The organism is Gluconacetobacter liquefaciens, assembly GCF_003350405.1.
Taxonomy (GTDB): domain Bacteria; phylum Pseudomonadota; class Alphaproteobacteria; order Acetobacterales; family Acetobacteraceae; genus Gluconacetobacter; species Gluconacetobacter liquefaciens.
Window position 1 is genome coordinate 57,672 of sequence record NZ_QQAW01000010.1, and the last position, 57,671, is coordinate 115,342.

Annotated in this window: 48 protein-coding genes and 1 pseudogene (1 of these 49 only partly in view); 19 read left to right on the top strand and 30 right to left on the bottom strand. The window is 66.8% G+C overall.

The window, feature by feature from the left end; translation table 11 throughout:
- From C7453_RS15245 to C7453_RS15255, 3 genes and pseudogenes are all read left to right on the top strand, one after another.
- Positions 1-908, top strand: partial view of a glutamate--cysteine ligase gene (locus C7453_RS15245; RefSeq protein ID WP_114728526.1) — the 3' portion only. Its footprint begins 505 nt before the window's first position; only the last 908 of its 1,413 coding nucleotides appear in the window; its start codon lies off the left edge, out of view; the stop codon is at positions 906-908.
- Positions 909-1,056: 148 nt separating this feature from the next.
- A pseudogene (locus tag C7453_RS19690) lies at positions 1,057-1,155 on the top strand (iron exporter MbfA); the annotation flags it as partial.
- 191 nt (positions 1,156-1,346) lie between these two features.
- Positions 1,347-2,006, top strand: a complete 660-nt coding sequence (locus tag C7453_RS15255) for a LolA family protein (RefSeq protein ID WP_114728528.1) — start codon at positions 1,347-1,349, stop codon at positions 2,004-2,006.
- 28 nt (positions 2,007-2,034) lie between these two features.
- Here the strand turns inward: C7453_RS15255 and rsmI are convergent, their stop codons facing one another.
- The gene (gene rsmI / locus C7453_RS15260) at positions 2,035-3,099 is read right to left on the bottom strand and encodes a 16S rRNA (cytidine(1402)-2'-O)-methyltransferase (protein WP_245949075.1); all 1,065 of its coding nucleotides are present in this window, start codon (positions 3,097-3,099) and stop codon (positions 2,035-2,037) included.
- Here rsmI and C7453_RS15265 point away from each other — a divergent pair.
- The gene (locus tag C7453_RS15265) at positions 3,087-4,493 is read left to right on the top strand and encodes a penicillin-binding protein activator (RefSeq protein WP_114728530.1); all 1,407 of its coding nucleotides are present in this window, start codon (positions 3,087-3,089) and stop codon (positions 4,491-4,493) included. The two genes, rsmI and C7453_RS15265, sit on opposite strands and share 13 nt — an antisense overlap.
- Before the next feature lie 24 nt (positions 4,494-4,517).
- On the opposite strand, the gene C7453_RS15270 is transcribed toward C7453_RS15265, so the two are convergent.
- The 5 genes from C7453_RS15270 to C7453_RS15290 form a co-directional block, all read right to left on the bottom strand.
- Positions 4,518-4,874 (bottom strand): hypothetical protein, encoded by a 357-nt coding sequence (locus C7453_RS15270; protein WP_114728532.1) that lies wholly within the window; start codon positions 4,872-4,874, stop codon positions 4,518-4,520.
- 327 nt (positions 4,875-5,201) lie between these two features.
- The gene (locus C7453_RS15275) at positions 5,202-6,125 is read right to left on the bottom strand and encodes a lysophospholipid acyltransferase family protein (protein WP_114728534.1); all 924 of its coding nucleotides are present in this window, start codon (positions 6,123-6,125) and stop codon (positions 5,202-5,204) included.
- Complete coding sequence (gene lpxK, locus C7453_RS15280) at positions 6,122-7,117, bottom strand: tetraacyldisaccharide 4'-kinase (protein WP_114728662.1); 996 nt, start codon at positions 7,115-7,117, stop codon at positions 6,122-6,124. The genes C7453_RS15275 and lpxK overlap by 4 nt, the downstream gene beginning before the upstream one ends.
- Positions 7,117-9,078: a glycosyltransferase N-terminal domain-containing protein gene (locus tag C7453_RS15285; RefSeq protein ID WP_114728536.1), complete on the bottom strand. Its 1,962-nt coding sequence runs from the start codon at positions 9,076-9,078 to the stop codon at positions 7,117-7,119. Before C7453_RS15285 ends, lpxK begins: the two co-directional genes overlap by 1 nt.
- A 108-nt stretch (positions 9,079-9,186) precedes the next feature.
- Complete coding sequence (locus C7453_RS15290) at positions 9,187-10,392, bottom strand: MFS transporter (protein WP_281271508.1); 1,206 nt, start codon at positions 10,390-10,392, stop codon at positions 9,187-9,189.
- 125 nt (positions 10,393-10,517) lie between these two features.
- Here C7453_RS15290 and C7453_RS15295 point away from each other — a divergent pair, with 125 nt between their 5' ends.
- Positions 10,518-11,333 carry an AraC family transcriptional regulator gene (locus tag C7453_RS15295; protein ID WP_114728539.1) on the top strand — a complete coding sequence of 272 codons (816 nt, stop codon included), beginning with the start codon at positions 10,518-10,520 and terminating at the stop codon, positions 11,331-11,333.
- A 5-nt stretch (positions 11,334-11,338) separates the two neighbouring features.
- Here C7453_RS15295 and C7453_RS15300 read toward each other — a convergent pair whose 3' ends face one another.
- The 8 genes from C7453_RS15300 to pdxH form a co-directional block, all read right to left on the bottom strand.
- Positions 11,339-11,848, bottom strand: a complete 510-nt coding sequence (locus tag C7453_RS15300) for a DUF934 domain-containing protein (protein WP_174787975.1) — start codon at positions 11,846-11,848, stop codon at positions 11,339-11,341.
- On the bottom strand, positions 11,835-13,529 hold the full coding sequence (locus tag C7453_RS15305) for a nitrite/sulfite reductase (protein WP_114728543.1): 1,695 nt from the start codon (positions 13,527-13,529) through the stop codon (positions 11,835-11,837). The genes C7453_RS15300 and C7453_RS15305 overlap by 14 nt, the downstream gene beginning before the upstream one ends.
- Entirely contained in the window at positions 13,522-13,860 is a 339-nt protein-coding gene (locus C7453_RS15310; protein ID WP_114728545.1) for a DUF2849 domain-containing protein, read from the bottom strand. The genes C7453_RS15305 and C7453_RS15310 overlap by 8 nt, the downstream gene beginning before the upstream one ends.
- Before the next feature lie 152 nt (positions 13,861-14,012).
- Positions 14,013-15,887, bottom strand: coding sequence for an adenylyl-sulfate kinase (gene cysC / locus C7453_RS15315; RefSeq protein ID WP_114728547.1), 1,875 nt, complete (start codon positions 15,885-15,887; stop codon positions 14,013-14,015).
- A gap of 27 nt (positions 15,888-15,914) precedes the next feature.
- Positions 15,915-16,709 carry a sulfate adenylyltransferase subunit CysD gene (gene cysD / locus C7453_RS15320; RefSeq protein ID WP_114728549.1) on the bottom strand — a complete coding sequence of 265 codons (795 nt, stop codon included), beginning with the start codon at positions 16,707-16,709 and terminating at the stop codon, positions 15,915-15,917.
- 56 nt (positions 16,710-16,765) lie between these two features.
- On the bottom strand, positions 16,766-17,449 hold the full coding sequence (locus tag C7453_RS15325) for a phosphoadenylyl-sulfate reductase (protein ID WP_114728551.1): 684 nt from the start codon (positions 17,447-17,449) through the stop codon (positions 16,766-16,768).
- 137 nt (positions 17,450-17,586) lie between these two features.
- Positions 17,587-18,471 carry a universal stress protein gene (locus C7453_RS15330; protein ID WP_114728553.1) on the bottom strand — a complete coding sequence of 295 codons (885 nt, stop codon included), beginning with the start codon at positions 18,469-18,471 and terminating at the stop codon, positions 17,587-17,589.
- 42 nt (positions 18,472-18,513) lie between these two features.
- A complete protein-coding gene (gene pdxH / locus C7453_RS15335) occupies positions 18,514-19,122 on the bottom strand; it encodes a pyridoxamine 5'-phosphate oxidase (protein WP_114728555.1) in 609 nt (202 codons plus the stop codon).
- A 170-nt stretch (positions 19,123-19,292) separates the two neighbouring features.
- Here pdxH and fabI point away from each other — a divergent pair, with 170 nt between their 5' ends.
- Both fabI and aroC read left to right on the top strand, forming a co-directional pair.
- Positions 19,293-20,132: an enoyl-ACP reductase FabI gene (gene fabI / locus C7453_RS15340; protein ID WP_114728664.1), complete on the top strand. Its 840-nt coding sequence runs from the start codon at positions 19,293-19,295 to the stop codon at positions 20,130-20,132.
- Between the two features lie 201 nt (positions 20,133-20,333).
- The gene (aroC, locus tag C7453_RS15345) at positions 20,334-21,422 is read left to right on the top strand and encodes a chorismate synthase (protein ID WP_114728557.1); all 1,089 of its coding nucleotides are present in this window, start codon (positions 20,334-20,336) and stop codon (positions 21,420-21,422) included.
- 142 nt (positions 21,423-21,564) lie between these two features.
- On the opposite strand, the gene C7453_RS15350 is transcribed toward aroC, so the two are convergent.
- The gene (locus tag C7453_RS15350; RefSeq protein ID WP_114728559.1) at positions 21,565-21,996 is read right to left on the bottom strand and encodes an OsmC family protein; all 432 of its coding nucleotides are present in this window, start codon (positions 21,994-21,996) and stop codon (positions 21,565-21,567) included.
- A 223-nt stretch (positions 21,997-22,219) separates the two neighbouring features.
- Here C7453_RS15350 and metX point away from each other — a divergent pair, with 223 nt between their 5' ends.
- From metX to C7453_RS15370, 4 genes are all read left to right on the top strand, one after another.
- The gene (metX, locus tag C7453_RS15355; RefSeq protein ID WP_114728561.1) at positions 22,220-23,374 is read left to right on the top strand and encodes a homoserine O-acetyltransferase MetX; all 1,155 of its coding nucleotides are present in this window, start codon (positions 22,220-22,222) and stop codon (positions 23,372-23,374) included.
- Positions 23,375-23,377: 3 nt separating this feature from the next.
- Positions 23,378-23,983, top strand: a complete 606-nt coding sequence (gene metW / locus C7453_RS15360; protein ID WP_114728563.1) for a methionine biosynthesis protein MetW — start codon at positions 23,378-23,380, stop codon at positions 23,981-23,983.
- Positions 23,984-24,013: 30 nt separating this feature from the next.
- Positions 24,014-24,904: a BadF/BadG/BcrA/BcrD ATPase family protein gene (locus C7453_RS15365; protein ID WP_114728565.1), complete on the top strand. Its 891-nt coding sequence runs from the start codon at positions 24,014-24,016 to the stop codon at positions 24,902-24,904.
- Between the two features lie 316 nt (positions 24,905-25,220).
- Complete coding sequence (locus tag C7453_RS15370) at positions 25,221-26,498, top strand: DEAD/DEAH box helicase (protein ID WP_114728666.1); 1,278 nt, start codon at positions 25,221-25,223, stop codon at positions 26,496-26,498.
- Between the two features lie 109 nt (positions 26,499-26,607).
- Here the strand turns inward: C7453_RS15370 and C7453_RS15375 are convergent, their stop codons facing one another.
- The 5 genes from C7453_RS15375 to C7453_RS15395 all read right to left on the bottom strand — a co-directional run bounded on the left by C7453_RS15375 (position 26,608) and on the right by C7453_RS15395 (position 38,202).
- Entirely contained in the window at positions 26,608-29,025 is a 2,418-nt protein-coding gene (locus tag C7453_RS15375) for a TonB-dependent receptor (RefSeq protein ID WP_245949076.1), read from the bottom strand.
- A gap of 230 nt (positions 29,026-29,255) precedes the next feature.
- Positions 29,256-30,695 (bottom strand): MFS transporter, encoded by a 1,440-nt coding sequence (locus tag C7453_RS15380; protein WP_114728567.1) that lies wholly within the window; start codon positions 30,693-30,695, stop codon positions 29,256-29,258.
- Between the two features lie 5 nt (positions 30,696-30,700).
- Positions 30,701-33,163: a putative bifunctional diguanylate cyclase/phosphodiesterase gene (locus tag C7453_RS15385; protein ID WP_114728569.1), complete on the bottom strand. Its 2,463-nt coding sequence runs from the start codon at positions 33,161-33,163 to the stop codon at positions 30,701-30,703.
- Positions 33,164-33,583: 420 nt separating this feature from the next.
- Positions 33,584-36,100: an alpha-glucan family phosphorylase gene (gene glgP, locus C7453_RS15390; RefSeq protein ID WP_114728571.1), complete on the bottom strand. Its 2,517-nt coding sequence runs from the start codon at positions 36,098-36,100 to the stop codon at positions 33,584-33,586.
- Positions 36,101-36,126: 26 nt separating this feature from the next.
- Positions 36,127-38,202 carry a glycogen debranching protein gene (locus tag C7453_RS15395; RefSeq protein WP_114728573.1) on the bottom strand — a complete coding sequence of 692 codons (2,076 nt, stop codon included), beginning with the start codon at positions 38,200-38,202 and terminating at the stop codon, positions 36,127-36,129.
- 439 nt (positions 38,203-38,641) lie between these two features.
- Here C7453_RS15395 and C7453_RS15400 point away from each other — a divergent pair, with 439 nt between their 5' ends.
- From C7453_RS15400 to C7453_RS15410, 3 genes are all read left to right on the top strand, one after another.
- A complete protein-coding gene (locus C7453_RS15400) occupies positions 38,642-39,976 on the top strand; it encodes a mannitol dehydrogenase family protein (RefSeq protein WP_245949077.1) in 1,335 nt (444 codons plus the stop codon).
- 339 nt (positions 39,977-40,315) lie between these two features.
- Positions 40,316-40,642: a carboxymuconolactone decarboxylase family protein gene (locus tag C7453_RS15405; RefSeq protein WP_114728575.1), complete on the top strand. Its 327-nt coding sequence runs from the start codon at positions 40,316-40,318 to the stop codon at positions 40,640-40,642.
- 5 nt (positions 40,643-40,647) lie between these two features.
- Positions 40,648-41,388: an SDR family oxidoreductase gene (locus C7453_RS15410; RefSeq protein WP_114728577.1), complete on the top strand. Its 741-nt coding sequence runs from the start codon at positions 40,648-40,650 to the stop codon at positions 41,386-41,388.
- 102 nt (positions 41,389-41,490) lie between these two features.
- Here the strand turns inward: C7453_RS15410 and C7453_RS15415 are convergent, their stop codons facing one another.
- Complete coding sequence (locus C7453_RS15415) at positions 41,491-42,384, bottom strand: LysR family transcriptional regulator (protein WP_114728579.1); 894 nt, start codon at positions 42,382-42,384, stop codon at positions 41,491-41,493.
- A gap of 128 nt (positions 42,385-42,512) precedes the next feature.
- On the opposite strand from C7453_RS15415, the gene C7453_RS15420 reads away from it, so the two are divergent.
- Together C7453_RS15420 and C7453_RS15425 are read left to right on the top strand one after the other, a co-directional pair.
- Positions 42,513-42,902 (top strand): (R)-mandelonitrile lyase, encoded by a 390-nt coding sequence (locus tag C7453_RS15420; protein WP_114728581.1) that lies wholly within the window; start codon positions 42,513-42,515, stop codon positions 42,900-42,902.
- A gap of 114 nt (positions 42,903-43,016) precedes the next feature.
- Positions 43,017-44,000 (top strand): aldo/keto reductase, encoded by a 984-nt coding sequence (locus C7453_RS15425; RefSeq protein ID WP_114728590.1) that lies wholly within the window; start codon positions 43,017-43,019, stop codon positions 43,998-44,000.
- Between the two features lie 88 nt (positions 44,001-44,088).
- Here the strand turns inward: C7453_RS15425 and C7453_RS15430 are convergent, their stop codons facing one another.
- Positions 44,089-44,793 carry an HAD family hydrolase gene (locus C7453_RS15430; RefSeq protein ID WP_245949078.1) on the bottom strand — a complete coding sequence of 235 codons (705 nt, stop codon included), beginning with the start codon at positions 44,791-44,793 and terminating at the stop codon, positions 44,089-44,091.
- Positions 44,794-45,194: 401 nt separating this feature from the next.
- On the opposite strand from C7453_RS15430, the gene C7453_RS15435 reads away from it, so the two are divergent.
- On the top strand, positions 45,195-45,794 hold the full coding sequence (locus tag C7453_RS15435) for a TetR family transcriptional regulator (protein ID WP_245949079.1): 600 nt from the start codon (positions 45,195-45,197) through the stop codon (positions 45,792-45,794).
- Here C7453_RS15435 and C7453_RS15440 read toward each other — a convergent pair.
- From C7453_RS15440 to C7453_RS15470, 7 genes are all read right to left on the bottom strand, one after another.
- The gene (locus C7453_RS15440) at positions 45,791-47,074 is read right to left on the bottom strand and encodes an NAD(P)/FAD-dependent oxidoreductase (RefSeq protein ID WP_114728624.1); all 1,284 of its coding nucleotides are present in this window, start codon (positions 47,072-47,074) and stop codon (positions 45,791-45,793) included. The two genes, C7453_RS15435 and C7453_RS15440, sit on opposite strands and share 4 nt — an antisense overlap.
- A 239-nt stretch (positions 47,075-47,313) precedes the next feature.
- Positions 47,314-48,816 carry an acetaldehyde dehydrogenase ExaC gene (gene exaC / locus C7453_RS15445; protein ID WP_114728626.1) on the bottom strand — a complete coding sequence of 501 codons (1,503 nt, stop codon included), beginning with the start codon at positions 48,814-48,816 and terminating at the stop codon, positions 47,314-47,316.
- 248 nt (positions 48,817-49,064) lie between these two features.
- Entirely contained in the window at positions 49,065-50,639 is a 1,575-nt protein-coding gene (locus tag C7453_RS15450; RefSeq protein WP_114728628.1) for a TolC family protein, read from the bottom strand.
- A complete protein-coding gene (locus C7453_RS15455) occupies positions 50,636-52,435 on the bottom strand; it encodes an FUSC family protein (RefSeq protein WP_114728630.1) in 1,800 nt (599 codons plus the stop codon). The genes C7453_RS15450 and C7453_RS15455 overlap by 4 nt, the downstream gene beginning before the upstream one ends.
- Positions 52,416-53,465: a multidrug transporter subunit MdtN gene (gene mdtN, locus C7453_RS15460; protein ID WP_114728632.1), complete on the bottom strand. Its 1,050-nt coding sequence runs from the start codon at positions 53,463-53,465 to the stop codon at positions 52,416-52,418. Before mdtN ends, C7453_RS15455 begins: the two co-directional genes overlap by 20 nt.
- 2 nt (positions 53,466-53,467) lie before the next feature.
- On the bottom strand, positions 53,468-53,758 hold the full coding sequence (locus C7453_RS15465; protein ID WP_114728634.1) for a YtcA family lipoprotein: 291 nt from the start codon (positions 53,756-53,758) through the stop codon (positions 53,468-53,470).
- Positions 53,759-53,846: 88 nt separating this feature from the next.
- Positions 53,847-54,749: a LysR family transcriptional regulator gene (locus C7453_RS15470; RefSeq protein ID WP_114728636.1), complete on the bottom strand. Its 903-nt coding sequence runs from the start codon at positions 54,747-54,749 to the stop codon at positions 53,847-53,849.
- Positions 54,750-54,904: 155 nt separating this feature from the next.
- On the opposite strand from C7453_RS15470, the gene C7453_RS15475 reads away from it, so the two are divergent.
- Both C7453_RS15475 and C7453_RS15480 read left to right on the top strand, forming a co-directional pair.
- Positions 54,905-55,678 (top strand): SDR family oxidoreductase, encoded by a 774-nt coding sequence (locus C7453_RS15475; RefSeq protein ID WP_114728638.1) that lies wholly within the window; start codon positions 54,905-54,907, stop codon positions 55,676-55,678.
- 87 nt (positions 55,679-55,765) lie between these two features.
- Positions 55,766-57,142 carry an amino acid permease gene (locus tag C7453_RS15480; protein ID WP_114728640.1) on the top strand — a complete coding sequence of 459 codons (1,377 nt, stop codon included), beginning with the start codon at positions 55,766-55,768 and terminating at the stop codon, positions 57,140-57,142.
- A 56-nt stretch (positions 57,143-57,198) separates the two neighbouring features.
- Here C7453_RS15480 and C7453_RS15485 read toward each other — a convergent pair whose 3' ends face one another.
- Complete coding sequence (locus C7453_RS15485) at positions 57,199-57,387, bottom strand: hypothetical protein (RefSeq protein ID WP_114728642.1); 189 nt, start codon at positions 57,385-57,387, stop codon at positions 57,199-57,201.
- Positions 57,388-57,671: the final 284 nt, after the last annotated feature.

The following is a 57,671-nucleotide window of genomic DNA, read 5'->3' on the forward strand; positions in this document are numbered from 1 at the left end:
GCTATGCGATCATGCGCAACTACATGCCCAAGGTCGGCACGCTGGGGCTGGACATGATGACGCGGACCTGCACCGTGCAGGTTAATCTGGATTTTGCCTCCGAGACCGACATGCTGCGCAAGCTGCGCGTGTCGCTGGCGTTGCAGCCGGTGGCGACCGCGCTGTTCGCCAATTCGCCGTTCTATGAGGGGAAGCCGAACGGGCTGCTCTCCAACCGCGCGCATGTGTGGACCGATACCGACAATGTGCGCTCGGGCATGCCGCTGGCCTTCTTCGATCCGTCATTCGGGTTCGAGGCTTATGTGGAATGGCTGCTGGATGTGCCGATGTATTTCATCGTGCGCGACGGGCAGATCCTGGACGTGGCCGGGCGGTCGTTCCGGGCGTGGATGAAGGGCGAGCGCCAGGACGGGCTGGAGGGTCTGGTGCCGACCATCGGCGATTTCGAGGACCATATGACCACCGCTTTTACCGATGTGCGGCTGAAGCGCTTCCTGGAAATGCGCGGCGCGGATGCGGGGTCGCCCGAGATGATGCTGGCGCAGTCCGCGCTGTGGGTGGGCCTGCTGTATGACGATGCGGCGCTGACGGCGGTCGATGCGCTGGTGCGCGAGCGGGACTGGGCGGACTATGTCGCGCTGCGTGCCGCCGTGCCGCGCCAGGGGCTGGACGCGCCCTGGGCCGGAGGGGTGGCACACGACCTGGCCGCCCGCATGGTGGCGATCGCGGCCGAAGGGCTGCGCGCGCGCGCGGTGACGGATGGCAACGGGCGCGACGAGAGCCATCTGCTGGCGCCGTTGCAGGCGATTGCGGCCGGCGCCCCGACCCAGGCCGAGCATTGGCTGGAGCGGTATCATGGCGCGTGGCAGGGCGATGTGAGCAGGATCTTCGCCGAAGCGGCGGTTTGATCGGTCTCTGATCTGTCGTAGCCGATAACGCGCGTTATTCTCGCGATGTCGAAACGTCTTGTGTATGCCGGGAGAGTTTCGGCATGCAGTTTTCATGCGCCAATTCACGACGCTGAACGATCGAGAGATCCTTGCCTTCGCCATTTCGAACGAGGACGAAGACGCGCGGCGGCGCGTCGTGTTGCAGGTGATCCAGCCCGGTCTGGTCGGGTTGATGGATGGGTCGGTCTCCACGCTCGCGCCCGTCTTGTGGCTTCAGCATACGGTTCCTGAACGGATCACGGTTTTTTCGTTCTTTTTTTAAAAGAACATTTCGGTCGGACCTGCATGGTACGGTCGGCGCCTTGATCTTGCCGGAATGATCGGGCAACGAAGTCGGGCTGGACCGGTGCCTGCGCGAGGTATCGGCTGGTGACCTCCTGCGACCGACCGGGTGCCATGACGCGACCGAACCGCCTGCCTTTCCTGCCGACCCGTCTTGCGACCTGCCTGCTGGGCGGGTTGATGGCCGGGGCCTGTCTGCCCGTGGCCGCGCTGCATGCCCAGACGGCGGCCGCGACGCTCTCGACCGCCGATCGCGGGTGGGTGCAGCGTATCCAGACCTATCTGGACGGGATTACGACGCTGGAGGCGCAGTTCCAGCAACTGGCTCCGGACGGCAAGCGGGCCACCGGCACGGCATGGCTGAACCGGCCGGGGCGGATGCGCTTCGAATATGACAAGCCGAGCCCGCTGTTGCTGGTGGCCAATCATGGTCAGGTCGTCTTCAACGACAGCCAGTTGGGCCAGACCACGACGCTGCCGCTGGACAAGACGCCGCTGGGGCTGCTGCTGCGGCCCGGCCTGCAACTGTCGGGCGACGTGACCGTTACGGCTTTCACGCATGCCAACGGGCTGGTGCAGGTTACGCTGGTGCGGACCGCCTCGCCGGGGGACGGGAGCCTGACATTGGTGTTCCATGACAATCCATTGTCGCTGCGCTCGTGGAGTGTGGTCGATGCGCAGGGACAGGCGACGCAGGTCGATCTGTTCAATGTCCGCCTTGGCGGCGGCCCGATGCCGGATGGGCTGTTCGATACGAATATTGGTGACCAGTAAGCGGGATGGATCGGCCGGGGATCCGGGGCTAGCGGTGCTGCTCGTCAGGCCCGGCTTCGCGGGCGAGTTCCAGCGCGCGGGCGTAGACCGTACGGCGCGGAAGGTTGATCGCGCCGGCGACCAGGGCCGCTGCATCCTTGACCGACAGGGTCGTCAGTGCCGCGCGCAGCCGGTCGTCCAGATCGTCGGCACCCGTGTCATCCTCGGCGGGCGGACCCAGCAGGACGGTGATTTCCCCGCGTGCCCGATAGTCGGCGTACCAGGCGGCCAGTGTGCCGACAGGGCCACGACGCACCTCCTCGAACCGTTTTGTCAGTTCGCGCGCCACGGCGGCGGGACGGTCGGCGCCGAAGATGTCGGCGAGGTCGGCCAGCATCTCGGCCAGCCGGTGCGGGGCCTCGTGCCAGATCAGGGTGGCGGACAGGCCGGCCTGCTCGGCGGCGCGCAGTCTGGCCAGCCCTTCGCGCCTTGCCGCCGTGCGCGGCGGCAGGAAGCCCGAGAACATGAACGGATGCGGCGGCAGGCCGGACAGGGTCAGCGCCGTGATCGCGGCGTTGGGGCCGGGGACTGCCGTCAGCGTGATATCGGCCGCGATCGCGGCGCGCGCCAGGCGGAAGCCGGGGTCGGAGAGCAGTGGCGTGCCGGCGTCGGAAATGATGGCGATGCGGCGGCCGCGTTCCAACTGGCCGATCAGGGCGGGAATGCGCTGCTGCTCGTTATGGTCGTGCAGGGGCTCGGTGCGGGTGGTGATGCCGCGCGCGATGAGCAGGCGCGCGCTGGTGCGGGTGTCCTCGCACAGGATCAGGTCGGCTTCCGCGAGGGTGGTGGCGGCGCGGTCGCTGAAATCGCCGAGATTGCCGATGGGTGTGGAGACAAGCGTCAGCACGCCACGGCCGGGATGGCCGGTGGGCGGGATATCGTCTTCCTCTTCGGCGTGGGTTTCGAACGGGTCCTCCGCCGGAGGCGTGTCCTCGTGCGTGCCGGGGGCATGACGGGCGGGGTCGGCTCGGCTATGGGAAGATGGCGCAGGGCTGAAGGACGCGGCTTCATGGGGCGCGTGGAAAGGCAGGGACGAGGAAGATGAATCGGTCATTCGCAACCCGGATGCAGAAACAGCCCGTAAAGTCAGCCCGTCAGGGCCTGTCTGGCAAGGCCGGACTGCTGCTGGCGGCGTCGTTGGCCGGACTGGCGGCCTGCGCCGGTCCGGGCACGGAGCATCCCTTGCCGGTTCCGGCGGTGCCCGAGGCGGTTCCGCCCGGTCGGACGGTCGGCGTGCTGCTGCCGCTGAGTGGTGGCAACGCGCGGCTGGGCCAGGCGATGCTGTCGGCAACGCGCATGGCGCTGGGCAGCCCGACGGCGCCTCCGCTGGATATCCGCGACACGGGTGCCCCCGGTGGGGCGGGGGCGGCGGCGCAGGCTGCTCTTGCGAATGGTGACGGCGTGATCCTCGGGCCGCTGACGGCGGCCGAGACCGGGCAGGCTGCCGCGGTCTCCACCACGGCGTCGGTGCCGATGCTGGCCTTTACCAGTGACGTGTCGGTCGGCCGGCCTGGGGTATGGGCACTGGGGATCGCGCCGGAGCAGCAGGTCGAGCGGATGGTGATGGCGGCGCAGGCCGAGGGGCGGCAGCATTTTGCGGCCTTCCTGCCCGAGACGGCGCTGGGCCGGGCGATGGGCCGGGCGCTGGCGCGGAATTGCGCGGCGCGGGGCCTGGCCGCGCCGCAGATCGTCTATCATGCCGACAGCCCGGCCAGCATTACGCAGGGGCTGAAGACCCTGTCCAATTTCGATGTGCGCGCGATGGCGGCGCAGCCTGCCGCCCAGGCGGCATTGCCGCCCGATGCGGCGGCGGCGGTCGATCCCGTGGGGGGGGCAGTGCCGCAGGCGCAGCCGGCGCCTGCACCCTCGCGATTGGGACCGCCGCCCTTCGACGCGCTGCTGCTGGCCGATACCGGGCTGCAACTGGCGTCGGTGATCGAGGCGCTGCGTGCGTTCCAGGTGATCGGAGTGCCGCCGGTGCCGGGTGCCGTGGCGACGGCCGATGGGGCCGCGCCTGCGGCGGTGCCCCTGAATGCCGCCGCCCCGCCGGTGCGAATACTGGGGACGGCGCTGTGGGCATCATTCGCCGGCAAGCTCGGCCAGTTGCAGGGCGCATGGTACGCGGCGCCCGACCCGACGGCGCGGCAGCGGTTCGTCCAGCTTTACATGGCGCGCTATCACACCATGCCGACACCCCTGAGCGATCTGGCTTATGACGCCTCGGCACTGGTTGGGGCGCTGGATCGTGCGCGACCGGCGGACAGGCCGAACGGCTACACGGTCGAAGCCCTGACGCGGCCGGATGGATTTTCGGGGGTGGATGGCGTGTTCGGGCTGACGCCGGATGGTCAGACACGCCGGGATCTGGCGATTTTCCAGATCCAGCCCTCAGGGGGCGGGCGGATTGTCAGTCCCGCGGCGGGGCGTCTGGCGCGGGAGCAGAGCTGACGGGCAGAAAAGGGGCGGCGGCGGTCAGGCCGCCGCGGTCGCGCCGCAGGCCAGGACAGGGCGGATTGCGTAGAGCGCCGCTTCGAAGGTCTTGAAGGTGCCCAGCCGGTGGTCGCGCAGATTGTCGACCAGGACCCAGTTCATGCCCTCGGGACGCAACAGATAGGCCGGATCGGCGTTCTCACGTACCCAGACCAGCACGTGCTCGATCGGGCCGTTGCCGGAGCGGGGAGAAACATCGACGTCGCACAATCCCATACAGGTTCCGGCGTCGAGCCAGCGCATCAGATATTCCCGATGGCGGGGCAGGAAATTCGCGCGCAGCGAAACGACGTTGTCGGTGGAGAAAGTGGTCGCCTTCAGGGTCATCGTCGCGGGCATCTGTCATGTCCTCGGAGTATGGGCGGAACGAGGGAACGCTAGAGCGCGGTGCCGGGCATTGCCAAATTGAATCTGGTGGAAGTCGCCACTCAAAAAGGCAGAAGTTCGGGTATGTGGCAAAAAAGCAATGATTTGTTGCGAGAAAGACCTAATTTTAGGCACGAAATAGTGCATATGATCGTAACGTAATCAGCGCGTAAACGTGGGCTTCATCTCTTTGTCACATTTCTGGCGTGAATTGCCTGTGATTGATGCGATTGTGAGACGAATCTGCCCGCGATTGACCCTTATCGAAGCAGGGCTCGGGATGGATGCAGGGCCTGTGGATCAGCTGTAGGAGGATTTGGGCCAGCGGCGATGCAGCCACAGCCAGGTGCCGGGGCGGGCGCGGACCCAGTGTTCCAGCCGGTCGTTGACGGCTTGCGTCAGGGTCAGGATGTCGGCCTGCCGGTCGCCGCTGTCGGGCAGGTCGAGCGGGGGTTCGACATGGATGCGCAGGCGGGCCGGGCCTAGTCGCTCGACATAGCCGGGGATGACCGGGCAGCGATAGCGCAGGGCCATGGCGGCCAGGGCGGGCGCGGTCATGGCCGGGTGGCCGAAGAGTGTCGCCTCGATGCCGTCATTCATCTTCTGGTCGACCAGCATGCCCAGCCGGCCGCCGCGCGCGATATGGGCCAGGGCGCCGCGTGCGCCGCGTGCGCCCTTGGCGAACATGGGCACGGTCTCGCCCATTGCCGCTTCGCGTAGCGCGCGGATCATGCCGTCGACCAGCGGATTGCCGGCGGCGCGGTAGAACGAGGCGAAGGGCAGCCCGTGGCGGGCCACGCCGGGCGGCAGCATCTCCCAGTTGCCGATATGGCCGGACATGAAGATCACCGGGCCACCGCGTGCGACCTGCGCCGCCAGATGTTCGGCCCCGACGACATCCCAGCCCGGTCCCGATGCCGGGTTTTCCGGCAGGGCGGCGATATGCGGGAACTCGCCGACCGTGCGGCCCAGATTGTCCCACACCGCGCTGATTACTGCCCGTCGGGCTGGGGCGTCCAGTTCCGGCATGGCCAGGCGCAGATTGGCGTCCGCGATGCGCGAGACCGGCAGGCGCGGGCCGATGGCGCGGCAGACGGCGCCGCCGGCATTCGACGCCCCGACCGGGCCCAGGCGGCGCAGCAATGCCAGGGCTGCGCGCGCGGCCAGGGCTTCCAGCCGCATCAGCCGGGTGACGGGGCGGGTTTCGTCGCGGGGCTTGCTCATGAGGTGCTGGTTTCCGGTCTGCCTGCCAGCCATTGGTCCAGCAGCCGTTCCGGCGCGGCCGGGTCGGTCCATGCCAGCCCGACACCGATGCTCAGAACCTGGGCCCGCATGTTCGTGGGCAGGCGCGCGGCATCCTTCGGTGTGGTCAGCAGCGCCGCGCCGTGGACGGTGGCCAGGTCCCGCAGGCGATGCAGGTCGCGGGGGGTGTAGGGGTGGTGATCGGCGAAGGGGATGCAGGCCGCCGGTGCGATGCCCTGTCGGCGCAGGCCGTCGAAGAATTTTTCCGGGCGGCCGATGCCGGCGAAGGCGATGGCGGGGCGGCCGGCCAGCAGGGGTGTTGCGTCCTGCATCGCCAGGCTGGCGTGCAGGATCGGCAGGTGGCCGGGCAGGTGGGTGAGGGCGCCGGCATGGTCGTCGCCGATCAGGATCGCGGCGTGGGCGCGGGCGGCGCCGGTCGCGACCGGTTCGCGCAGGGGGCCGGCGGGGATGACATGGCCGTTGCCGAAGCCGCTGGCGCCGTCGATGACCGGCAGTCTCATGTCCTGAAAGAGGCCGGGATTCTGGAACCCGTCATCCATGAGCAGGCAATCCGCGCCTTCGGCGAGGGCTGCGCGGGCGCCGGCTACGCGGTCGGCCGAGACGTGGGTGGGGGCGAGGGCGGCCAGCAGGAGGGCTTCGTCGCCCACATCGGTGGCGTCGTGGCGGGTGGGATCGACCCGCAGCAGGCCGGCGCGGCGGCGGCCGTAGCCGCGCGTCAGGATATGGACGCGCCGGCCGCGCGCGATCAGCCGGGTTGCCAGATCCAGCACCAGTGTCGTCTTGCCCGCGCCGCCGGCGGTGAGGTTGCCGCAGCACAGGACCGGGATCGGGGCGTGCCAGCCGGGTTGGCGCAGGCGGCGCGCGGTGGCCCGCGCGTAGAGGGCAGCGGCGGGGGTCAGCAGCCGGGCCGACCAGCCACCATCCGCTGCGTACCAGAAACGCGGGGCGCGCATCAGCATGCGTCCATCAGGGCGAGCAGGCGTGTGGCCAGACGGTTAGGGAGGGTGGAAGCGGCGTGGGTCGCCGATGCGGCCTGTTGCCCGGCCTCGGTGCGGCGGGCGGGGTCGGCCAGCATTGTTTCCACCCATTTGGCCAGGGCGTCGGCATCGGGCACGATGTGTACCGCATTGCCCAGGCGGGTGAAGGCGTCGAGGAAGTTTTCCGTCAGGGGGCCGGTGGCCAGCGTGGCGCCGAAGCGGGCCGGCTCCAGCGGGTTGTGGCCGCCGCGCCGGCCGGGGCCGGGCAGACTGTTGCCGATGAAGACGATCGGCACCGCCTGATAGAACAGGCCCAGTTCGCCCAGCGTGTCGCAGATCCAGAAGGAGTCTTCCGGACCTGGTTCCTGCCCGGCCGCGCGGCGGGGGGCGTTGTCCAGGCCCTCGGCGATGGCCGGGCCGCGCTCGGGGTGGCGGGGGACGATGACGGTCAGCAATGTGGGGTAGCGGGTGCGGATCTGCCGGGCGGCCTTGGCGATCTCCTCTTCCTCGCCTGCATGAGTGGCGGCAGCCAGCCAGACCGGGCGGTGGGCGAGCAGGGCACGCACATGGGCCAGCGTCGTCGGGTCGGCTGGTAGGGGGGGGGCGGCGTTTTTCAGGTCACCCGGCGTGTCGATCCGTTCGGCACCCAGGGTCCGGAACCGGGCGGCGTCGCGATCGGAACGGGCAGCGATCCAGGCGAAGCGGCCCAGCATGCGCGCGGCCAGGCCGGGTACGCGGCCCCAGCCGGCCCGCGCGCGGTCGGACAGGCGCGCGTTCAGCAGGGCCAGCGGGATGCGTTGGCGGTGGCAGGCCTCGATCAGGTTGGGCCAGAGTTCGCTTTCGGTCAGGGCGGCGGCATCGGGGCGCCAGCGGCGGAGGAAGCGGTCGATCCAGCGGGGGACATCCAGCGGGATGAACTGATGGATGACCCGCGTGCCGCCTTTGATGTCGGCCAGCCGCTGTTCCAGCAGGGTGGCGGCGGTGACGGTCGCGGTGGTGACCAGCACATGCAGGCTGGCATTCTGGGCCAGCAGTTCTGCGATCACGGGCAGGATCGACAGGGTTTCGCCCACGCTGGCGGCGTGCAGCCAGACCAGTTTGCCGGGAGGGCGGGGCTGTGTGGTCAGGCCCATGCGCTCGCGCTGGCGGCCGCGTATTTCCTTGCCGCGAGCCAGGCGGCGGTGCAGCAGGAGCGTCAGGGCCGGGGCCAGCAGGGTGGCCAGTCCGGCCCAGAGCTGTTGCGCCGCGCGGGCCGGGGCGGGGGCTGCGGCGTGCATGGCCGCATCGAGGGCCCCGGTGAGGTTGGCGCGGGCTGTGTCCTGATCCTCGCGGGTGACGGCGATCGGCGCGCCGCAGACGATCCGGCCGCGCCCGAACGGCAGGGGGAGCATCATGCGGTCCCAGCCGCCCAGCCGCCAGCTTGCGCACCAGCCGCCCACCGGCACGATCGGGGCACCGGAGAGGCGGGCCAGGCCGATCGCGCCCTGTTCGACCTGCCGGCGGGGGCCACGCGGGCCGTCGGGAGTGATCACGACCGGGTCGCCGCTGCGGATCAGGGCCAGTAGCTGGCGCAGGGCTGCTGCGCCGCCCTTGTCCTTGCCCTTGCGGTCGGTCGAGCCGGCGATGGTGCCGGCGCCCCAGGGGGCGATGATGTCGGCGATCAGCCGGCCGTCGCGATTGCGGCTGATCAGGACGTGCGGCCGCAGGGTGGGGTTGCGCGCGATGGACCACCAGAGCAGGGCCGGGGTCAGGGCCAGCGTTTCGTGCCAGAAGGCGACCAGCACGGATTGTTCGCCCTGGCCGGTGAGGAGTGGGTATGCATCCGGGTGGATGTCGAAGGTCCACCGCGTGGTGCCGATTGTCAGCCGCAGATAGGCGCGCAGCAGTACGATCGCTGATGCGCGGGCCGCGCCCGCCCCGGTCAGGCGTTTCAGCATGGCGTGCCGCGCAGGGCGGGGCGTCGGATCATGAACCCGGCGGTAGCATGCGCGCTCGCCGGGCGAAAGGGGCGCCCGTGCCGGTGCCGGTATGAAGCCGGGCGAGGACTATGACTGCGCGGGGCGGCGAGCGTGAGGGAGAAAGGCGGCCAGCAGGCCGATCGCGGGCAGGACGGAGCAGAGACGATAGACAAATTCGATGCTCGTATGGTCCGCGAGCGTGCCGAGTACGGCGGCGCCCAGGCCGCCCATGCCGAAGGACAGGCCGAAGAAGAGGCCAGATACCAAGCCGATCCGGCCCGGCATCAGTTCCTGCGCATAGACCACGATTGCGGAGAATGCCGAGGAGAGGATCGCACCGATCACGATGCTGAGGCCGATGGTGGCGGATAGCCCCACATAGGGCAGGACCAGTGTGAAGGGCAGGACGCCGAGGATGGAGGTCCAGATGACGGCCTTGCGGCCGATCCTGTCGCCGATCGGGCCACCGAGGATGGTGCCGGCGGCGGCTGCCGCGAGGAAGATGAACAGGTCGGCCTGCGCGGCCCTGATCGACAGATGGAAATGGTGGATCAGGTAGAACGTGTAATAGCTGGTGATGCTGGCGAGATAGAAATATTTCGAGAAGACCAGCGCGATCAGGATGGCGAGGGCGCGGACGACCTGTCCGCGCGGGAGCCGGGCGGCATCCGCGCCGGCCCTGTGTCCGGCTTGCCGGGGCTGGCTGTTGTTGTGGTACCAGCGCCCCAGCAGGGTGAGCAGCGCCATGCCGCCCAGTGCCAGCAGGGCGAACCAGGCCAGACTGTGCCGGCCGTGCGGCAGGATGAAGAACGCTGCGAGCAGCGGGCCCATCGCGGTACCGAAATTGCCGCCGACCTGGAACAGCGACTGGGCCAGGCCATGGGCGTCCCCCGAGGCGTGGCGGGCGATCCGCGAGGATTCTGGGTGGAAGATGGATGAACCCGTCCCGAGCAGGGCTGCGCCGCACAGCAGCAATCCATAGGATGGGGCATAGGCCAGCGTGAGCAGCCCCAGCAGCGTGAAGCCCATGCCGCAGGGAAGAGACCAGGGTTTGGGGCCGCGATCGCTATAGAGGCCGACCAGCGGCTGAAGCAGCGAAGCGGTGGCCTGGTACATCAATGTCAGCAGGCCGATCTGTCCGAAACTCAGTGCGAAGCCGCCTTTGAGGATCGGGTAGATCGCGGGCAGGAGCGACTGCATGGTGTCATTGAGGAAATGACAGAAGCTGATCGCGCCGAGGACGGGAAACGCGATGGGACGGTGGGGCGACGCGGAGGCGGCGGACTGGCTCACGGGGAAAGGTCTTTCCTGATTCCTGGTTTTTTCGAGATTGGCTTGCCAAAGCATGAGGGGAAGCCTAAGCGGACGCCACACGGCCCGCCACCGCGGATGGGCACCTGAACAGTGAGAGTGGGCCAGTGGTCTGGAACCGCCGCGTGGAGCAGATCGAGGATTCGCCACGCGATATCGTTGCTCTGGGCAACGCGTATATCGACGGGCATGTCATTGCGCCGCACAGCCACCGGCGGACGCAGCTTCTCTGCGCGACATCGGGGGCTGTCATGGTGACGACGCGGCATGGAACCTGGGTGATGCCGCCGCAGCGGGCGATCTGGATTCCGGCCGGGAGCGTTCATCAGGTTCGCATGCTGGGGGCCGTACGCTCGAACAGTCTTTATCTCAAGCCCAGTGCGATCGGTGCCATGCCGGCGGATTGCTGCGTGGTCGGCCTTTCGGCGTTCATGCGGGCGTTGCTGGCCGAGGCGGTCGAGCTGCCCGCGGATTATGACATGCACGGACGGGCCGGGGCGCTGATGAACCTGATCCGCCACGAGATTGCCGATCTGCCGGTTGTGCCGCTGTTTCTGCCGGTGCCCGGGCATGAGGTGCTGGCAAGCATGTGTCGGGCGTTTCTGGCCGACCCGTCGATCCATGAGACGATCGAAGCGTGGAGCGGGCGGCTGGGTGTGCGGCCCCGCAGTTTTACGCGGATGTTCCGTCGCGAGACCGGGATGAGCTTCATGGCCTGGCGCCAGCAGGCTTGCCTGATCGCTGCGCTGCCGCGTCTGGTGGCCGGCGAGCCGGTCACGACCATCGCGATGGATCTGGGCTATGACAATCCGGCGGCATTTACCGCCATGTTCCGAAAGATGCTCGGGGCATCGCCGCGTCGCTATCTGGCGGGACAGGACGACGTGCTGGCACCTGTCGGCACAGGCACGCCGCTTTCGTGATGCTGTCAGCCGAGCAGGCGGCGGAGCGCGAAGCCTTCGGCGCGTTCGCCGCGCACCGAGGGCTGATAGGCGGTGCGGAAACGCGTGTGGGCGCGCGCCCAGATGTCCGGATCGCTGCCGGCGGGCAGGGCGACCGTGGAGACGCCGCAGCGCAGCAGGAACTCGTACTGATCGGGCAGGGGCTTGCCGGTGGCGCGGATTTCGCCGGTGAAGTGCAGATGTTCGCGCAGGGCGCGGGCCTGGCTGAAGGCGCGGCCGTCGCGGAAGATCGGGAAAGTGACCGCCACCAGCGACAGGCGGGGCAGGGCCGTGCGCAGCGTGTCGATTTCAGCGTCTTGCGGCAGTGCTACGCCCAGTTTTTCGTCATGCGGGCGGGCCAGCCCTTCCTCCAGCCGGGAGAGCGGCACGATGACCGGGCCGGTGGCGGGGAGAGGGGATTCCGCGTCGAGCGTCGTCCAGGCGTCGGGGACGAGCCGTCCGTCTTCAAGCAGCGACCCATTTTCATGCAGTGGCATAGACGGCATCCTTGAACAGGGCGGCGCCCAGGCGCCGGTAGGTATCGAGGAAGCGCTCGCCCCCCGTGCGGTGGACCAGATAGGCATCGACCAGGCGCGCGATGGCGTCCACCGTTGCGTCCTCGGGCAGGGCCGGGCCGAGGATCTGGCCGACCGAGGCGTCGCTGCCCGGCGAGCCGCCCAGCGTGAGCTGGAAGAATTCCTCGCCCTTCTTGTCCACGCCCAGAATGCCGATATGGCCGGCATGGTGATGGCCGCAGGCATTGATGCAGCCCGAGATCTTGATCTCGATCGGGCCGATCGTTTCCTGCAGTTCGGGGCTGGCGAAGCGGGCGCCGAGTTTCTGGGCGATCGGGATCGACCGCGCATTGGCCAGCGCGCAGTAATCGAGGCCGGGGCAGGCGATGATGTCGCCGATCAGCCCGATATTGGCCGAGGCGAGGTCTGCCGCGCGCAGGGCCTGCCACAGCGCATGCAGTTCGTCCTGCCGCACATGGCCCAGCACGAGATTCTGCATGTGCGTGACGCGGATTTCGCCGAAGGCGTAGCGGTCGGCGAGGTCGGCCACCGTATCCATCTGCGCCGAAGTGGCATCGCCGGGGATGCCGCCGGCGGGCTTGAGCGAGATGACGGCGGAGATGTAGCCCGGCGCGCGGTGCGGATGCGTGTTGGTGCGCACCCAGCGGTCGAAGGCCGGGTCGGCGCGGCGAGCGCGGTCGAACTGGGCGGCCGCGTCGTCGGGCGCGTTCAGGTCCGGCGTGCCGAAGCGGGCGCGGATGGCAGCGACCGTCTCGGGCGGCAGGCGGTAGCGGGCGCGGTTCATGGACGCGAACTCGGCATCGACCTTCTGGCGGTAGCCTTCGGTGCCGAGCGCCTGGACCAGGATCTTGATCCGCGCCTTGTAGATATTGTCGCGGCGGCCGTACTCGTTATAGACGCGGACCATGGCTTCCAGATAGGCCAGCAGGTCTTCTTCCGGCAGGTCGTCGCGCAGGTGCACGCCCACGATGGGCGTGCGGCCCATGCCGCCGCCGACGAAGACGTCGAACTGGGTGCCGCCATCGGGGGCCGGTTTGGCCACCAGCCCGATATCGTGGAAGCGGGCAGCCACGCGGTCGTTGGGGCTGCCGCTGATCGCGATCTTGAACTTGCGCGGCAGGAAGGTGAATTCCGGATGCAGCGTGGACCATTGCCGCAGGATTTCGGCATGGACGCGGGGGTCGACCAGTTCGTCCTGCGCCGCGCCGGCGAACTGGTCGCAGGTCACGTTGCGGATGCAGTTGCCGCTGGTCTGGATGGCGTGCATGTCGACATCGGCCAGACGGGCCAGGATGTCGGGCGTGTCTTCCAGTCTGATCCAGTTGAACTGGAGGTTCTGGCGGGTGGTGAAATGGCCGTAATCGCGGTCGTAGGTGCGGGCGATATGGGCCAGTTCGCGCATCTGCCGGGAATCGAGCACGCCGTAGGGGATGGCGACGCGCAGCATGTAGGCGTGCAGTTGCAGATACAGGCCGTTCATCAGGCGCAGCGGCTTGAACTCGTCCTCGGACAGGGTGCCGGCGATGCGGCGGGCCACCTGGTCGCGGAACTGCTCCACCCGGTCGGCCAGGAAGGCGCGGTCGACCTGATCGTAGCCGTAATGCCCGACGGGCAGCGCGGGTGCTGGGATGGTGTCAGGCATGGGCTTCGAGCTCGGCTGCGGGCGTGAAATCGGGATGGACGGTGGGACCGAAGGCGCGGATGCGCTCGCGCACCGTGACGGGGGTCGGCGCGGCTTCGTCGGATTCGATCTGCACGCCGTAGACCCCGACCAGGCCGTCGGCCTGCTGACGGGCGGCGGCCTGGGCGATGGCGGCCTCGATCTCCGCGTTCGGGATGATCCGCGCGTCCTTGATCATGGGGGACCAGTCGCCTTCGGCCACCTGCCAGACGATGCGCCCGTCCAGCAGCCGGTTGGCGGTGATCACGCTCGAACCGCCGGCCTCGCGGCGGTTGTTCCTGACATCGCTCACTGGTCCGTCCTTAATTTTACCCGATCCGGCCGATGGCGGCAGGATGTCGCCCCGTTCTACAGAGGCATTAGGGGTTTCATGCGCGCAATACAAGAGGAATGCACGATTGTTAATCGTGCATTACGCTCTGTATATCTGCCGGGGCCGTCCGCTCAGGAGCGGCGGCGGGTGGCTTCGGCCAGTTTGACGCTATCGGCCACATAGCCGGCCAGACGATCCGCGACGTCGGCCACACTGCCGGCACCGGTGGCCAGGTGCAGGTCCGGTGTGGCCGGGACGTCGTAGGGCGCGTCGATGCCGGTGAAGCCGGTGATCTGCCCGGCGCGGGCGGCCTGATAGAGGCCCTTGGGGTCGCGGGCCTCGCAGGTGGCCTGGTCGGCATCCACGAAGATTTCGTGGAAGCCTTCGCCCACGACCTGACGCGCCAGTTCGCGGTCGGCGGTGCGCGGCGAGATCAGCGCCACCAGCACCACCTGGCCGGTTTCGGCCAGGATGCGGGCGACGGCGGCGGCCCGGCGCACGTTCTCGGTGCGGTCTGCCTCCGAGAAGCCCAGATCGGCGCACAGGCCGGCGCGCAGCGTGTCGCCATCCAGCACCGAGACGTCGATCTTCTGCGCGAACAGGCGGGATTCCGCCGCGCGGGCGATGGTGCTCTTGCCTGCGCCGGGCAGGCCGGTCATCCAGAATACGCCGCCGCGATGGCCGCGCGCCTGCGCCCGGTCCCACAGCGAGACGGTGCTGTCGGTGGGGTGGATGGCTTTGGTGCCGCTAGCGATGTCGGCCGGGCCGATCAGCGGTGCGCCGCCGACGATGCGCTGGTGACGGTCGACCAGCACGCCGCGCCCGTCGGTGGTGCCGGGGGTGAAGGCATCGAACAGGATGCTCTCCGACGCCGCCAGCGTGATCTCGGCGAAGCCCTCGGGCGGGACGTGATCGGATGCGTGTTCGGTCAGGTCGTCCAGCCGCACCACGGAATCGATCGAGGCGACGGTGACTTGATGCTCGGCGGTGGCCAGGCGCAGGCGGAAGCTCTCGCCCACGCGCAGCGGCTCCTGCCGCAGCCAGAACAGGCGCGAGCGGATGCGGGCGGTGCGGATCGGTGCTTCGTCCGGCCGGTGCAGCAGGTCGCCGCGATCAGGGATGACGTCCGGTTCCAGCGTGATGGCGACCGACTGGCCGGCGACGGCGGAAATCTGCGGGGCGGTGTGCCAGCTTTCGATGGAGGCGACGCGGGCGGTGGTGCCGTGGGTGCCGATGACCAGCGTGTCGCCGACCGAAACACGGCCGCGCTCGATGCGGCCGGCGACCACGCGCTTGCTGTCGAAACGGTAGACATCCTGCACCGGCAGGCGCAGCGGCAGGTCGGCGCGGCCGGCGGGGGACGGGACCAGGGCCAGGGCCTCGGTCAGGGTCGGGCCCTTGTACCATGCCATCTGAGGCGAGCGGGAGGCGATGTTGTCGCCCTCGCGCGCCGAGGCGGGGATGAACAGGCTGGGTTCGATCTCGAGTTGCTTGAGCAGGGCGGCGACCGCCTGTTCGGAGGCCGCGATCTTCTGCTCGTCATAATCCAGCAGGTCCACCTTGTTCATCAGTACGATGACGTGGCGGATGCCGATCAGGCGCAGCAGCATCGCATGGCGGCGCGTCTGTTCCTGCGCACCTTCGGCGGCGTCGATCACCAGTACGGCGGCCTCGGCATCGGCGGCGCCGGTGATCATGTTGCGCAGGAACTGGCGGTGACCCGGCGCATCGACGATCACGAACTGCCGGTCGCCCAGCAGGAAGGGGATGCGGGTGGAATCGACGGTCACGCCCTGGTCGCGCTCGATCTGCAGGCTGTCGAGCAGGAAGCTCCACTCCACCTTCAGGCCGCGCTTGCGGCTGGATTCGATGATCTGCGCCACCCGGCCTTCCGGGAGGTTGTCGGTGTCATGCAGCAGGCGGCCGATCAGGGTGGATTTGCCGTGGTCGACATGGCCGACGATGACGATGGGGGTGGCCGCGTCCTGGCGGGTATCGTTGCTCATGGTATGTCTCGATCCGTCCGCTGGGTTCTATAGATAGCCGGCGACGCGCAGCCGCTCGAACGCATCTTCCGATTCATGGTCCATGGCGCGGCCCGCGCGCTCGGAGGTGCGGGTGGTCTGCAGTTCCGCGATCACTTCGGCCACCGTCGCGGCCTCGCTCTCGATCGGGCTGGTGATGTCCTGATCGCCCAGCGAGCGGTAGCGCTTGCCGTTCCTGGAGAAATACAGGTCGACCAGCGGGATGCCCTCGCGCTCGATATAGCGCCAGATGTCGATCTCGCGCCATGACAGCAGCGGGTGGACGCGGATATGCACGCCCTCTTCATGCGGGGTGGCGTACTGGTCCCAGAATTCGGGGGGCTGGTTGCGGACATCCCATTTATGGCTCGATCCGCGCGGGCTGAACACGCGCTCCTTGGCGCGGGTGGCCTGTTCGTCGCGGCGGATGCCGGCGATGACGCCTTCCAGCTTGTATTTCTCGATCATCGTCGCCAGGCCGGCGGTCTTGCGCGCGGCGGAGCGGGCGGCCGGGGGCAGCGTCGGGTCGATTTCCTCGACCGGCGGGCAGTCGCCCAGCAGCAGCTCCAGGTCCCACTTTTTCACATATTCGTCGCGGAAGCGGTACATCTCGGGGAATTTCTTGCCGGTATCGACGTGCATCACCGGGAACGGCACCCGGCCGAGGAACGCCTTGCGCGCCAGCCACAGCATGACGTTGGAGTCCTTGCCCAGCGACCACAGCATCGCCAGTGGCTTCAGCTTCCGGTACGCCTCGCGCAGGATGTAAACGCTCTGGGCTTCGAGTTGGTCGAGATCGTCCATGGGGGCGCTACCTTACAGGTTCGGCAAAGGGGGTTCGGGGTCGTTGCGGCGTGTGGTCAGACGTGGATGCCGCATTCGGTCTTGGCCAGTCCGGCCCAGCGTCCGGCGCGTGGGTCCTCGCCCTCGGCGACCGGCCGCGTGCAGGGCGCGCAGCCGATCGAGCGATAGCCCTGGGCGGCCAGCGGGTGGCGCGGCAGGTCGCGGCGGGTCATTTCCGCGTCCAGTTCCGCCGCGTTCCAGCGTGCCAGGGGGTTGATCTTGAAACGGCCGTCCGCCTGGGGCTCGATGACCGGCAGGTGGGCGCGGGTGGCGGCCTGGCTGCGCTTGCGGCCGGTGATCCAGGCGTCGAAGGGGATGATCGCCTCGTCCAGCGGCTCGACCTTGCGCAGGGCGCAGCAGGCGTCGGGGTCGAATGCCCAGAGCTGGCCTTGCGGGTCGCGGGCTGCGATCTGTGCCGGGTCGGGGTGGATGTCCAGCACGCCGGTCAGGCCCAGCCGCGCGACAAGCTGGTCGCGATAGGCCAGCGTCTCGGGGAAATGCTGCCCGGTTTCCAGGAACAGAACCGGCACCGAAGGATCGATCTCCGCTGCCATGGCCAGCAGGACGGCGGATTCGGTGCCGAAGGATGAGACGAGGCCGATCCGCCCGCGGGGCGAGGCGCCCAGCGCCGCGCGCAGGATCGCCGGCGCATCTTCGCCGGCGGCTTCTATGGCATGGATGATCGACGGCTCAAGACCCACGGTGCAGACCCATATCCTCAATGCACGAGATGTAATCGTGCTTTGAGGGGGATTTAGCCATTCCTCAATCCATGTTCAAGTGAAATATACGTCTTATAGTCGTGGTATTTTCGGCATGGCACCTATGAGGCGGGCGCTCAACGACTCATCAGCACGGGTATTTCGGCATTCTCCAGAACGTGGCGTGTAACGCCGCCGAGAATTAACTGGCGCAGGCGGGAATGGGAATAGGCGCCCATGGCCAGCATGTCGGCACCGAAATCGTGGCAGGCGGCCAGCAGGCTGGCGCCTACCGTCTCGTCCGGGTCGCCGAATTCCACCAGGTCGGCGTGGATGCCGTGGATGGTCAGGTAGTCGGCGGCGTCGCGCGCTTCGGGGCCACGGCGCTGGTAGTCGCCGGAATAGAGGATGCGCACGGCCTCGGCCTCGGCCGCCCAGGGCAGGATATGGTGCAGGGCCGCCGTGGATTCCGACGTGCCGTTCCAGGCGATGCAGATCCGCCGGCCGGCGGTGGCGGGCACGCGGCGGGGGGCGATGACGACCGGGCGGCCGCTGTCGAACAGGATGGCGTGCAGGGTTTCGGACGACGAGATTTCCTCGCCCGAATCCGGATGAGGGACCACGGTGACGTCGGACAGGCGGGCGCGGTAGGTCACGACCTCATGCTCGCGGCCCGTCATGGTGACGAGGCTGGCCGAGGCGCTGCCGACGGGATTGCCGGAGAAGGGGGGGATCATGTCCGTGACCTTCACGCCGTTGGCGGCGGTGAACTGGCCGAAGATCTCGCGCACCGCCAGGGCACGGCGGGAGCCTTCACGCTCGGCGGCGGACATCATGTCTTCGACCATCGCGCCCGACAGGCCCTCGCCGGCCAGGGGGGCGACGTCGCGGCTGTCGGCGCGCACATGGAGCCCCGCGATGTGGCCGCCGAACTGCCGGGCGAAGAGCAGGGCCGTGGCCAGGGCGGCCTCGGCATTGGATGTTCCGTTCAGAGGTAGCAGGACTTTCTGTATATTTTTCAATGTTATTCTCCAGAATCCCAGGAACGTGGACGGCGGAAGGGGTCAGGGGTAGAGGCGCGTGGTCTCCCATGCCGCATCCGGTGCCGGGCGGCGCCAGACCGCCCGGTCGTGCAGTCGGTGGGCGCGATTCTGCCAGAATTCGATCCGATCCGGAATCAGGCGGAAGCCGGACCAGTCGGCGGGACGGGGGATGGGCGCGCCTTCGGGGTAGCGGGCCTCTTCCTCGGCCAGTCGATGTTCGAACAGCGCCCGGTCGGCCAGGGGACGGGACTGGTCGGAGGCGATGGCGCCCAGCCGCGACAGGCGCGAGCGGCTGGCGAAATAGGCATCGGCCTCAGCATCCGTGACCGGTTCGACCGGGCCTTCGATGCGGATCTGGCGCATCAGGCTCTTCCAGTGGAACAGCAGGGCGGCCTGCGGATTTTCGACCAGTTCGCCGGCCTTGCGGCTTTCAAGGTTGGTATAGAAGACGAAGCCGCGCCGATCGGCGCCCTTCAGCAGGATCATCCGCACCGACGGGCGCCCGTCGGGCGTGGCCGTGGCCAGGGCCATGGCATTGGGATCGTTGGGTTCGGCGGCTTCGGCTGCGCGCATCCAGTGGGCGAACAGGGCGAACGGGTCGGAGCCCAGGTCGATCAGCGGCATGGTCATGACGGTTGGTCCCATTCTGGCCGGGCGGGAGGCGGAGACATGGCCGGCATGCCACGCATTCGGTGAAACCGGGGCTGCACGGCCGCTCGGACCTTGTCCGACGCGCGCGCTTGTGCAACCACGGCGCCAATCCGATCATGCCATATTCCATCCATTCCGAGGATTCTATCATGTCAGATGGCGCGTCCAAAGCCCCGCCCGCCGGCACCCTGATGAAGGGCAAGCGCGGCCTCGTAATGGGTGTGGCCAACGACCGCTCGATCGCCTGGGGCATTGCCAATGCCGTGGCGGCGCAGGGCGGCGAGCTGGCCTTTACCTACCAGGGCGAGGCGCTGGGCAAGCGCGTCCGCCCGCTGGCCGAGCGCGTGGGCTCGTCGCTGGTGCTGCCGTGCGATGTGTCCGACGACGCGGCCATGGACGAGGCGTTCGCCCGCATCGAGGAAGAGTGGGGGCAGCTCGACTTCCTCGTCCATGCCATCGGCTGGGCGGACAAGCAGTTCCTGCGCGGGCGGTACCTGGACACGCCGCGCGATGCCTTCCTGACCGCGATGGACATCTCCTGCTACTCGTTCACCGCCGTGGCGCGGCGGGCGGCGCGGCTGATGACCAATGGCGGCTCGATTCTCACCCTCTCCTATCTCGGCGCCGAGAAGGTGATGCCGCATTACAACGTCATGGGCGTGGCCAAGGCGGCGCTGGAAGCCTCGGTGCGCTACATGGCCGCCGATCTGGGTGGCGACGGCATTCGCGTCAACGGCATCTCGGCCGGGCCGGTCATGACGCTGGCGGCCAACGGGATCGGCGATTTCCGCTATATCCTGAAATGGAACCAGTATAACGCGCCGCTGGAGCGCAACGTGGCGCTGGAAGAAGTCGGCGGGGCGGGGCTGTACATGCTCTCCGACCTGTCGGGTGGCGTGACCGGCGAGATCCATCATGTGGATTGCGGCTACAACATCGTGGGCATGAAGAACCCCAAGGCGCCAGACATCAGCGTCACCAACGACTGAAAACCTGACCGTAAATGCGCGCTGGCGGCGATCCGACGCGCGTTTCCTGTGCTCCGATGCTCACGACCTGGAGGTCGCTCCGCTTCGGTGCTCGGAAACACACGACGGGCGTGCCGCTTTGCGGCACTCTCGCGCACCAGCCCACATTTCCGATCAGGTTTTGCGGAGAGGCTGGGCCCCTAGTGAAGGGATGATCTGGATATGTCGGATAACAGTTTCGGGCATCTGTTTCGGGTGACGACCTGGGGGGAGAGTCATGGGCCGGCCATTGGCTGTGTGGTCGATGGCTGCCCGCCGCGCATTGCGCTGTCCGAGGCCGATATCCAGCCCTGGCTGGACCAGCGGCGACCTGGCCAGTCGAAATTCACCACCCAGCGGCAGGAGCCCGATAGCGTCGAGATCCTGTCCGGCGTGTTCGAGGGGCGGACGACCGGAACCCCGATTTCGCTGCTGATCCGCAATGTGGACCAGCGGTCGCGCGATTACGGCGATATCGCCGAACGCTACCGGCCGGGCCATGCCGATGTGGCCTATGACCTGAAATACGGAATTCGCGATTATCGCGGTGGCGGCCGCTCCTCGGCCCGCGAGACGGCGATGCGGGTGGCGGCGGGTGCGGTCGCGCGCCAGGTGCTGGGCGCGGGTGTGCGGATTCGTGGCGCGCTGGTGCAGATCGGCCCCCATGCCGTCGACCGGGCGCGCTGGGACTGGGACGTGGTGGGGGACAATCCGTTCTTCTGCCCCGACCCGCAGATGGTGCCGGTGTGGGAAGAGTATCTGGGCGCGGTGCGCAAGGCCGGGTCGTCGGTCGGCGCGGTGGTCGAGATCGTGGCCGAAGGGGTGCCGCCGGGGCTGGGGGCGCCGATTTACGGCAAGCTGGATTCCGACCTGGCGATGGCGCTGATGAGCATCAATGCCGTGAAGGGGGTCGAGATCGGGGACGGGTTCGCCGCCGCCGCGCTGACCGGTGAGGAAAACGCCGATCCGATGCGGATGGAAGACGGGCGGCTGGTCTTCGGCGCCAATCATGCAGGCGGTGTGCTGGGCGGGATTTCGACCGGTCAGCCGCTGGTGGCGCGGTTTGCGGTGAAGCCGACCAGCTCGATTCTGACGCCCGTGCCGTCGGTGACGCGGAGCGGGGAGAATGTAGAGGTTTCGACGCGCGGTCGGCATGACCCTTGCGTGGGGATCCGGGCCGTGCCGGTGGGCGAGGCGATGATGGCGTGCGTGCTCGCCGATCATCTCTTGCGTCATCGCGGCCAGACAGGGCACGACCCGCGCCCCGTCTGACCGTCAATGCGCGCTGGCGGCGATCCGGCGCGCGTTCCTGTGCTATCGGTGCTCTGCTCCGATGCCCGGAAACACACGGCGGGGGCTGCTATGTGGGCTGCTCTTGCTTGCAGCCCACATGCTTGGTCAGGGGGTGAGAGGCTCAGGCCTTCAGCGTCGCTTCCAGCGTGATCTCGGCCTTGAGCAGCTTGGAGATCGGGCAGCCGGCCTTTGCCTTGGCGGCGAGTTCCTGGAACTGGTCCTCGGTGACGCCGGGGATGGTGGCCGTCAGCGTCAGGTGGGCGGCGGTGACGGCGAAGCCGTCGGCCTGCTTTTCCAGCGAGATGACCGATTTCGCGTCCAGCGCGGTGGCGGTGAGGCCGGCGCTGCCGAGGATGCCCGAGAGAGCCATGGCGAAGCAGGCTGCGTGCGAGGCGCCGATCAGTTCCTCGGGGTTGGTGCCGGCGACGCCCTCGAAGCGGGTGTTGAAGCCGTAGGGCTGGGCGGACAGGGCGCCGCTTTCGGTCGAGACGGTGCCTTTGCCCTCCTTGATGCTGCCTTCCCAGTGGGCGGTGCCGAATTTCTTGATGGTCATGGCGTCGGTTCCTTCGATGGTTGGCCGCGTGCCCGACCTTAACGCGGCATCGTGCGGGAGGGACCCGTGCGGCCGCGCACGATCCTGTGAGAGGGGGCGTGGTGCGGGTGCGGTGCAGGCGCCTGTTGCGTGCGGCGGGCGCTGGTGCCATAGGACGACCGGACCGTGACAGGGATATTGCCCGCTTCCCGCAATCGCTCATGACGGAATGCCTGCCTGCGCAATGGACCAGACAACGCCCGCCCACATCGAACATGCGCATATGCTGTTTCCCGAGGGGATGCAGCTTGAATGCGGCTTTCTTCTGGCGCCGGTCCGGGTTGCCTATCGGACCTACGGCACGCTGTCGGCGGCGCGCGACAATGCGATCGTGGTCTGCCATGCGCTGACGGGCGACCAGTATCTGGCGGAGACCCATCCGCTGACCGGCAAGCCGGGATGGTGGAGCCGCATGGTCGGGCCGGGGCTGCCGATCGATACCGACCGGTTCTTCGTGATCTGCATGAACGTGCTGGGCGGCTGCATGGGTTCGACCGGGCCGCGCGATCCGCGCCCGGATATGCCGGGCGAGCCGTGGGGCACCGATTTTCCGCCGATCACCATCCGCGACATGGTGCGGGCGCAGAAGCTGGTGGTCGATGCGCTGGGCATCAGCCGGCTGTTCGCCGTGGTCGGTGGCTCGATGGGCGGGATGCAGGTTCTGGAATGGGCCGCGACCTTTCCCGGGATGGTCTTCGCGGCGATGCCCATCGCGACCTCGCCCTTCCATTCGGCGCAGAATATCGCCTTCAACGAGGTGAGCCGGCAGGCGATCTTCGCCGACCCCGAATGGCATGGCGGGCGCTACTGGGAGCAGGGGGCGATACCGGCGCGCGGGCTGGCGGTGGCGCGGATGATGGCGCACATCACGTATCTGTCCGAAGAGGCGCTGACGCGGAAGTTCGGCCGCCGGGTGCGGCGCGACCCGTACAACCAGGCGGGGGCGATGTCGCTGTTCGGCGAGATCTTCGAGGTGGAGAGCTATCTGCGGCATCAGGGGTCGTCGTTCGTGCGGCGGTTCGATGCCAATTCCTATCTGACCATTACCCGGGCCATGGATTATTTCGACCTCGGTGCCGACCATGACGGGGACCCGTCGCGGCCCTTCCATGGCACGCGCACGCGCTTCTGCATCGTTTCGTTCACCTCCGACTGGCTGTTTCCGACCTCGCAGGCGCGGTTGCTGGCGCGGGCGCTGAACCGGGCGGCGGCCAACGTGTCGTTCGTCGAGATCGACAGCGACAAGGGGCATGATGCGTTTCTGCTGGACGAGCCGGATTTCGACCGGACGGTGCGGGGTTTTCTCTCCGGCGCTGCCGAACATGCACGGATCGGCTGACCCATGCGCCTAGACCAGCGGCTGATCGCCGACATGATCCGTCCCGGCACGCGGGTGCTCGACATCGGTAGCGGTGACGGGGCGTTGCTGGATTATCTGTTCCGCACCCGTGGCTGCGATGCGAGGGGGATCGAGATCGACATGCGCGAGGTGACGCGCTCGGTAGCGCACGGGCTGCCGGTGATGCATGGCGATGCCGACCACGATCTGGCGCATTATCCCGATGAAGCCTTCGATTACGTGGTGTTGCAGCGCACCTTGCAGGCGGTCGAGCGGCCGCGCGAGGTGCTGCGCCAGATGCTGCGGATCGGGCGGCATGCCATCGTCTCGTTTCCCAATTTCGGCCACTGGCAGTTGCGGCTGAAGCTGCTGACGAGCGGGCGCATGCCGATGACCGCCGTGTGGCATACGCCGTGGTACCAGACGCCGAACATTCACCCGTGCACCATCCTCGACTTCCTGATGCTGTGCCGGGAAGAGGGGTATGTGGTCGAGCAGTGGATGGCGGTGGACGAGGATGGCGAGCGCGCGCCCTGGCGCCGCTCCATCCGGCTGGCCAACCTGTTCGGCGAGCAGGCGCTGTTCCTGCTGCGGCGCCGGGGACGCTGAAATGATGCGACAGGATGGGATGGACCGCGCGTGACGGTCCGCACGCTTCTGGTCGGGATCGATGGCGGTGGGACGCGGACGCGCCTGCGGCTGGCGACGCCCGAGGGCACGGTGCTGGCCGATGGCGACGGCGGCCCGGCCAATATCGCCCTCGATGCCGGGCCGGCGCGGGAGTCGATTCAGCAGGCGCTGGACCTGGCGCTGTCGCGCGTCGGGCTGCTGGGGGCGGATTGCCGGTTGATCGCTGTGGCCGGGCTGGCAGGGGCCGAAGTGACCGGGGCGGTGGCGCGGTTCAACGCCCGGCCGGCGATGTTCGCGCGGCTGCGGATCGTCTCGGATGCCTATACGTCCTGCGTGGGGGCGCATGCGGGCGCGAACGGTGCGATGATCGCGGCCGGGACCGGCACGGTCGGGCTGGCCATTGCCGGCGGGGCGACGCGGCGGGTCGGCGGCTGGGGCTTTCCGCAGGGGGATGAAGGCGGCGGTGCCTGGATCGGGCTGCAGGCCATCCGGTTGATGCTGCGCGCCGGCGATGGCCGCATTCCCCGCACCTTGTTGAGCGAGGCCGTGCGGGCGCGGCTGGCGGACGGAGGGGCGGACCCGATGCTGTGGGCGGTCGGAGCCCGGGCCACCGATTTTGCCGCGCTGGTACCGATGGTCGGCGCGCTGGCCAGGGACGGGGACGCGGAGGCGCGGGGCCTGCTGGGCCGGGCCGGGGCGGAGATCGAACTGCTGCTACAGGCCCTGCGTGCGGTGGAGGGGTTCGCATCCTTGCCCTGCTGCCTGCTGGGCGGGTTGGGGCCCGTGCTGCTGCCCTATCTTTCCGCTGCCACGCAGGCCGGGCTGTCGGCGCCGAAGGGTGACGCCATCGACGGGGCGATGAGGCTGGCGCGGCGGCTGCACGACACGCCTCCGGCCTAGGCGCTCGGGCGGGGCCGCTGGGCAGCCATCTGGAATAAGGACTTGCGGTGGGGATGGCATGCGGGTAGAAGCCCGGCCGTGGACGGTCCCCGCCTGTCCCGTATCTGGACTTGTACGCGCGTGCCTTATTGATGCGGGGGGCACGGACTGGACGGACAAGAGACCCTTTCTGACCCACGGATTACGGTGAATGACAGCGTGTCCTGCCTTTGCAGGGACGCGGGCCGTGCGTCGTGTTCTTCTTTCGAGTTTTCCGGATGCTCATCCTGTCGTGAGGAATCCGGCCTTTGCCGAGTGCCCGGAGGCGCTTCATTTCATGACGACTTTTGCCGACCTTCAGCTTGCCGAGCCGTTGCTGCGTGCGCTGAACGAGGAGGGATACACCAACCCGACCCCCATCCAGGCCGGGGCCATCCCGCACCTGCTGGCCGGCCGGGACCTGCTGGGACTGGCGCAGACGGGCACCGGCAAGACGGCGGCTTTCGCGCTGCCGATCCTGCACCGGCTGCTCACCCATCAGCGCCGTGCGGCCCCCAAGGGCGCGCGCGTGCTGGTGCTGGCGCCGACGCGCGAACTGGCGTCGCAGATCGACGAGAGCTTCAAGGCCTATGCGCGCCATATGCGCCTGAGCCATGCCGTGATCTTCGGCGGCGTCGGCCAGGGCCGGCAGGTCGAGGCGATGCGCCGTGGCGTGGACGTGCTGGTCGCGGCCCCCGGCCGCCTGCTGGACCTGATGGGTCAGGGCCATATCGACCTGTCGGGCCTGGAAGTGCTGGTACTGGACGAAGCCGACCGGATGCTGGACATGGGCTTCGTCCGCGACATCCGCCGCATCGTGGCCGAACTGCCGCGCGACCGGCAGACGCTGCTGTTCTCGGCTACCATGCCGCGCAGCATCGCCGAACTGGCGCACGGCCTGCTGCGCGATCCGGCCACTGTGCAGGTGACGCCGCCGTCCAGCACCGTCGACCGGATCCGCCAGGCGGTGATGTTCGTCGATACCGACAAGAAGCGCGATGCGCTGCAGATGCTGGTGGATTCGCCCAAGGTCGAGCGCGCCGTGGTGTTCACGCTGATGAAGCATGAAGCCAACAAGGTTGCCGCCTTCCTGAACGACCATGGCATCGTGGCCGAGGCGATTCACGGCAACAAGTCGCAGGGTGCGCGCGAGCGGGCGATGTCGGGCTTCCGCTCCGGCGCCGTCAAGGTGCTGGTGGCGACCGACATCGCGGCGCGCGGCATCGACGTGGACGACGTGACGCACGTCTTCAACTACGACCTGCCCAACGTGCCGGAAAGCTATGTCCACCGGATCGGCCGGACGGCGCGTGCCGGACGCGAGGGCTGGGCGGTGTCGCTGTGCGATGCCGAGCAGCGGGCGTGGCTGCGCGACATCGAGAAGGCGATCGGCAAGTCGATCCCGGTCGTGATGGAACATCCCTACCATTCGGAAGCGGCCGAGAAATCGACCATGCGTCCGCCGGTGCTCGGCGGCGGTGGTGGCCGGGGTCGTGGGGGTGGCGGCGGTGGCCGCAACCAGTCCCGCTCGGGTGGCGGGCAGCATCGCGGTGGTGGTTCGCGCCGGGTTGCGTAATGACGACGCGCCGCGCCGCTTGTGAAAGCGGCGCGGCGTTATCGGCAGAGATCGGTCTGTCGGTCTGGACGGCCGCCCCTGTGGGGCGGCCGTTTGTGTTTGGGGCGCGTCAGAATTCGGCGCCCACGGTCAGGAAATACATGCGCGGCGCGATCGGGTAGGCCGAGTATGTGGTCGAGGCGTTGCCGATGCTGAGCGTCGACCAGCCCTTCGTATTGGTCAGATTGGTGATGTTGCCCTGTATTTTCAGGCCGCGCACATGGGGAATGCCGTGGATGGTGTAGCCCGCGTTCAGGCTGAACAGGGCGTAGCCGCCGACATGCTGGTCGTTGGTGTAGGTGGTGTAGCGCTTGCCGATGACATCGCCGATGAACTGGGCGTTGAACGCGCCCCAGTTGGTCGAGGCCACGAATTTTTCGGTCCAGTTCGGCACGCCCGCGACATTCTTGCCGGCCGTAGGCACGATCGACGTGCCTGTCGAATAATTGTCGTTATAGACCGACTTGTTATAGGACAGCGCGTTATAGAACGAGAAATGACGGCCGAACTGCGTGGTGAAGGAGAAATCCATGCCGTCGGTCGAGACCGAGCCCACGTTGGTCAGGATGTTGGCGCTGCCGACGATCCAGGACAGGTTGGGCGCGGAAGCGACGGACAGCAGGCGGTTCGAGAAGTGAACGTGATAATATTCGAGCTGGCCGCTGATATGCGTCAGGGGGCCGAACGAGATGTCGCGGTTGGTGCGCAGGCCGGTCTCGTAGGTCCATGACGTTTCCGGATGCCCATGCTCGCGGAAATGGTCGAACGCTTCCTGCGTGGTGACGCCCCAGGGCGTGGCGTTTCCGGTGCCTTCGGCCTGGAAAGCCCGCATGTTTTCCTGAATGTTCGCGAACCATTGTTCGTGCGGTGTGATGTTCCACAATGCGCCGAAGGCGGGCAGGAACGGCTTGACCGCCGCGATGGTGCCGCCCGGAACGGTCGAGCCGGTCTTGCTCGCGACCGGCAGGGTGCCGTTCGTGTAGACCAGTTCGGACTTGAAGCCGGCGTTCAGCGAGAAATTCTTCGAAACCTGCCAGGTGTCCTGAAGGTGTGTGGTCCAGGTATTGGTGTAGAAATAGTTGGTGTATTGATGGATCAGCGGGTTCTGCTGCCGCTCGTAGGGCGTGGTCGGGTCGGAGGCCGAGAACGGATACCAGCGGCGGGCCTGAGTGTTGTTGTTGCGCTCGTACCAGCCGCCCAGTTCGATATGGTGGTTGCCCAGCTTGTAGCGCAGGGTCGAGATCAGGCCACCGCGATTGTCCCAGTATTCGGTCGTGCGGGTGGCCATGCCGCTGCCGCCGAAGACCTCGGAAAGCTGCGAGGAGGAATAGGTGGGGTAATAGGCGCTGAAGAGGGCAGGCAGGCCGGCCGCCGAGATCGGCCCCGCCACGACGCCCTCGCCACCGTCATGATGATAGTAGATCTGGTTGTCCCAATGCAGATTTCTTGAGAAATCATGCGTCCATTTGGTGTAGGCCAGAAAGTCCTCGCGCTGGGCCGCGGAATAGTAGTTCCGGTAATTCAGGCCGGCGTCCTTGTATGCGGAGGAGTTGTAGTATTTCAGAGCTTCATTCAGATTGGGATAGATAAAGGGTTTTTTGTAAAGTGTTGTGTATTGGGGGTCGTAGATGCTGTCTTCGTTCGGCTCGACCTTGTCCGACCAGTCGAAGAAGCTGGTGATCTTGTTGTTGTCGTCCTCGTGGACGAACTTGGCGTTGACTTGGTTGCCGCCCTGGTGGCCTGCGAAATCCCAGGCGCGGGCGTCCTGGCGGGCCCAGGCGACATAGGCCGAATTGCCGTTGCCGAAATCGCCGGTGTCGATGCGCGCGAAGGTGCGGAACGTGGACCAACTGCCGAATGTCTGGTTCAACTGGCCGCCAGCCCGGTGCATCGGGTCCTGCGTCTGGAATTCCAGCGTGCCGCCCAGGTTGCTGGTCGAGGCCGTGCCCAGCGCGCCGGCGCCCGTGGAGACCGACGCACCGCCCATGACTTCGCTGATGGCCGCGCGCTGGGGCGTCAGGCCGTTGTAATTGCCGTAGGACTGGTCGCCCAGCGGCATGCCGTCGAGCGTGAAGCCGAGCTGGTTCTGGTTGAAGCCGTGGATGAACAGCGATGAATTCTGTTCGTTATTTCCCCAGGGATCGGCGTTTTCGAACACCACGCCGGGAAGGATTTCCAGGGCCTTCACCGGGCTCATGCCCGGCAGCATACGCTGCATCTGCACATGGCTCACGCTCTGCTCGGAGCGGGTGCGGTGCGCTGTGGAGATGATCTGCTCGGTTGCCGGAGCGGGGGTTGCAGTCGGTGCCGGGGCCTTTTGCACCGCGTTTCGACGCGGCGTCGGACCCTGCGTGGTCGTATCGGTCGATGCCGCGTGAGCCGATGCCATGCTCATGGCCAGCAAGGTCGTGGCCAGCAGGGTGCAGCGGCGAGACGCGGCAGAGGGAACGGCTTTTTTCAGATGTCTGGATAAGAATGTTGGCTGCATTCCGGTCTCTTCCGATCAGGGCGAATTGACGCGGCGCTCTTACCGGAATGAGGAGACGGATGACCCATGAAGGTTTGAAGACGTTGCCGAAAAGCCACGATCATTACAAAGTTTGTCAAACAGGATGACGCGCGCCTTATATCGGACGTGTTTGTGGGCGTGCGACGGCTACAGGTTGTTCGGAAGCCTTCGGAGAGGGGGCGCGGTGTGAGCGATGGAAGTGAGGGCGTTTAGCGCGCCCTGGTCGCGCGGGCGATACATTGCGCCACCACGATGCCGCTGGCCGGGATGAGAGCAAATAGCGCGAAAACCCAGAAGGTGGCCCGTTCGATGCCGGCCACGTTGCCGTCCGCCAGGCCGGCGATGTTCGCGATCATGCCCGCCCAGGCTCCGGCCAGGGCCGTCGTGTAGAGTTGCACCGTGGTCAGCGAGGCCGAAGCGAGATCGCGGTCGGCGGGCTGGGCGACCATGAGCACGCGGGTGAGCAGGTGTGGCCAGGCTGCCCCGACCCCGAGCCCGACGGTCAGGAAGGCGAGGCAGACGGGCAGCATTGCCGGCCATGCGCCATTGGTGGGTGTGGACAGATAGAACGCCAGGAAGAGGATGCCTGCCAGGCCCAGCGCGGGGGCGGCGACGAGGGCGCGCGCCACGCGGGGCGGCGGGGCGCCGGCGTTGAGGATGGCGCCGGTGGACCAGCCGGCGGCCATCAGCACCGAGAGATAGCCGGCGGTGAGCGGGGATTGGTGGTGGAGGTCCTGCAGGAAGAGTGGCGCGAAGATCTCGATGACTTCCACAGTCAGGGCCAGGCAGCCCATCAAAGCGTAGAGGGGGGCGAGGGCGGAGCCCCAGGTGAGTGCGCCGGCGGGCAGCAGGCGCGTGCGGTGGTGACGGTCGAGATAGGCGAGGCCGGCGAACAGGCCGAGCACGACGAGGCATCCGGCCAGATTGGCCCAGACATGCGGGCTGGCACCCGCCACCGACAGGCAAAGGACTGAACCGACCATCAGCGCGATCTGCGCCCACGCGACGCCGGGGCGGCCGGCGGGCTGGGTGCCGGTCGTGCGGGGCAGCACGCTGATGGCCAGCAGAACGAAGGGGATGCAGAGGGCCGCGAGTGTCCAGAAGGCCATGCGCCAGGCGCCAAGGCCGGCGAACAGGCCGCCGATGGCGGGGCCGATCAGCGTGGCGACGCCCCACATCGAGGACAGCATGCTCATCGCCCGTGGCCACAGGCCGGGCGGGAAGACCAGCCGGATGACGGCATACGCCATCGAGACCAGCAGGCCCGAGCCGATGCCCTGCATTACGCGGCCGGCCAGCATCACCGGCATGGCCGGGGCGGTGGCGCAGAGTACGGCGCCGGTGGCGAAGATCGCGGTAGCGATGCCGTAGGCGGTGCGTGGGCCAAAGCGGCCGAGCGCGCGCGCCGACAGCGACGAGCCGATGATCGAGGCGGCGACGAAAAGCGATGTGTTCCACGTGTAATAACGCATGCCGCCGATATCGCGTACCGCCGAGGGCAGCACGGTCATGGCCATATACAGATTGATGGCATGCAGGACGACGCCGGCGGACAGTGTGATGGAGCGCGCGGCATTGCCGCCGGAGAACAGGGCCGCCCAGCCGGTCGGGACATGGAGCGGGCTGGTCTTTGCGGATTGAAAGGACACGGCCGCTATCCGTGACTTTCGTCGAGCACGGGCCAGTAGATCGGCGGCTGGAGAAGCGGGCCGGGGCGGGCGAAAAGATAGCCCTGTCCGTAATCGCAGCCCAGTTCGCGCAGGATGGCGGCCTGGGCTTCCGTCTCGATTCCTTCGGCGACGACCTGTTTGTCCAGCGCCTTGCCGAGCGAGATGATCGAGCGGACGATCTCGTGCGCGTTACGGGCCGGCATCGTGAGTTGGCAGACGAAGGAGCGGTCGATCTTGATGATGTCGACCGGGAAGCGCAGCAGATGGACCAGGGAGGCAAAGCCGGTGCCGAAATCGTCGAACGCGATGCGGACGCCTGCCGTGTGCAGGATATGCAGGGCCTCGGCAATCTCGTCGGACGCATGGTCGAGGGCGATGCCTTCGGTGACCTCGACGCAGAGCCGGTGGGGCGGGACCCCGGCTTCCTGCATGCGGTTGAGGATGTGCCGTCCCGCTGCCGCGCCGCGCAGATGCACGCCGGTGAAATTCACCGCGATATAGGCCAGTCCGTCGCCGACCGTGGACAGTGCAGCCAGGGCGATGGAGATGACTTCGTCCTGCAGGAGGGGGCCGATCGTATCGTCCGTCAGCAGGATCTGGAAATCCGGTGGGGCCAGCAGGCCGAGTTCGGGGTGGTTCCAGCGGAGCAGGGCTTCGTTGCCGCGTTGCCGGCCGGTCTGGAGATCGACCAGGGGCTGGTAGTAGAGCACGAACTCTCCTGCCGCCAAGGCACGCGGCGCGTCGGCCAGCAGGCGTGCGGCGAGCGAGTCTGCGCGGTCGAATTCCAGGGTGTAGGGCTGCCGACGGCCGCCGCCGCGCTGCTTGGCCCAGTAGAGCGCCCGGTCCGCCCGGTGCATGGCGGAGGCGGGGGAGCCGGTGCAGTCGCACTGTCCCACGCTGAACCAGAGCGACAGGGTGCGCCCTGACTGGGACCAGGGCTCGCCCTGAAGGGCATCGATCCGTTCGAGCATCGTCTGGGCCAGGGGCTGAGGTACGAGGATGCCGAACTCGTCACCCCCCAGTCGCGCGAGGACGGTGCCGTCGGGAACGATCTGGCTGAGGCGGATGGCCATATGGCGCAGCAGGTTGTCGCCCAGTTCCTGCCCGTAGGAATCGTTGACCGATTTAAGATGATCCATGTCGACCAGGAGCAGGGTGGAGAGCGGATCGGCCTGTTCGAGGGCGGCCTGGAAGGCGGCGCGGTTGCCCAACTGGGTCAGGTGGTCGGTCATTGCCGCGCGCCGGAGCGTTTCGGCCTCGGTCTGCATGATGGCCATCGTGCGGGCCGCATTGTCGCGCGCGCGTGCTATGTCGCGCAGGCGGTAGGCGATCGTGACGGACAGGGCGACGGATTCGAAGGCGACGCAGGCGAAGCTTGCCATGTCGATCGCGTCGTTCTGGGGCAGGAACCCCATATTGCGGGCAAGCCGCAGGGCGAAGACCGAGATGACGGGCAGCCAGCCCAGCAGGAAGAACCAGATGATCCGGCTTTGCCTGCGGATGGCGACCGTAATCGTCGCGGCGATCCACAGTACGTCCAGAATCAGAACGCCATTGAACAGGCGATCGGTCAAGATCGGCGGAAATAGCATGTCCGCCGCCGCGATGAAGCCGGCGACGGTAGAGAGCGCGGTCAGGACATAGCCTGTCCACAGCAGGCGCCGGTGGCGCGCGTCGGCCTCGATAAGCGTGAGCAGGAGCATGGTTCCGGCTGCGATCATCGCGCCCAGGAAACAGTCGCTGAGCCGGACGGCCAGTGGGCCGGTCAGGCGGTCGTCGAAAATGCCGAGAAAATTGGTCCAGGAGAGGCAGTAGCCCAGCGCCAGGACGGTCCACGCGGCATACCAGAGCTGGAAGCGGTCGCGCCGCCCGTCATAGATGGCCAGATTATAGACCATCGCGGAGACCAGGGCGCCGATCATGACCCCGATCAGGATCAGCCACGCCGTGCTCCGCGCCGCTTCGTCATCGGGAGTGCGGGCTTCGACTTTCCGAATGAAGAGGGCGCCATCGAGATGATGAAAGCCGATCGACAGGCTCGAGATTTCCACGCCCGGCGAATCGAAGGGGAAACGCAGCAGGCCGCCGGGAGCCCAGTCATTGCCGACATGGCCGTCGGAATAGCTGTAGCTCTGGATGCTGCCATCACCGTTGGTCGCGGCGACGGTGATGTGGTCGAAACGATTTTCGTCGAGAAGGAGGGACCAGCCCGAGGGGAGGTCTTTCAGCACCGACGGGTCGGAGAGACGCAGCCAGACCCAGCCGTCGGTGCGGGGCGGCATGCCGCAGCCCCGGATACTGTAGGCCGAATGGTCGATCTGCTCCACCATGCCCGCCGCACCATCCAGGCAGATGGAAGCATGAAGATCCACCGGCGCAGCATGCGCCGACACGCCCAGTGACGAGATCAGCATTGACAGCAGGATCGCCAATGCACCTTTGAACATCAGAAGGCCTTCACCCGGATCACGGCTTCCGCCGTGAGGGGCGGGAGGACAGGCTGATTGATTCCCACGAATACCCTTATATCGATTGTTGAGGCGTGGCGTCGTGCGCGGTCTGAAGACGGGGAGGCAAGGTTCACAGGGACGGTATCTTGTCTTGGTCTCTCTTTTTTACGGGGTAAATGTCACCAAAGCGGCAACAGCATATGCCCTCGGCGTGCGATGGTCGAGAGGCGAGTGTGGCCTCATCAGCGTGTCGTCCGGGCCGGATGACTGGTCGTTTTTCTGTCAGTGCTCCCGTTATGTCGCGGTATAGCGCGGTTGTGCTCACCTCTTTTTTCTATGCCGTATCGACTATGAAACGTAACCTTTTTTGTATCCCCTCTGATAATTTATCTTCTTTTCACGTGTGACCGGGTATTCTTACCGCTGCCAGAGGATATGCGGGCTTTCTAGTGGGATTGCCATGCCGCCATGGGTAGGGACGACGCAGACGGTGTAATCCGTCACCGGCCGGTCCAGCCCGGTTGTGAGCGTGTAATGAGTCAGGCCGTCGGCATCGCGGCAGCCGCTGGGGGGAATGACCGTGACGGTGGGCTGCCCGCCATCGACGGGATCGGCGTAGAACTGCACCTGGACCGCTTCGGCGGGAATGGGCCCGAGCGCGAGAGCGACCGCGACATGATAATGCCCGTCGGGTTGTGAAATCGTTACTGAGTGGATGTGCAGTTCGGACCAGGATGTATTCAGCAGGTCCTGCCATTGCACGATCTCGCGCGCCGCGCGGCCGCCATCGGCCAGTCGAGCGTGGTAGCGGGCTGCCGCCGGCAGGTAGAAACGGTCGGTATAGTCGCGCACCACGCGGTTAGCGGAGAAAAGCGGCGTCAGGCGCGCCATGCTCTCGCGCATCCGCGCCACCCAGGACGCGGGAATGCCCTGGGCGTCGCGGGCGTAGAAGGCCGGGGAGATTTCGGTTTCGAGCAGGGTGTACATCGCTTCGGCCTCGGCGGTGTCCACCGCCGGGTCGTCGCCATGTTCGCGCCCGTCGCCCAGTGCCCAGCCGACTTCCGGTGCGTAGGCCTCGGCCCACCAGCCATCCAGTTCCGAAAGGTTCAGCCCGCCATTGACCAGCACCTTCATGCCGCTGGTGCCGCTGGCCTCCCACGGGCGGCGGGGGGTGTTGATCCATAGATCGACGCCCTGGACCAGGATCTGGCCCAGTGCCATGTCGTAATCGGCCATGAAGACGACGCGGCCCCGGACATCCGGCCGCCGTGAGAATGCGATCCAGCGCGTGATCAGGGCCTGCCCCACCATGTCGGCGGGGTGGGCCTTGCCGGCCAGTACCAGTTGCATGGGCCGCTCGGGGTGCGAGAGCAGGCGCGCGAGGCGGTCGGGGTCGTGCAGCAGCAGGTCCGGCCGCTTGTAGGTTGCGAAACGGCGGGCGAAGCCGAGCGTCAGTACGTCGGGGCTCAGGGTCGGGACCGGCTGGTCCGAGGCGCCGCCGTTATCGGCATAGCCCTGCTGCTGCGCGCAGAGGGCGGTGACCTTGCGGATGAAGCCCGCGCGGGCCTGGCAGCGGGCGGTCCAGAGCGTGCGGTCGTCGAGCGCGCGAATACGGTCGGCCACACCCTCCTGCGTGCCGCGCCAGCGTTCGGGGCCGGCGGCTTCGGTCCAGAGCGTGTCGGCCTCGACCGAATCCCAGCTTGGCGTATGCACGCCGTTGGTGACGTGGCCGACCGGGACTTCGCATTCCGGCCAGCGGGGAAAAAGCGGCGCGAACAGGCGGCGGCTGACGGTGCCGTGCAGGCGCGAAACGCCGTTGACCGCGCCGCTGGCGCGGATGGCCAGCCATGCCATGTTGAAGGGCTCGCCTTGATCGTTCGGATCGGCGCGGCCGAGGGCCAGCAGGGTTTCCAGCGGGATGTCGAGCCGGTTGGCGGTATAGTCCGCGAGGTAGGTGCGGATCAGGTCGGGCGGAAACCGGTCGAAGCCGGCGGGGACGGCGGTGTGGGTGGTGAACAGGGTGCCGGCCCGCGCGATGGTCAGCGCCTGGCGGAACGGGATGTGCAGCCGGTCCATCAGGCCGCGTGCGCGCTCCACCGCCGCGAAGGCGGCGTGGCCTTCGTTGAGGTGGCAGACATCGGGCCGGTAGCCGAGCGTATCGAGCAGGCGCCAGCCGGCGATGCCCAGCGTGATTTCCTGGCGCAGGCGCAGATCGGCGTCGCCGCCGTATAGCTGGGTGGTGACGCAGCGCACACCGGGTGGGTTGGCCGGATCGTTGGTATCCAGCAGGTAGAGTGTCGCGCGACCGACGGTTGCCTTCCAGGCGCGGACCCACACATGGCCCTTGCCGAAATGGATCGGAATACGCAGCACGTCGCCTTCTTCCGTCAGGACCGGGCTGATCGGCAGCAGGGACGGGTCGTTGAACGGGTAGAGGGCGTGCTGCTGGCCGTCTGATGTCAGTTCCTGACGGAAATAGCCCTGGGCGAACAACAGGCCGACCGCGACCACCGGTACGCCGAGGTCGCTGGCTGCCTTGAGCTGGTCGCCCGCCACGTTGCCCAGCCCGCCCGAATAGATCGGCAGGGCCTCGCTGAGCATGTATTCCATGCTGAAATAGGCGACGCAGGACAGGGCGGAGGTATCGTGCTTCTGAGCGAACCAGGTGGGGTGGCGCAGCCCTTCGGCCTGGGCGGCCACGGCGTGACCGACTTGGCGGCGGAAGGCGGGCTTGTTGAGCAGCGCCTTGAGATGGGCGCGCGAGGCGTTGTTCAGGGTCGTCCAGGGATTCTGGGTGTGTTCCCAGCATTCGGGATTGATCTGGTGCCAGAGCGGATCGGTCGCGTGGTTCCAACTCCAGCGCAGATCCAGTGCGAAGCCGTGTAATGCGCGTTCTGCCGCGCGCGCGGTCAGCGTGGGATTCTCTGGCGCCATGTCACGTCGTCTCCCTCGTGTGTGTGTTATCCGGTTGTCGCGTCGTGCCTCATGCGCAGCAGGACGCGGATCGAGCGGGCCTGGGCGGACAGGCGCGCCATGTCGCCGATCTCCGCTGCTTCCTCGGGCGCGAGGATGTCGGCGGGGGAGGCGGCAGCGGTGTCGATGAAGCTGCGCCACGGGGTGGTGCCGCCGCGTGCCGCCTCGGGCAGGGCGAAATGCAGCGTGTCGTCCCAGCCGTTGATGAAGACATAGAGATCGCCATCCGCCATCGTGGCTCCTCGCAGGAAGAAGGCCAGGCTGCGCGAGACGGGGCGCAGGTCGGGTTCGCCGCCATCGACGCCGTGCCATGAGACGTCGTCGCGCCAGCCGATGCTGCGCGCGATGGAAGGATGGGCGGCGCGAAAGGCGATCAGCATCCGTACGAAACGCAGAAGCGTGCTTTCGTTTTCCGTCAGGCGCCAGTCGAGCCAGTTGGTTTCGTCATCGCGGTCGTAGGGATTGGGGTCTCCGCCCCGGCTGTGGCCGAATTCGTCGCCGGCCTGGAACATCGGCGTGCCGTTGGCCAGCATCAGCAGGCAGAAGGCGTTGCGCGTCTGGCGGCGGCGGAGCGTCATTACCGGCTCGGGCGCGCCGTCGATGCCCTGATGGCCGCAATTGGCGGCGATCTGGCCGGGATCGTCGTAGGAGAACAGGTCGCGCAGCGTCAGCCCGTCATGGCTGGCGATGTAGTTGACGCTCTGATAGGGGCGGGCGGCGTGGATACGGTCGTCGGGGAACAGGTCGGTGCTGCCGTAGAGGCGGGTCATCAGGGCCGGCACGCATCCGTCATCGCCGCGCAGGAAACGGCGGATATCGTCGCGGAAGCGGGCGTTCCATTGCCGCCAGGTCCGGCCGGGAAAGGCGCGGCCCAGTTGCATCAGCGAGCCGTCACCGACCCAGGGCTCGGCGATCAGCCGCGTCTGACGCAGGTGGGAGGCGGTGGAGAGTTCGGTGATGATCGGCGGTTCCGCGAGATTGATATGCCCGCTCTCATCGACCGAGAACATCGAGGCGAGATCGAAGCGCAGGCCGTCGATGCCCATCTCCTCGATCCAGAACCAGGCGCTGGAGAGAATGAGCTGCCGCACTACCGGTGCCGCCACATCCAGATCGTTGCCGCAGCCGCTGCGATTGGTGGGGCGGAACGGAAGGCCGGGTGCGCGCGTATAATAGCTGGGATTGTCGATTCCACGATAGGACCAGACGGGGCCGCCGGCATGGTCCTCGCCCGTATGGTTGTAGACAACGTCGAGAAAGACTTCGATTTCGGCTTCATGCAGCGCTGCGACCATCGCGCGGAATTCGCGCCATGACGTGGCGACCGTGCCATCGGAGGCGTAGCCCGCGTGGGGCGAGAAGAAATTGAGCGGCATGTAGCCCCAGAACGTTCCGTGGAGTGGATCGCGCTGGAAGATCGGCATTAGTTCCACCGCCGTGACCCCGAGCGCCTTGAGGTAGGGGATGTGGGCCGTCAGCCCGGCGTAGCTGCCGCGTTGTGCTGCGTCGACGCCCGATGAGGGGGCGCGGGTGAAGGCACGAACATGGAGTTCGTAAATGACGAGATCGTGATCGTGGCGTTGGGGGCGTTGGGCGGGCGGGGGAGTGGTGGTCGTGCGTTCCGGCAGGACGCCCAGTGGCGCGCGTCCGGCTGTGGGGCCGGGCCTGCAGGCGGCGTCGCGGTCGAAGCCGGGTGGGAAGAAGACGCCGCGTGCGTATGGGTCGAGCAGCAGTTTTTCGGCGTCGAACAGCAGCCCGTCTTCCGGGCGGTGCGGGCCGGCGACGGAGTAGCCGTAATAACAGGCGTCGCCCACCTGCTCGGCTGGGAGGCGGGCGTGCCACATATCGCCCGTCTTGTTGTGCGGCAGGCAAAAGGACAGGCGCAGGCAAGGGATGACGAGATCGTCCGCGCGATAGAGCAGCAGGGTGATGGCGGTGGCGTTGCGTGAGAAGATGCTGAAATTGAACGCCTGTTCCTCGGGCAGCCAGACGGCGCCGGGGGGATAGGGAGCGCCATCGGACGTCGTGAAACTGCTGCTGACCGGCGACGTCGCGTTCGGCATGGCTATGCTCGCCACGGGTGGGGATGGTGCGTAGCCTAATGGGATCGTGGCGCGAAAGCGAGAAAATCCCGCGTTGGCTGGAGCGGGGGGATGATGGGGACAGGGGGCGCTGGCGCATTCGGACGACGGCGCGGTGGGGTGTTTTCGTGTGGGATTTTATGTCGCGAAAGATCTTTTGAATTTCTGGAAAAAATTTGATTCTGTTTTTATGTTTGAAAAATATTGAAATTTCCTTATAATTCTTGTTCAATTGATATTGATAATAATGAGATGGAGGTTGATGTTTTGCGATTGAGTCGTTCCGCATTGTCCAGTCTGCCCGCTGCCGTCTACAGGCCACGTTTCGATCCGGCCTTATTGAAAAGCGGGATTTTGCATCTGGGATGTGGGAGCTTCCATCGCGCGCATCAGGTCGCGGCAACCCAGGCGGCGATTCATCATGCCGGAGACGACGGACTGCGCTGGGGCCATCGCATCGGCAACGATGCGGCGGCCGACGCTGACCGACCAATTGCGGCAGCAGGATAATTGCTACACGTTGCTGACCCGCGAGCCCGATGGCACGGTGGCCTCCGTGATGGCGGCGATCTCGGAAGCTGTGTTCGCCGGGGCGGATCCGGGGGCGCTGATCGGCCGGATTGCCGATCCGCTTATCAGGATCGTGACGCTGACCGTGACGGCCAGCGGTTATCACATCACCGCCGAAGGGCGGCTGGACCCGGAATCCGACGCCATTCGCGAGGATCTGGCGCGTGTGTTCCCCTGTACCGCGCCGGGCATTCTGGTGGCCGGGCTCGATCTGGTCCGGCAGCGCGGGGGCGTGCCGCCGGTGGTGCTGAGTTGCGACAATGTGGCCGAGAATGGCGATACGCTGCGGCAGGTGGTGATGGATTATGCCGCGCTGCGCGGCGACGATGCGCTGTCGGCCTGGATCGGCGCGCATGTGGTCTTTCCCAATACGATGGTCGACCGGATCACGCCACCTTTCCAAGAGGCGGATGTGGAGGATGCGCGGCGGCTGCTCGGCGGTGTAGACGATACGATCCCGGTTTCGGCGGAGCCATGGTTTCAGTGGATCATCCAGGCTTTCGACGGTGAGCGGCCGTTCTGGGAGGCGCATCCGGGCACGCGGTTCGTGCGGGATGTCGGCGTGTTCGAGCGGGCGAAGTTGCAGATGCTCAATGGCACGCACATGATTCTGGCCTATGCCGGGGGGCTGGCTGACCTGCCGACCGTGGCCGAGGCGGCGACTGATCCTGCACTCGGGGCGATTGCCACGTATTTCATGCGGCATGAGCAGTCGGCCGGGGTGGCGCTGTCGGATGAGGATCTGGATTCCTATGCTGCGGGACTGATGACCCGCTTTCGCAATCCGGGCATTGCGCATGATGTGGAACGGATCGGGCGCAATGGATCGGCGAAGATGGCCGCGCGGGTGATTGCGCCGATGCGGGAGAATCTCGAAGCCGGTCGGCCGGTGACGGGGGCTGTGCTGTTGATTGCGTGCTGGATCCGGTGGTTTGCACTGCATGAGCAGGAAGCGCTGGAAATCGGCCTGACGGACCCGCGGGCGGATGTGCTGCGGCAGATCTGCGCCGATGCGCGGGATGATCATCGGGCGCAGGCGGAGGCGTTTCTGGCGATGGAGGAGGTGTTCGGGCCGCCTCTGCCGGATCATGACGGGCAGGTGGCGGCGATCGCGGATATGCTGCGACGGCTGACGGAGGGCGATGTGCGGGCTGTGTTGCGCGAGGTTGCGCAAGCCTGTTCGTAAAAAATGCGCGAGGTTGTCCGGGTTATGGATGATGGTGGGAAAGGGAAGCACGCAGCGACGGTAGGAGCTGGAAAATAGACTTTCTGGTCGTGCTGTTTCTGAAGGGCGGGCCGATGTCCCGGTGCGTCCGTCCGCTTTGGTCCAGAACCGGATTCATGAATTCAACCGATAACATCATGCGCAATATATTGACTAATCGCTGAGAGGCGCCGGTCTTACGCTCTCGATGGAAGAAAGCTTCGGAGAGGGGATGCGGTGGTACCGGCATGTTCAGGCCGTCCTGCGTTCGTCCCCGTACCCGAAGTGTTGCAACCACTGACGGAGCGGGAGAACGCCCCCTTGTCCGATACTCTTTCAACTGCCCGCAGGGCCTTTGGCGATATTGCACCCGACCTGGCCGATTACACCGATCAGGTGCTGTTCGGCGATGTCTGGGAGCGGCCCGGCCTCGCGCCTCGGGAACGCTGCATCGTCACGATCAGCAGCCTGATCTCGCTCTATCGTACCAACGAACTGGGCTTTCATATCCGCAAGGCGCTCGCAACCGGTGTCAGCCGGGCCGAAATCGTCGAGATCATTACACACCTGGCATTCTATGCGGGATGGCCCGCGGCATCCACGGCCGTGGCCATCGCGCGCAGCGTTTTTGACGAACAGAAGGACTGAGCCTCATGACGCAGAATATTGCCGGCAAGGTCGTCGTCGTCACGGGTGCCAGCAGCGGTCTCGGCGAGGCTGCCGTCCGTCGTCTTGCGGCGGAGGGCGCCAAAATCGTCATGGGTGCCCGTCGGCAGGACAGGTTGGAAGCCCTGGCCCGTGACCTGTCGCTCGGTGCCGATGCTGCCGTCAGGACGGATGTCACGCATCTGGAGCAGGTGCAGGCGTTGGTCGATCATGCAGTGGGCCGCCACGGTCGGATCGATGTCATCATCAACAATGCCGGCCTGATGCCTCATTCTCCACTGGAGAAACTCCGCGTCGATGACTGGAACCGGATGATCGACGTCAATCTGAAAGGCACTCTTTACGGGATCGCCGCTGCCCTGCCGCATATGAAGGCGCAGAAAAGCGGACAGATCATCAATGTTTCGTCCGTGGCCGGTCACAAGGTCGGGCCGGGAGGCGCCGTCTACTCGGCCACCAAGACCGCGGTAAGGGTGATCTCCGAAGGTCTGCGGCAGGAGGTCAAACCCTATAATATCCGTACGACGGTCATTTCGCCGGGTGCCGTGCATTCCGAACTGCCTGACAGTGTGACGGATGATGAGACGGCGAAGGCCATTCAGGCATTCTACGATCAATATGCCATTCCGGCGGATTCTTTCGCCCGCGCGGTCGTGTTTGCCATGAGCCAGCCGGAAGACGTCGACATCAACGAGATCCTGTTCCGCCCGACGGCACAGGTATACTGAGCATGGCGCCCCCGGGACGCCCTCCTTAACCAGTATCCCTATATCGAGAAGCAGTACGACGCCGATGGGTGGATCATCGGGTGTCCGGTTTGTTTCTGTTTTCTATCCACGGTAGCGCAGTGCATCGACGACCAGACGGAAGGCGGCGGAAGATTGCCGCCGGCTGGGGTAATACAGGTGATAGCCGGGGAAGGGCGGGCACCAATCCTCCAGAACGCGGACCAGGCGCCCTTCCGCAAGATACGGCATGATCTGGTCCTCCATGACGCAGGCCAGGCCGAAACCGTCGAGTGCCGCCTGCCGGATCATCGGTACGTTGTTGAAGGTCAGTTGTCCGTCCACGCGCACGCGCAGGGCGCGGCGGCCTTTTTCCAGGTCCCACGCATAGACGCCGCCGGCGGTGGGAAACCGTAGATTGATGCAGCTATGGCGGGCCAGGTCCTGCGGCGTGCGGGGAATCGGATGGCGTGCGAAATAGGAGGGGGCTCCGACCACCGCCAGGCGCAGCTTCGGCCCGATCGGGACAGCGATCATGTCCCGCGCGATGGTTTCTTCCAGTCGTACGCCTGCGTCGAAACGTTCGGCGACGATATCGGTCAGGCCGGCATCGAGCGCCAGTTCGACACGCAGGTCGGGATAGTCGGGCAGGAGCCTGCGCAGTGCCGGCCACAGCAGCGTGGAGGCTGCGTGTTCCGACGTCGTGATCCTGACGGTTCCGGAGGGTTTTTCGGAAAGCTCGCTGAGCGATGCGATTTCGTCGGCGATCGTCTCGAGAGCGGGGACGAGCGTGCTCAGCAGGCGTTCGCCGGCTTGGGTGGGGGAGACGCGGCGGGTCGTGCGCGTCAGCAACTGTACGTTCAGGCGGGCTTCCAGCCGGCGGATCGTATGGCTCAGCGTGGATTGGGACGTGCCAAGTTTGGCCGCGGCGCGCGTGAAGCTCTGCTCTTCGGCGACCGCCATGAACGCATTGAGATCGACCAGTTCCTCGCGGCGCATTCATGAACTCCGGATATAAGATCAAGCGGATCATAGCATCTAATCGTGGAAATGACCTCATGCTTGAATGACGCTTCGGTCTGTCGGGCGACCATCTGCCCGCCTGCCCCTGTTTGAGGAGAACATGCATGGATATCCGTCGCCCCGGTTCCGATCCGTCTGTCAGGGGACCGGCCGAATGGTTTACCGGCAATGTGCGCGTGGATGCGCCGTTCGCGGGCAGTGGGGCGTTGGCCTGCGCGACTGTCACTTTCGAGCCGGGTGCGCGCACGGCGTGGCACAGCCATCCGCTCGGCCAGACCATTCTGGTCACGGCGGGCCTGGGCTGGGTGCAGCGTGACGGTGGCCCGATCGAGGAGGTGTACCCGGGCGATATCGTCTGGTTCGAGCCCGGCGAGAAGCATTGGCATGGTGCATCGCCGCAATGCGCGATGACTCATATCGCCATTACGGAAGCAAAGGATGGCAGGTCTTCGGACTGGATGGAACATGTCGGCGACGCGCAGTACCGGCGCTGACGTCTTTTTGAAGATTTGAGAGCTTGTAGGAAAACATGCCGAATCGGCACCGGCGCGTATGTCCGTGCCGGTGCGGAGGTGCGTGGATGACAGCACCTGGGAGCAAGGGACGACATGGAAAAGCGTGTTCTGGGAACGAATGGTCTGGAAGTGTCGGCCATCGGTCTGGGCTGCATGGGGCTGAGCTACGGCTATGGTCCGGCGACCGATCGGGGCCGTGCCGTAGCCCTGATCCGTACCGCGTTCGAGAAGGGGGTCACCTTTTTCGACACGGCCGAAGCCTATGGCCCGTTCATCAATGAGGAGGTTGTCGGCGAGGCGCTGGCGCCGATGCGCCGGGACGTGGTGATCGCCACCAAATTCGGCTTTCGAAACGGGGATGCGCAACAATCACTCGACAGCCGGCCGGAGCGTATCCGGCAGGTCGCTGAAGAATCGCTCAAGCGGCTCCGCACGGATGTGATCGATCTGTTTTATCAGCATCGCGTCGATCCGGACGTGCCGATGGAAGATGTGGCAGGCACGGTGCAGGAACTGATCTGGGAGGGGAAAGTCCGGTATTTCGGTCTGTCCGAGGCCAGTGTGACGTCTATCCGCAAAGCCCATGCCGTTCATCCGGTCGCCGCCTTGCAGAGCGAGTATTCCCTGTGGTGGCGCGAACCGGAGAAAGAGATCATCCCTGTACTGGAAGAACTCGGGATTGGCTTCGTGCCGTTCAGCCCTCTGGGCAAGGGATTCCTGACGGGTCGGATCGACGCCCATGCAGCGTTCGGTGACGAGGATTTCCGCCGTGTCGTGCCGCGATTTGCCCCGGAGGCCCTTGCGGCCAACCAGGGACTGATCACGCTCTTGCAACAGATTGCCGCAGCCAACGGGGCATCACCCGCGCAGATCGCCCTGGCCTGGCTGCTGGCGCAGAAACCATGGATCGTCCCGATCCCCGGTACGACCAGAATCGACCGGCTGGAGGAAAACCTGGGCAGCGCGGGTGTTCATCTGGGACCACATGAGTTGAAGGGCATTGATGAAGCCCTCGAACGCATTACCGTGGTTGGCGATCGCTATCCTGCGTGGTTGAAAGAACGGGTGGGACGATAGTCATGATGGCTCTGCGCCCATCTCGACCGGCGCCTGCCTTGCCGGAACATGCGTGTCTGATCGTCAGAGCGCATGTTCCGGCACGTTTTCAGGCGTGGGCCTGTTCCAGCCAGTGGCGGACATAGTCCAGGTCGTCCACGATGGCCAGCGCTTTTTCACGGACGTCTTCGGTGGGGGCCAGCAGGTCGGGGACCACGATGACCGGGATGCCGGCGGCGTGGGCGGCGCGGGCGCCGTTGTGGGAATCTTCCAGGGCCAGGCAGGCTTCGGGGGCGATGCCGATTTTCTCTGCTGCCGTCAGGTAGGGTTCGGGGTTCGGCTTGCCGCGCGTGACGTCGTCGCGGGTGACGATGGCGTCGAAGCGGGTCAGGAGGCCGACCAGTTCGAGATGGTGGTCGGTGCGGTAGCGGCTGGACGAGGTGGCGATGGCGCGGGGGAGGCTCAGCCGGTCGAGCAGGTCCAGCAGCGGGGTGACGCCCTTTTTCAGCACCAGCCGGTCGCTGTCGACGTAGCGGCGGAGATGCTCTTCCTGCAACGCGAAGAAGCGTTCGAGCGGGAAATCGGTGCCGTAGGTGTCGTGTACCATCTGGCGGCAGGTGTCGGCCGGCATGCCGATCATGCCACGGCAGAAGGCCAGCGGCACGTCATATCCGAGGTCGGTCCCCGCTTCGGCCAGCGCATCCATCGCCAGGGTTTCGCTGTCCAGCAGCAGGCCGTCCATGTCGAAAATCACGCCTTTGACGGCCTGGAAGGAGGATGCGGTCAGATGGAGGGGGAGCGGGTATCCCGGCATGCGGTCTTCTCTTTCTGCTGTTTCTTTCCGGCGCATTATCGGCTGTCGGCCGGGCGTGGTGCAACCCGGAAGGCATTTTTTTTGTAAAGATCATTGATTCGAATGAAGAATTCCTGGGGTATGCGCGTTGTGGCGCTGGCGGATCGGGTCGGGGAGGTTTTCTGCCAGCCTGTTTCGTATCGCGGAGAAATGTGAGGGGGCCTGCCGCCATGGCCGGGCTGGGGTGTTAGCGGAAGGCTGGAGGCTTTCGGCATTCGCGCCTATGATTTGCCGACAAGGGTCGTTTCATGGGCCGATATTCTGCCGGCTTCCCTTTTCCCGCATGTCTGTTCGAGAGCGATCCTGCCTTGCCTGTGCCCCGGTCCCCGGTTTCTTCCCCGCGCGTTGCAGCCCCCGTTTCCGTGCCGTCCCGGCGAGAGGTGCGGCGGAGTGAGACGCATGCCGCGCTGATCGAGGGGGCGATGCGTCTGCTGTCGACCCAGGGGTTCGATGCGACCACGGTTGACGAGATCGCGGCCAGTGCCGGGATCTCCCGGCGGACGCTGTTCCGGTATTTTCCGACCAAGGCGGATATCGTGACCGCGTGGGCGCAGAACATGACCGACGTGCTGACGGCCAGCGTCGAAGCCTGCCCGGGGGATTTCAGCCCGCAGGATATCATCCGCACGGCATTGGAAGCGGTCGTGCCGGAGATGGCGAAAAACCGTACCGAGGCGTTCGCCTTCGTTTACCTGATCGAGCGCACACCGGCGCTGCTTTCCGTCAGTCTGCGGAAATATGCCGGCTGGGAGGATGCGCTGGCGGCTGCGCTGGCCAGCCGGCTGGCGGCTTCGCCCGATCAGGGGCTGGCGGCGCGTGTGGCCGCGCGCTCGGGGATTGCGGCCTTTCGCACGGCGCTGGACGAATGGATACGGTGCAGGGGGCGCCCGGCGCTGGTGCCGATCCTGCGCAGGGTGCTGGTGTTGCAGGCGGAGTTGCTGACCCCGCCTGCAGGCGGTTAGTCGAGCCGCACCGAGGGCCGGACGAACGCATCGATCCGGTCGGCCAGGATGGACATCAGGCCACGGAACAGGCCGTACAGCTCCACCTGGTGCTGGCGGTAGAGCATCAGATGGCCCAGCCGTGCACTGAGGCCGTGCAGGAAGCCGCCGCCGAAGACGGTGCCGCCCGGAAGCGTGCCCCAGCCATTGTAGTTGCCCAGTGCCACGATGGCCCCCTTGTTGCGGAAGACGCAACTGGGGACGGCGATCCCGTTGCGCAGCAGGGCCGGCAGGTGGCGGGCCAGGTGATGAGCCTGCTGGCGGGCGACCTGCGCCGTAGGCGGCAGCGGGTCCGAGGAGATGAACGAACAATCGCCCATCGCGAAGATATGTTCGTCATCCTGCGATTGCAGGTTGGGGTGGACCAGGATCTGGCCCGAGCGGCTGAGGGAGAGCCCGTCGAACGCGGAGGTGACGTCCGGCGCCTTCACGCCGGCGGCCCAGACGCGCAGGGTGGCGGGGACGCGCGTACCGTCCTTCAGGCTTAGTCCTTCGGCATCGGCGCCGGAGACCATGGCGGAGGTGCGGACCGAAACGCCGATGCTCTCAAGCTGGCGCTGGGCCGCCGTGGAGACGGCTTCGGGGAAGGCGGGGAGCACGCGGGGGCCGGCTTCAAGCAGGGTGATCCGCAGTTGCGGCGGGGCCGAGCCGAAGGAGTGCAGGGCGACCAGATCCAGCGCCTTGTGCAGTTCGGCGGCGAGCTGGGTGCCGGTGGCGCCACCGCCGACGATGGCGATATCGAGCGGTTTGCCTACGGCATAGGCGCGCAGAAGCTCCATGCGGAACTTCTCGTTGAAGCCGTTGGCCTCGACCAGATTGTCGATGAACAGGCAATGTTCTGCCACGCCGGGGGTGCCGAAATCGTTGGCGCGGCTGCCGATGGCCAAGACCAGGGCCGCATATTCGACCGTGCGGCTCTCCAGCACCACTTCACCCTCGGCGGAGCGGAGCGGGCCGAGGATGGCGCGCTTGTTCGCGCGGTCCAGCGCCACGATCTCGCCGGGCCAGAATTCGAAATGGCGGTTGCTGGCCTGCGCCATGAAGCTGATGCGGTCATTCTCGTTTTGCGCCGTGCCCGCCGCGAAACAGTGCAGCATGGGCTTCCAGACATGCGAGAAGCTCTTGTCGATCAGCGTGATCCGGGCCAGCCCCTGACGGCCCAGCGTGTCGCCCAGCCGGGTGGCCAGGGCCAGCCCCGCGACACCGCCCCCTACGATGAGAATTTCCGGTTTTGTCGCCATCGCGTCTTCAGGGTCCATCTGCAAGGGGTTGCCACGGGTGGGAGGGGCGCTGTTGGGAGCGCCCGCCCGGTGATCTGGGCACCAGCCGGACTGGTGGGCTGGTGCGCGAGAGCGGCCGGACAGGCCGCGCCCGGCATGTGTCCGCGCACGCCGGAGCGGAGCGGCCTTGATGGCCGCGTCCCCCGGAGTATAGCGGACGCGCGGCGGATCGCCACCAGCGCGCCCGTCCGGTCTGGTTTTCAGAAGAAGCCGAGCTTCTTCTCGCTGTAGCTGACCAGCAGGTTTTTCGTCTGCTGGTAGTGCTCCAGCACCATCTTGTGTGTTTCACGACCGATCCCGGACTTCTTGTAGCCACCGAAGGCGGCGTGAGCCGGGTAGACGTGATAGCAGTTGATCCACACGCGTCCAGCTTCCATGCCGCGCCCCATGCGGTAGCAGGTATTCGCGTTGCGGGACCATACGCCGGAACCGAGGCCGAATTCGGTGTCGTTGGCGATGGCCAGGGCCTCTTCCTCGGTGCGGAAGGTCGTGACCGCCAGCACCGGGCCGAAGATCTCTTCCTGGAAGATGCGCATCTTGTTGTTGCCCTTGAAGACGGTGGGCTGGACGTAGAAGCCTTCCTTGAGCACGGCGCCGAGATCGGGCGTGCCGCCGCCGGTAAGCAGTTCGGCGCCCTCGTTCCGGCCGATGTCGATATAATCGAGGATCTTCTTCTGCTGCATCAGCGAGTTCTGGGCGCCCATCATGGTGGTGGGGTCCAGCGGGTTGCCCTGCTTGATCGCCTTGACGCGGGGCAGCGCGCGTTCGATGAAGCGCTCGTAGATCGATTCATGCACCAGTGCGCGGCTGGGGCAGGAGCAGATCTGGCCCTGGTTCAGCGCGAACAGGGCGAAGCCTTCGATCGCCTTGTCGAGATAGTCGTCATCGTGATCCATGACGTCGGCGAAGAAGATGTTCGGCGACTTGCCGCCCAGTTCCAGCGTGGCCGGGATCAGGTTTTCCGCCGCGGCATGGGCGATCATCTTGCCCGTGGGCGTGGAGCCGGTGAAGGCGATCTTGGCGATGCGGGTGCTGTTGGACAGCGCGGCACCGACATCGCGGCCCAGGCCGTTGACGATGTTGAGCGTGCCGGGCGGGAACAGGTCGCCGATCAGTTCCATCAGCACCAGGATGCTGGCGGGGGTGGTCTCGGCGGGCTTCATGACCACGCAATTGCCGGCGGCCAGCGCGGGGGCCAGCTTCCACGAGCCCATCAGCAGCGGGAAGTTCCAGGGGATGATCTGGCCGACCACGCCCAGGGGCTCGTGGAAATGATAGGCGATGGTGGAGTCGGTGATTTCGCTCAGCGCGCCTTCCTGGGCGCGGATACAGCCGGCGAAATAGCGGAAATGGTCGATCGCCAGCGGGATGTCGGCGTTCAGGGTCTCGCGGATCGGCTTGCCGTTGTCCCAGGTCTCGGCGCGGGCGAGCAGGTCGAGATTCTGCTCCATCCGGTCGGCGGCCTTGAGCAGGATCAGCGAACGGTCGGCGGCCGACATGTGGGCCCAGCCCTTGAACGCCTTGTGGGCGGCATCCAGCGCCAGTTCGACATCCTCGGCGGTGGATTGCGGAACTTCGCACAGCACGCTTCCGTCGACCGGCGTGATGTTGGACATGTAGGTGCCCTTGACCGGGGCAACCCATTCTCCGCCGATATAATTCTCGTAGCGTGCCTTGAAGGGGGGCTGTTCGTTGACAGACATGCGGACACTCCTTGGACTGCGACGGCCCTATCCGACAGGTGGCCGGAAAGGGAGCCGGACATCAAACAGGACCGGGCTGGTCCGGTTGTTGTATACCGCGTTATATAGACAGGGGGGCGTCCGGCAATCGGGGTGGAGGTCACATCCGCGTGAAAAATGGCACTGAGTGCCATAAATCGGCTTTAAAAAATCTTATGTAAAAATTGACTTGTTTTGAAAAGAGCAGCCCGGCCTGCACGATGCCTGCATCAGGTGCCGCCCAGTGCGCCGGTGCCGAAGGCGAGGCCGGCGGCGGCGATTAGGGTGGCGTAATAGGCGTCCGACCGGCTGATCTCGGCATCCAGCAGGCCGTTCTGTGCCAGTTGGGCCTGGGTGATCGAGCCGGTACCGCTGCGATAGGCGGTCAGGGCGGCGTCGAAGCTGGTCTGCGAGGCAGTGCGCAGGCTGGTGGCGGCGGCGTAGGCGTGCAGGCCGGTGCGGACGGCGTTTTCCGCCGCCACGATCTGCTGGATGGAGTCGTTGACCGTCTGGCGCAGGGTGGCTTCGGCGCTGTCCGACTGGTCCTGAGCCTGCTTGACGACCGCAGCGCGCAGGCCGCCGTCGAAGATCGGCACGCTGATGCCGCCGAGGACCAGGCTGCTGAAGCGGTTGGCGGAAAGATTGAGTGTGGGAGCGGAATCGCTGCCGATTCCAGGCACCGACGTGAGGTTCATCCGTCCGGTGGCGTAGGAGACGTTGCCGGTCATGAAGATGCTGGGCAGGAACGCATCGCGTGCCGCGCTGACGCGGCTGTGCGCCGCCCGCGCCGCCGCGTAGGCGGCGAGTACGTCGGGGCGCCGCGCTACCGCGCGCCTGACCATGTCCTCGCTCAGGCGGGCGTCATCCTGGTTCAGGGGGCGGCCGGAGACGTCTTCCAGACCGATCCTCGTGTCGGCGGAGACGCCTGTCGCCGTCATCAGGGCGAGATAGGTGTTTTCGTCCTCTCCTTCGGCCTGGACCAGGCGGAGGGCGACCTGGGCGGTGGCCTGCCGGGCCTGTGTCACGTCGAGGATCGTGCCCTGGCCCTGGTGCAGGCGGGCCTCGGCGGCCTGCTGGACATGCTGGGCGTTGTCCAGGGCGGTGTGCAGCAGCCTGACGCGGGCGGCGGCGGCGGCGTGGGTGTAGAAGGCGGTGGTGACGGCGTAGATCACCTTCTGATGCGCCGCCGTGAACAGGACATTGGTGGCGATCTGGGCCTGTCGCGCGGCGGCGATGGTGGCCTCGCGCCGGCCGAAATCGAACAGCAGCCATTCCAGGCCCAGCGTCTGGACCTCGCCCGCACCGGAATTGCGGGTGCCGGGACCGTTGCCAAGGGGCAGGGTGCCGTAGCCGTTGGTGTCCAGCGACGCATCGGAGGTCTGGCCGTGGCTGTGGGACCAGCCGCCGACCACCGTGGCCGTCAGGTGCGGCAGGTAGGTGCTGCGGGCGATGCCGACCGCCAGGGCCGCGTCGCGCGCCGTGTTCCAGGCGCGGCGGGTCTGGGGATTGGCGGATTGCGCGATGTCGATCAGGTCGGCCAGCGTGTAGGGCTGGGCCGTTCGTGCCGGCAGGGCGGCCGATGCGCCGCGTGTTACGGCCTCCGGGTCGGCGGGGAGGCTGTAGCCGGGCGGCAGCGTCAGGCCGCGCTTTCCGTGACCGGGGAGGATGATCGCGCCTTCCGTCGTGACATCGGGCGTCCAGGGGCGGTCGGGGCGCGGCGGGGCGGTGGCCAGTTCGGAGGTAGCGCAGCCGGCGAGCAGCAGCAGGGTCGCGGTGGTGGCGGCGGTCTGGCGGTAGCGGTTCATGAGGCGCGGACTTCTATGGCGGCGATGCGTGTGGCGGCTTCGGTACGGGTGTCGGTCAGCATGTCGGCGCCGAGGCGGGCGGCGTCGGCGAAGCCGGTCTGAAACGATGTGATCCGGTCCATTTCCGCGCGCATGTGGATCGGTTCGGCCAGGGCGTATTCCACCTGCCGTTCGCCCTGCGAGACGGCGGATTGCAGGGCCGCCACGCAGGCGGCCTGTTCCTGCCGTGTCGTGGCCGTGTGTTGGCGGTGCAGCAGGGCCACGACCGCGTGCAGCCGCCGGGCGATGCCGTCATAGGCGCTGGTGGGCCAGAAGCTGGTGAACATGGCGTAGGTGATGGCGTTGCCCAGCATGATGCCGACGATCCGGTCGCGGGCGGTGGCCATGTCGCTGGTCGGGCCGTAACCCTTGAGGTCGGTCAGGTAGAAGGCCAGGCCGATCTGGAAGCCGGCATAGGCGATCCGCTCGTCGCCCGTCTTGACCCAGGCGGCCAGCAGCGAGACCGCGAAGACCAGGATCAGGAAACCGGTGATGTCCTGAAGATGCGGCTGGACGAAGACGATGGCGGCGATGCCGATGGCGCCGCCGATCAGGGCGCCGCTGATGCGGAGTGTCAGCTTGGCGATCATCTCGCCCATCGTCGGTTGGGCGACGATGAAGCAGGTGATGATGCAGGTGTGGATGCCCGGCCAGTCGATCATTCGGAACAGCAGGTAGCTGCTCATGACGGCGGCGGTGCCTTTCACCGCGAAGCGGACATGGGCAGGGTTGGTGAAGGCATCGGGGGAGAAGAAGCCGTTTTTCTTTTCTGCTGGTGTGTCCGGCTGTTTCGGCGTCGGGTCGGGCGTGGTGAAGACGGCCAGCAGAGCGGCCATGGCGGCACAGGCCGGCCGGTCGGGGGGCGTGGCGGGTGCGGCGATGGCGGTGGGGTAGTCGCCCTCGGCAAAGATGGCGGCCATGTGCTCCAGCGTGTCGATCAGGGCCTGTGGGGGCGGGGCGTCGGGGGCGCGTGTGGCTTCGGACTCCGCCAGGGCCAGCAAGGCGACGGCGGAGTCCGCGGCCTGATGCAGGCAGGCGAGGTCGGCCGGGCGCCAGAGGCGTTCCAGGCCGGCCATGCGCAGGGATTTCGTCATGCCCGTGGCGCCTTCGCGCAGCAGGCCGGTGGCATGGGCGCGGGCTTCGGCGTCGGTGCCGCGCAGCAGGGCCGCGCTGACGCGCAGGCGGGCGGCGATGTCGTCGGTCAGGACCCGGCGCGGCGAGGGGCAGATCAGCAGGCCCAGCACCACCATCACCGCGCCGGGCACCGCCAGGAACAGGTCGGTATAGAGCAGGGAGCGGGTGACGACCTCGCCGACCGGCACCTGGTCGATGGCCACCAGCCCGTAGACCACGATCAGCCCCAGCATGTAGGCCACCGGCTTCAGCTTGCTGGCCGAGCCGAGGAAGAAGAAGCCGAACGACAGCAGGGTGATGGTGGCGACCAGCGCCATCGGGTGATCCAGCGTCAGCATGATCAGCCCGTAGATCAGCAGCAGCAGGATCAGGATCAGCACATTGACCGCGATGCCGGCGACCGCGTTGGTGACACGGTCTTTCTGCCACAGCGCCATCGTGACCAGCGCCGGCACCGCGAGATCCGGCACCTGCCAGATTTCGCCGACCAGCACCGTTGCCGTGCAGCCGGCCGCCATGCGCAGGGCGTAGCCCAGTCGGCCCGGTGTGGGGGCGTGCACCAGGCGCCAGAGGCGCGCCGGGGTCAGGGGGGCGTCGGTCATGTCAGGGACAGGCGGCGCCATGGCGGATTTCGACCGTGGCCGTGGCACCCATGCGCAGCAGAGTGGGGGCGGCGCCTTGCAGGCGGACCCGCACCGGAAAGCGCTGGGCGACATGCACCCAGTCCATCTGACGCGGTACCAGCGGCAGCGACCGTGCCAGGCCGGCGGAATCCGCCGACAGCACGCCCCAGCCGATGCTTTCCACCCGCCCCTGGATCGGGGTGCGGCGGTCGATCATCGAATAGACGGTGGCGCAATCGCCGGGGTGCACCATGGGCAGGGTGAGTTCGCGCAGGTTGGCCACTGCGTACCAGGCATCGTCGGCAATCAGGGTGAACAGCACCTGCGAGGGGGCCAGGACTTCGCCGGCCTTGACCCGCAGGCTGGTGACGTAGCCGTCGGCCGGGGCGGTGACCGTCGTCTGGCGCAGTTCGTAGCGGGCGCGGTCCAGTGCGGCCTGGCTGGCGGCCTGGGTGGCCGTGGCGCTGGCGAGGTCGCCGATCGCGACGTCGGCCGCCGCCGATTGCTGGCGGGCCTGGGACAGCGAGATTTCGGCATCGTTCCGCGCCACTTTGGCCTGGTCGTATTGCTGTAGTGGGACGTAGGCGTGGCTTGCCAATGGCGCCAGGCGCGCGACTGTCCGGTCGGTCAGGTCGCGGTTGGTCTGGGCGCGCGTCACCTGATCGCGGGCGGTGGCGGCCTGGGCGGTGCGGACGGCCAGCAGGCGGCGCTGGTTTTCCAGTTCCGCCGTGGCCAGCGCCAGGTTGGCTTCGGCCTGGCGCACGGTCAGCGCGTAGGGTTCGGGGTCGAGGCGGTAGAGCAGTTCGCCTTTATGGACATGCTGGTTCTCGTGCACCGGCAGGTCGATCAATCGGCCGCCGACGACGGAGGCGACATGCACCAGTTCGGCGTCGATGGCGGCGCTGTCGGTGGATGGATAGGAATCGTCCTGATAGGCGACATACAGGCCAGCGAGCGTGGCGGCACCGATGCAGACCACGGCGATGAGGATGCCGATGCGGCTTTTGCCGCCCATGCGTACCCGCCCCATGCTCATGGCCCGAACGCCAGCGCCCACAGGGCGAGGGCAGCCAGGGTGCCCAGGGCGACGTAGGTGAACAGCCGGAAACTGAGCAGGGCGTCGATGCCGGTCAGCAGGAAGACCACGCGCAGTCCGACGGCCACCGCCACGCCTGTCAGCGCGCACAGCATCCAGGCCGGGAAATAGGCGCCGACGATGGGGAAGGAGGGGGCGCCGTGCAGCGCGCATCCGTTCAGGGCGAGGAGGGGGAGCAGGGTTGTTCTTTTCGAGGAGAAAAAGAAGCAAAAAGACTTTTGTCTCATTGGGCTCCGAGTGGGCTGTCAGGATTCCATCATTAACCTTTTAGAAGGTTTTTCCGGCTCTTTTTTTCAAAAAAACAGAAAAATGCGCTCAACTGCGTAAAAGCGGCGCCATCAGGCCGGACAGCCAGTCGGCGAACACCCGCACCCGGCGCGCGGCGTGGCGGCGATGGGGATGCAGCAGCGTGAGCGGCATGGGCTCGGCCCGCCAGTCCGGTAGCAGGTCGACCAGCGCGCCGGAGCGCAGATGGTCCTGCACGTCGAAAGCCGGCACCTGGATCATGCCCAGCCCGGCGAGGCAGCAGGCGATCAGGGCTTCGGCGCCGTTGACGGTGACGCGGCCGGGCAGGGTGAGGGTACGTAGCGTGCCGTCCTGGAGCCATTCCCAGGGCTCGACCCGCCCGCTGGCGGGCGAGGCGTAGCGCACGGCCTGGTGGGCCGGCAGGTCGTCCGGGTGGCGGGGCATGCCGTGCCGGGCCAGATAGGCCGGGCTGGCGAGGTTGAGCAGGCGGAATTCGCCCATGCGGCGGGCGATCAGGGCGGAATCATGGATCGGGCCGACGCGGAGCGCGCAGTCGGTGCCGTCTTCGATCAGGTTCACGGCGCGGTCGGTCACGCCCAGTTCGATGGTGATGTCGGGGTAACGGGCGAGGAAGTCGGGCAGGGCGGGGGCGACGACCAGCCGACCGATGCGGCCGGGCATGTCCACCCGCAGCGCGCCGCGCGGCCCGGCGGGATCGCGGCGGAACTGGCTTTCCGCTTCCTCGATGTCCGCCACCAGGCGGACGCATTGTTCGTAGAAGGTCGCGCCGTCGGGCGTGGGGGCGACGCGGCGGGTGGTGCGGGCCAGCAGGCGGGTGCCCAGCCGGGCCTCCAGGTCCTGGATCGCGGTCGAGACCGTCGAGCGCGGCAGGTCCAGAGTGGCGGCGGCGTGGGTGAAACTGGCGCTTTCCACCACGCGGGCAAAGATGCGGAACAGGTCGATGCGGTCCATCGCTTCCCTCGAAACCCTCGCGGCATGGGGTGTTTGTTCGGATTCTACGACATGTGTTGTTCGAAAACGCAAATTTATCCGCGTTTTTGGAATGATATCGTGGCCTGCATGATCTCCCGCATCCGGCGGGGGAGGGACGGGAAGGAGCCATCGAGATGGCCGATCACAGCATCAGTGGGAAGACGGTCCTGATTGCCGGCGGGGCGAAGAATCTGGGTGGACTGATCGCGCGCGACCTGGCGGCGGCCGGCGCGAAGGCGATTGCGATCCATTACAACAGCGATTCCTCGCGGCCGGACGCCGAGCGGACGCTGGCCGATATTCGCGCGGCGGGTGCCGAGGCGGTGGCCTTTCAGGCCGACCTGACCACGGCCGGGGCCTGTGCCGGGCTGTTCGCCGATACGGTGGGTGCGATCGGCCGGCCGGATATCGCGATCAATACCGTGGGCAAGGTGTTGAAGAAGCCAATCGTCGAGACCACCGAGGCTGAATTCGACGCGATGGCGGCGATCAATTCCAAGGCGGCCTACTTCTTCATCAAGGAAGCGGGGCTGTATCTGAAGGACAACGGCAAGCTGGTAACGCTGGTGACGTCGCTGCTGGGGGCCTACACGCCGTTCTATTCGACCTATGCCGGGGCCAAGGCGCCGGTGGAGCATTATACCCGCGCCGCCTCGAAGGAATTCGGCGCGCGGGGGATTTCGGTCAACGCGGTCGGGCCGGGGCCGATGGATACGCCGTTCTTCTATGGGCAGGAGGCGCCGGAGGCCGTGGCCTATCACAAGCAGGCGGCGGCGCTCTCGGCTTTCAGCCCCACGGGCCTGACCGAGATCGAGGACGTGGCGCCGTTCATCCGTTTCCTGGTTTCTGACGGCTGGTGGATCACCGGCCAGACCATCCTGATCAATGGTGGATACACGACCAAGTAATCGGGCCGGCCGACAGGTCGTTCCTTCCGCGATCCGGCTTTGCGCCGGCTGGGGCCGTGTCTATGGTGACGGTCCGGGCGGCGCGGCATGGCGCCGCCCCTGTTCGTTTCGGGGGGACGGTTCTTGGGTCTGAAGCAGCGCCATATTCTGTTCATGGCATTGGGCGGGTCGGTCGGGGCCGGATTGTTCCTCGGCTCCGGCGGGGCGATCCAGCAGGCGGGAACGTCGGTGCTGCTGGCCTATGTGCTGTGTGGGATCGTCGTGTTCCTGATCGGTCGGGCGGCGGCGGAACTGGCGCTGTCCGACCGCGAGGGGCGGACGCTGAACGCCTTCGTGGGGCGGTATCTGGGCGCGCGGATGGAATTCCTGGTCGGCTGGAGCTACTGGCTGATCTGGACGCTGGTGTGCATTTCCGAAATTACCGCCGCAGGCATCTTCGTGCGGCATTGGATGCCGGACGTGCCGCAATGGGCGGTCGCCGCCGTGCTGGGAGGGGTGCTGCTGGCCGTGGGCTCGCGCGCGGTGGCCACCTTCGGCGAAATGGAATTCTGGCTGGCCATCATCAAGATCTGGGCCATCCTGGCGCTGATCGGCTGCGGACTGGTTACGATCCTGGGGCATGTCGGGCCGGGGGGCGCACATGCCTCCTTCGGTCATCTGTGGGATGCGGGGGTGATGCTGCCGCATGGCATGGCGGGGTTTGCCGCCATCCTGCCGATGGCGCTGTTCGCCTTCGGCGGCACCGAGATCATCGCGCTGACGGCGGCGGAGACCGATGACGCCGTGCGTGTGCTGCCGCGCGTGATCAACGGCATCGTCGGGCGCATCATCGTTTTCTATGTAGGCAGCCTGGCCGTGATCATGGCGATCGTGCCGTGGGGCGAGGCGGATGCCACGCACAGCCCGTTCGTGCTGGCCTTCCAGCATATGGGGCTGCCGATGGCAGGTGAGGCGATCAATGGCGTCATGGCGCTGGCGGCGCTGTCGTCCTGCAATGCCGGGCTGTATGCCACCAGTCGGACGCTGGCGTCGCTGTCCGAAAGTGGCATGGCCTCGGCGCGGCTACGCGAGCGCTCGGCGTCGGGGGTGCCTGCGATGGCGTTTGCGGCTTCGTTCGCGACTGTGCTGGCTGGCGTAGTGCTGAATTATTTCCTGCCCGATCGGCTGTTCGGTTACGCGATCCAGGGGGTGGCGTTTCTGCTGATTTTCGTCTGGGCGTCGATCATGGTGGCGCATCTGGCCTATCGGCGTAGTGCGGATGGCGCGCGCAGGGTGGTGGCGGCGCTGCCGGGGGCGCCGGTCAGCAATTGGCTGGCCATCGCTTTCCTGCTGGCGATCGGGCTGGATATCGTCTGGGCCGGGCGGTTGTATGTGCCGTTCCTGCTGGATGCGGCGTGGCTGACGGTGCTGGTGCTGCTGCATGGCCGGCTGTCGGCGCGGCAGGCCGGGGCCTCGGTGGTGTGAGGCCATCGGCGGAATATGACGGCCTGTGAGCCTTGTGTCGGGTGCTGCCCCCGGCTTTACGCGCCGGTCGTGACCGCGGCCAGCACGGCTTTTACCAAGGCTTCCATGTCCACGTGGCCGTCGATCGTCACGTCCGTCGGCCAGCCTTCGAAGCCGACGGTCGGAGCGGCAGCCCCCTCGGCAGCCTGACGGCTCAATTCTGCCCGTGCCGCGCCCATGGCGCGGGCCATCGTCAATATGTCCATGGATGGGTTTTCCCTCACGTTGGAGCCATGTGCAATCCTTGGCCGTGGATCTGCCGTGGCCTACCGGGATGTCGGTTGGGCATGTCGCCGTGGTCGACGACGATCACGCCTGGCGCGAATGCGCTATTTGGGGATGGCCGGGGAAGGAAGATGGGGATGAAGCGCTGGATTGCGTTGTGCGTGGCTGTCGTGGCGCTCGCAGGCTGCGGTCATCAACCTCGGCATGAGCATGAGGAAACGCCTGCATGCATGGAATATCGCTCGATGATGACTGCACCCATGCC

Coding starts and splice junctions, on each gene's coding strand:
- C7453_RS15255 (WP_114728528.1), top strand. CDS start 1,347: ATGACGCGACCGAACCGCCTGCCTTTCCTGCCGACCCGTCTTGCGACC.
- C7453_RS15265 (WP_114728530.1), top strand. CDS start 3,087: ATGAATCGGTCATTCGCAACCCGGATGCAGAAACAGCCCGTAAAGTCA.
- rsmI (WP_245949075.1), bottom strand. CDS start 3,099: ATGACCGATTCATCTTCCTCGTCCCTGCCTTTCCACGCGCCCCATGAA.
- C7453_RS15270 (WP_114728532.1), bottom strand. CDS start 4,874: ATGCCCGCGACGATGACCCTGAAGGCGACCACTTTCTCCACCGACAAC.
- C7453_RS15275 (WP_114728534.1), bottom strand. CDS start 6,125: ATGAGCAAGCCCCGCGACGAAACCCGCCCCGTCACCCGGCTGATGCGG.
- lpxK (WP_114728662.1), bottom strand. CDS start 7,117: ATGCGCGCCCCGCGTTTCTGGTACGCAGCGGATGGTGGCTGGTCGGCC.
- C7453_RS15285 (WP_114728536.1), bottom strand. CDS start 9,078: ATGCTGAAACGCCTGACCGGGGCGGGCGCGGCCCGCGCATCAGCGATC.
- C7453_RS15300 (WP_174787975.1), bottom strand. CDS start 11,848: ATGCCACTGCATGAAAATGGGTCGCTGCTTGAAGACGGACGGCTCGTC.
- C7453_RS15305 (WP_114728543.1), bottom strand. CDS start 13,529: ATGCCTGACACCATCCCAGCACCCGCGCTGCCCGTCGGGCATTACGGC.
- cysC (WP_114728547.1), bottom strand. CDS start 15,887: ATGAGCAACGATACCCGCCAGGACGCGGCCACCCCCATCGTCATCGTC.
- cysD (WP_114728549.1), bottom strand. CDS start 16,709: ATGGACGATCTCGACCAACTCGAAGCCCAGAGCGTTTACATCCTGCGC.
- pdxH (WP_114728555.1), bottom strand. CDS start 19,122: ATGACCATGCCGCTGATCGACCTGGGCTCCGACCCGTTCGCCCTGTTC.
- fabI (WP_114728664.1), top strand. CDS start 19,293: ATGTCAGATGGCGCGTCCAAAGCCCCGCCCGCCGGCACCCTGATGAAG.
- aroC (WP_114728557.1), top strand. CDS start 20,334: ATGTCGGATAACAGTTTCGGGCATCTGTTTCGGGTGACGACCTGGGGG.
- C7453_RS15350 (WP_114728559.1), bottom strand. CDS start 21,996: ATGACCATCAAGAAATTCGGCACCGCCCACTGGGAAGGCAGCATCAAG.
- metX (WP_114728561.1), top strand. CDS start 22,220: ATGGACCAGACAACGCCCGCCCACATCGAACATGCGCATATGCTGTTT.
- metW (WP_114728563.1), top strand. CDS start 23,378: ATGCGCCTAGACCAGCGGCTGATCGCCGACATGATCCGTCCCGGCACG.
- C7453_RS15370 (WP_114728666.1), top strand. CDS start 25,221: ATGACGACTTTTGCCGACCTTCAGCTTGCCGAGCCGTTGCTGCGTGCG.
- C7453_RS15375 (WP_245949076.1), bottom strand. CDS start 29,025: ATGCAGCCAACATTCTTATCCAGACATCTGAAAAAAGCCGTTCCCTCT.
- C7453_RS15385 (WP_114728569.1), bottom strand. CDS start 33,163: ATGTTCAAAGGTGCATTGGCGATCCTGCTGTCAATGCTGATCTCGTCA.
- glgP (WP_114728571.1), bottom strand. CDS start 36,100: ATGGCGCCAGAGAATCCCACGCTGACCGCGCGCGCGGCAGAACGCGCA.
- C7453_RS15395 (WP_114728573.1), bottom strand. CDS start 38,202: ATGCCGAACGCGACGTCGCCGGTCAGCAGCAGTTTCACGACGTCCGAT.
- C7453_RS15400 (WP_245949077.1), top strand. CDS start 38,642: ATGCCGGAGACGACGGACTGCGCTGGGGCCATCGCATCGGCAACGATG.
- C7453_RS15410 (WP_114728577.1), top strand. CDS start 40,648: ATGACGCAGAATATTGCCGGCAAGGTCGTCGTCGTCACGGGTGCCAGC.
- C7453_RS15415 (WP_114728579.1), bottom strand. CDS start 42,384: ATGCGCCGCGAGGAACTGGTCGATCTCAATGCGTTCATGGCGGTCGCC.
- C7453_RS15420 (WP_114728581.1), top strand. CDS start 42,513: ATGGATATCCGTCGCCCCGGTTCCGATCCGTCTGTCAGGGGACCGGCC.
- C7453_RS15425 (WP_114728590.1), top strand. CDS start 43,017: ATGGAAAAGCGTGTTCTGGGAACGAATGGTCTGGAAGTGTCGGCCATC.
- C7453_RS15430 (WP_245949078.1), bottom strand. CDS start 44,793: ATGCCGGGATACCCGCTCCCCCTCCATCTGACCGCATCCTCCTTCCAG.
- C7453_RS15440 (WP_114728624.1), bottom strand. CDS start 47,074: ATGGCGACAAAACCGGAAATTCTCATCGTAGGGGGCGGTGTCGCGGGG.
- exaC (WP_114728626.1), bottom strand. CDS start 48,816: ATGTCTGTCAACGAACAGCCCCCCTTCAAGGCACGCTACGAGAATTAT.
- C7453_RS15450 (WP_114728628.1), bottom strand. CDS start 50,639: ATGAACCGCTACCGCCAGACCGCCGCCACCACCGCGACCCTGCTGCTG.
- C7453_RS15455 (WP_114728630.1), bottom strand. CDS start 52,435: ATGGCGCCGCCTGTCCCTGACATGACCGACGCCCCCCTGACCCCGGCG.
- mdtN (WP_114728632.1), bottom strand. CDS start 53,465: ATGGGGCGGGTACGCATGGGCGGCAAAAGCCGCATCGGCATCCTCATC.
- C7453_RS15465 (WP_114728634.1), bottom strand. CDS start 53,758: ATGAGACAAAAGTCTTTTTGCTTCTTTTTCTCCTCGAAAAGAACAACC.
- C7453_RS15470 (WP_114728636.1), bottom strand. CDS start 54,749: ATGGACCGCATCGACCTGTTCCGCATCTTTGCCCGCGTGGTGGAAAGC.
- C7453_RS15475 (WP_114728638.1), top strand. CDS start 54,905: ATGGCCGATCACAGCATCAGTGGGAAGACGGTCCTGATTGCCGGCGGG.
- C7453_RS15480 (WP_114728640.1), top strand. CDS start 55,766: ATGGCGCCGCCCCTGTTCGTTTCGGGGGGACGGTTCTTGGGTCTGAAG.
- C7453_RS15485 (WP_114728642.1), bottom strand. CDS start 57,387: ATGGACATATTGACGATGGCCCGCGCCATGGGCGCGGCACGGGCAGAA.